The sequence below is a fragment of the Streptomyces sp. NPDC037290 genome (assembly GCF_055603245.1).
The window spans coordinates 747,365-803,098 of sequence record NZ_JBVJVZ010000002.1 but is presented as its reverse complement, the minus strand read 5'-3'; the positions used below and the strand labels follow the sequence as shown (position 1 = coordinate 803,098).

52 protein-coding genes and 4 pseudogenes are annotated in these 55,734 nt (G+C 69.5%); 26 read left to right on the top strand and 30 right to left on the bottom strand.

Translation table 11 applies throughout. The features are described 5' to 3' along the window. Positions 1-7 precede the first annotated feature (7 nt). From ACZ7HQ_RS09375 to ACZ7HQ_RS09355, 5 genes are all read right to left on the bottom strand, one after another. On the bottom strand, positions 8-715 hold the full coding sequence (locus ACZ7HQ_RS09375) for a potassium-transporting ATPase subunit C (RefSeq protein WP_470986730.1): 708 nt from the start codon (positions 713-715) through the stop codon (positions 8-10). Between the two features lie 5 nt (positions 716-720). After that, positions 721-2,859, bottom strand: coding sequence for a potassium-transporting ATPase subunit KdpB (kdpB, locus tag ACZ7HQ_RS09370; protein ID WP_470986728.1), 2,139 nt, complete (start codon positions 2,857-2,859; stop codon positions 721-723). Then, complete coding sequence (gene kdpA, locus ACZ7HQ_RS09365) at positions 2,856-4,520, bottom strand: potassium-transporting ATPase subunit KdpA (RefSeq protein WP_470987136.1); 1,665 nt, start codon at positions 4,518-4,520, stop codon at positions 2,856-2,858. The genes kdpB and kdpA overlap by 4 nt, the downstream gene beginning before the upstream one ends. Positions 4,521-4,552: 32 nt before the next feature. After that, positions 4,553-4,642: a K(+)-transporting ATPase subunit F gene (gene kdpF, locus ACZ7HQ_RS09360; RefSeq protein ID WP_009326374.1), complete on the bottom strand. Its 90-nt coding sequence runs from the start codon at positions 4,640-4,642 to the stop codon at positions 4,553-4,555. Between the two features lie 257 nt (positions 4,643-4,899). Continuing rightward, positions 4,900-6,741 (bottom strand): APC family permease, encoded by a 1,842-nt coding sequence (locus tag ACZ7HQ_RS09355; protein WP_470986726.1) that lies wholly within the window; start codon positions 6,739-6,741, stop codon positions 4,900-4,902. Between the two features lie 209 nt (positions 6,742-6,950). Here ACZ7HQ_RS09355 and ACZ7HQ_RS09350 point away from each other — a divergent pair, with 209 nt between their 5' ends. Then, positions 6,951-7,472, top strand: coding sequence for a hypothetical protein (locus ACZ7HQ_RS09350; protein ID WP_470986724.1), 522 nt, complete (start codon positions 6,951-6,953; stop codon positions 7,470-7,472). A gap of 110 nt (positions 7,473-7,582) precedes the next feature. Here ACZ7HQ_RS09350 and ACZ7HQ_RS09345 read toward each other — a convergent pair whose 3' ends face one another. Together ACZ7HQ_RS09345 and ACZ7HQ_RS09340 are read right to left on the bottom strand one after the other, a co-directional pair. After that, a complete protein-coding gene (locus ACZ7HQ_RS09345; protein ID WP_470986722.1) occupies positions 7,583-8,386 on the bottom strand; it encodes a DUF4118 domain-containing protein in 804 nt (267 codons plus the stop codon). Continuing rightward, positions 8,386-10,884: an ATP-binding protein gene (locus tag ACZ7HQ_RS09340; RefSeq protein ID WP_470986720.1), complete on the bottom strand. Its 2,499-nt coding sequence runs from the start codon at positions 10,882-10,884 to the stop codon at positions 8,386-8,388. Before ACZ7HQ_RS09340 ends, ACZ7HQ_RS09345 begins: the two co-directional genes overlap by 1 nt. Positions 10,885-11,122: 238 nt before the next feature. On the opposite strand from ACZ7HQ_RS09340, the pseudogene ACZ7HQ_RS09335 reads away from it, so the two are divergent. Then, positions 11,123-12,662, top strand: a pseudogene (locus ACZ7HQ_RS09335) (Na+/H+ antiporter). Here the strand turns inward: ACZ7HQ_RS09335 and ACZ7HQ_RS09330 are convergent. Then, complete coding sequence (locus ACZ7HQ_RS09330) at positions 12,659-14,071, bottom strand: hypothetical protein (RefSeq protein WP_470986718.1); 1,413 nt, start codon at positions 14,069-14,071, stop codon at positions 12,659-12,661. The pseudogene ACZ7HQ_RS09335 and the gene ACZ7HQ_RS09330 overlap by 4 nt on opposite strands. 327 nt (positions 14,072-14,398) lie before the next feature. Here ACZ7HQ_RS09330 and ACZ7HQ_RS09325 point away from each other — a divergent pair. The 8 genes and pseudogenes from ACZ7HQ_RS09325 to ACZ7HQ_RS09290 all read left to right on the top strand — a co-directional run. Then, a pseudogene (locus ACZ7HQ_RS09325) lies at positions 14,399-14,944 on the top strand (HAD-IC family P-type ATPase); the annotation flags it as partial. Between the two features lie 416 nt (positions 14,945-15,360). After that, positions 15,361-16,155, top strand: coding sequence for an SDR family NAD(P)-dependent oxidoreductase (locus ACZ7HQ_RS09320; protein ID WP_470986716.1), 795 nt, complete (start codon positions 15,361-15,363; stop codon positions 16,153-16,155). Between the two features lie 31 nt (positions 16,156-16,186). Further along, positions 16,187-16,264 carry a 50S ribosomal protein bL37 gene (locus ACZ7HQ_RS09315; protein WP_470987134.1) on the top strand — a complete coding sequence of 26 codons (78 nt, stop codon included), beginning with the start codon at positions 16,187-16,189 and terminating at the stop codon, positions 16,262-16,264. A 112-nt stretch (positions 16,265-16,376) separates the two neighbouring features. Continuing rightward, a complete protein-coding gene (locus ACZ7HQ_RS09310) occupies positions 16,377-17,153 on the top strand; it encodes a GNAT family N-acetyltransferase (RefSeq protein ID WP_470986714.1) in 777 nt (258 codons plus the stop codon). Positions 17,154-17,182: 29 nt separating this feature from the next. Beyond that, complete coding sequence (locus ACZ7HQ_RS09305; protein ID WP_470986712.1) at positions 17,183-17,545, top strand: hypothetical protein; 363 nt, start codon at positions 17,183-17,185, stop codon at positions 17,543-17,545. A gap of 156 nt (positions 17,546-17,701) precedes the next feature. After that, positions 17,702-19,660: an APC family permease gene (locus ACZ7HQ_RS09300; RefSeq protein ID WP_470986710.1), complete on the top strand. Its 1,959-nt coding sequence runs from the start codon at positions 17,702-17,704 to the stop codon at positions 19,658-19,660. 108 nt (positions 19,661-19,768) lie between these two features. Beyond that, a complete protein-coding gene (locus ACZ7HQ_RS09295) occupies positions 19,769-20,287 on the top strand; it encodes a hypothetical protein (RefSeq protein ID WP_470986708.1) in 519 nt (172 codons plus the stop codon). Between the two features lie 931 nt (positions 20,288-21,218). After that, on the top strand, positions 21,219-21,917 hold the full coding sequence (locus tag ACZ7HQ_RS09290) for a hypothetical protein (RefSeq protein ID WP_470986706.1): 699 nt from the start codon (positions 21,219-21,221) through the stop codon (positions 21,915-21,917). A gap of 523 nt (positions 21,918-22,440) precedes the next feature. On the opposite strand, the pseudogene ACZ7HQ_RS09285 reads toward ACZ7HQ_RS09290, so the two are convergent. Next, positions 22,441-22,560, bottom strand: a pseudogene (locus ACZ7HQ_RS09285) (flavoprotein); the annotation flags it as partial. A 763-nt stretch (positions 22,561-23,323) separates the two neighbouring features. Between ACZ7HQ_RS09285 and ACZ7HQ_RS09280 the strand changes: the two are divergent. The 5 genes from ACZ7HQ_RS09280 (at position 23,324) to ACZ7HQ_RS09260 (ending at position 25,062) form a co-directional block, all read left to right on the top strand. Continuing rightward, a complete protein-coding gene (locus tag ACZ7HQ_RS09280; RefSeq protein ID WP_450798604.1) occupies positions 23,324-23,650 on the top strand; it encodes a PadR family transcriptional regulator in 327 nt (108 codons plus the stop codon). Next, on the top strand, positions 23,647-24,003 hold the full coding sequence (locus tag ACZ7HQ_RS09275; RefSeq protein ID WP_470986704.1) for a DUF1048 domain-containing protein: 357 nt from the start codon (positions 23,647-23,649) through the stop codon (positions 24,001-24,003). The genes ACZ7HQ_RS09280 and ACZ7HQ_RS09275 overlap by 4 nt, the downstream gene beginning before the upstream one ends. A gap of 1 nt (position 24,004) precedes the next feature. Continuing rightward, entirely contained in the window at positions 24,005-24,331 is a 327-nt protein-coding gene (locus tag ACZ7HQ_RS09270) for a DUF1048 domain-containing protein (RefSeq protein WP_470986702.1), read from the top strand. A 207-nt stretch (positions 24,332-24,538) separates the two neighbouring features. Then, the gene (locus ACZ7HQ_RS09265; protein WP_470986700.1) at positions 24,539-24,820 is read left to right on the top strand and encodes a histidine phosphatase family protein; all 282 of its coding nucleotides are present in this window, start codon (positions 24,539-24,541) and stop codon (positions 24,818-24,820) included. Further along, positions 24,793-25,062: a TetR/AcrR family transcriptional regulator gene (locus ACZ7HQ_RS09260; protein ID WP_470986698.1), complete on the top strand. Its 270-nt coding sequence runs from the start codon at positions 24,793-24,795 to the stop codon at positions 25,060-25,062. Before ACZ7HQ_RS09265 ends, ACZ7HQ_RS09260 begins: the two co-directional genes overlap by 28 nt. Here the strand turns inward: ACZ7HQ_RS09260 and ACZ7HQ_RS09255 are convergent. The 3 genes from ACZ7HQ_RS09255 to ACZ7HQ_RS09245 are packed head-to-tail and all read right to left on the bottom strand — an operon-like array spanning position 25,035 to position 27,342. Continuing rightward, a complete protein-coding gene (locus ACZ7HQ_RS09255) occupies positions 25,035-25,889 on the bottom strand; it encodes a phosphatase PAP2 family protein (protein ID WP_470986696.1) in 855 nt (284 codons plus the stop codon). The two genes, ACZ7HQ_RS09260 and ACZ7HQ_RS09255, sit on opposite strands and share 28 nt — an antisense overlap. Beyond that, the gene (locus tag ACZ7HQ_RS09250; protein WP_470986694.1) at positions 25,886-26,692 is read right to left on the bottom strand and encodes a polyphosphate polymerase domain-containing protein; all 807 of its coding nucleotides are present in this window, start codon (positions 26,690-26,692) and stop codon (positions 25,886-25,888) included. Before ACZ7HQ_RS09250 ends, ACZ7HQ_RS09255 begins: the two co-directional genes overlap by 4 nt. Then, the gene (locus ACZ7HQ_RS09245) at positions 26,689-27,342 is read right to left on the bottom strand and encodes a DUF4956 domain-containing protein (RefSeq protein ID WP_470986692.1); all 654 of its coding nucleotides are present in this window, start codon (positions 27,340-27,342) and stop codon (positions 26,689-26,691) included. Before ACZ7HQ_RS09245 ends, ACZ7HQ_RS09250 begins: the two co-directional genes overlap by 4 nt. Before the next feature lie 158 nt (positions 27,343-27,500). Here ACZ7HQ_RS09245 and ACZ7HQ_RS09240 point away from each other — a divergent pair, with 158 nt between their 5' ends. The 3 genes from ACZ7HQ_RS09240 to ACZ7HQ_RS09230 are packed head-to-tail and all read left to right on the top strand — an operon-like array spanning position 27,501 to position 30,200. Continuing rightward, a complete protein-coding gene (locus ACZ7HQ_RS09240; RefSeq protein ID WP_470986690.1) occupies positions 27,501-28,172 on the top strand; it encodes a response regulator transcription factor in 672 nt (223 codons plus the stop codon). Beyond that, positions 28,169-29,542: a sensor histidine kinase gene (locus ACZ7HQ_RS09235; RefSeq protein ID WP_470986688.1), complete on the top strand. Its 1,374-nt coding sequence runs from the start codon at positions 28,169-28,171 to the stop codon at positions 29,540-29,542. Before ACZ7HQ_RS09240 ends, ACZ7HQ_RS09235 begins: the two co-directional genes overlap by 4 nt. A gap of 37 nt (positions 29,543-29,579) precedes the next feature. Continuing rightward, positions 29,580-30,200 carry a DedA family protein gene (locus ACZ7HQ_RS09230; RefSeq protein WP_470986686.1) on the top strand — a complete coding sequence of 207 codons (621 nt, stop codon included), beginning with the start codon at positions 29,580-29,582 and terminating at the stop codon, positions 30,198-30,200. Positions 30,201-30,216: 16 nt separating this feature from the next. On the opposite strand, the gene ACZ7HQ_RS09225 is transcribed toward ACZ7HQ_RS09230, so the two are convergent. The 3 genes from ACZ7HQ_RS09225 to ACZ7HQ_RS09215 are packed head-to-tail and all read right to left on the bottom strand — an operon-like array spanning position 30,217 to position 32,950. Beyond that, a complete protein-coding gene (locus ACZ7HQ_RS09225) occupies positions 30,217-31,377 on the bottom strand; it encodes an MFS transporter (protein ID WP_470987133.1) in 1,161 nt (386 codons plus the stop codon). A 26-nt stretch (positions 31,378-31,403) separates the two neighbouring features. Further along, positions 31,404-31,970 carry a Chromate resistance protein ChrB gene (locus tag ACZ7HQ_RS09220; protein ID WP_470986684.1) on the bottom strand — a complete coding sequence of 189 codons (567 nt, stop codon included), beginning with the start codon at positions 31,968-31,970 and terminating at the stop codon, positions 31,404-31,406. A 35-nt stretch (positions 31,971-32,005) separates the two neighbouring features. Further along, on the bottom strand, positions 32,006-32,950 hold the full coding sequence (locus ACZ7HQ_RS09215; protein ID WP_470986682.1) for an undecaprenyl-diphosphate phosphatase: 945 nt from the start codon (positions 32,948-32,950) through the stop codon (positions 32,006-32,008). Positions 32,951-33,227: 277 nt separating this feature from the next. Here ACZ7HQ_RS09215 and ACZ7HQ_RS09210 point away from each other — a divergent pair, with 277 nt between their 5' ends. Next, on the top strand, positions 33,228-33,617 hold the full coding sequence (locus ACZ7HQ_RS09210; RefSeq protein WP_470986680.1) for a BlaI/MecI/CopY family transcriptional regulator: 390 nt from the start codon (positions 33,228-33,230) through the stop codon (positions 33,615-33,617). A gap of 14 nt (positions 33,618-33,631) precedes the next feature. Continuing rightward, on the top strand, positions 33,632-34,573 hold the full coding sequence (locus ACZ7HQ_RS09205; protein WP_470986678.1) for a M56 family metallopeptidase: 942 nt from the start codon (positions 33,632-33,634) through the stop codon (positions 34,571-34,573). A 152-nt stretch (positions 34,574-34,725) separates the two neighbouring features. Here the strand turns inward: ACZ7HQ_RS09205 and ACZ7HQ_RS09200 are convergent. After that, positions 34,726-34,995: pseudogene (locus ACZ7HQ_RS09200) on the bottom strand (4-hydroxy-2-oxovalerate aldolase); the annotation flags it as partial. Between the two features lie 109 nt (positions 34,996-35,104). Then, a complete protein-coding gene (locus ACZ7HQ_RS09195; RefSeq protein WP_470986676.1) occupies positions 35,105-35,875 on the bottom strand; it encodes a serine/threonine-protein kinase in 771 nt (256 codons plus the stop codon). 308 nt (positions 35,876-36,183) lie between these two features. Here ACZ7HQ_RS09195 and ACZ7HQ_RS09190 point away from each other — a divergent pair, with 308 nt between their 5' ends. Beyond that, positions 36,184-36,321 carry a hypothetical protein gene (locus ACZ7HQ_RS09190; RefSeq protein ID WP_470986674.1) on the top strand — a complete coding sequence of 46 codons (138 nt, stop codon included), beginning with the start codon at positions 36,184-36,186 and terminating at the stop codon, positions 36,319-36,321. 185 nt (positions 36,322-36,506) lie between these two features. Next, positions 36,507-37,130, top strand: coding sequence for a TetR/AcrR family transcriptional regulator (locus tag ACZ7HQ_RS09185; protein ID WP_470986672.1), 624 nt, complete (start codon positions 36,507-36,509; stop codon positions 37,128-37,130). Between the two features lie 115 nt (positions 37,131-37,245). Here ACZ7HQ_RS09185 and ACZ7HQ_RS09180 read toward each other — a convergent pair whose 3' ends face one another. From ACZ7HQ_RS09180 to ACZ7HQ_RS09160, 5 genes are all read right to left on the bottom strand, one after another. Then, positions 37,246-38,595, bottom strand: coding sequence for a ferredoxin reductase family protein (locus ACZ7HQ_RS09180; protein ID WP_470986670.1), 1,350 nt, complete (start codon positions 38,593-38,595; stop codon positions 37,246-37,248). A gap of 231 nt (positions 38,596-38,826) precedes the next feature. Next, the gene (locus ACZ7HQ_RS09175) at positions 38,827-39,171 is read right to left on the bottom strand and encodes a DoxX family protein (RefSeq protein ID WP_470986668.1); all 345 of its coding nucleotides are present in this window, start codon (positions 39,169-39,171) and stop codon (positions 38,827-38,829) included. A 396-nt stretch (positions 39,172-39,567) separates the two neighbouring features. After that, a complete protein-coding gene (locus tag ACZ7HQ_RS09170) occupies positions 39,568-40,473 on the bottom strand; it encodes a LysR family transcriptional regulator (RefSeq protein ID WP_470986666.1) in 906 nt (301 codons plus the stop codon). Positions 40,474-40,520: 47 nt separating this feature from the next. Next, complete coding sequence (locus ACZ7HQ_RS09165; protein WP_470986664.1) at positions 40,521-41,456, bottom strand: dihydrodipicolinate synthase family protein; 936 nt, start codon at positions 41,454-41,456, stop codon at positions 40,521-40,523. A 32-nt stretch (positions 41,457-41,488) separates the two neighbouring features. Next, positions 41,489-42,274, bottom strand: a complete 786-nt coding sequence (locus ACZ7HQ_RS09160) for an SDR family oxidoreductase (RefSeq protein ID WP_470986662.1) — start codon at positions 42,272-42,274, stop codon at positions 41,489-41,491. Between the two features lie 220 nt (positions 42,275-42,494). Between ACZ7HQ_RS09160 and ACZ7HQ_RS09155 the strand changes: the two genes are divergently transcribed. Both ACZ7HQ_RS09155 and ACZ7HQ_RS09150 read left to right on the top strand, forming a co-directional pair. Beyond that, positions 42,495-43,598, top strand: a complete 1,104-nt coding sequence (locus ACZ7HQ_RS09155; RefSeq protein WP_470986660.1) for a zinc-dependent alcohol dehydrogenase — start codon at positions 42,495-42,497, stop codon at positions 43,596-43,598. Beyond that, positions 43,588-44,766, top strand: coding sequence for a DUF3500 domain-containing protein (locus ACZ7HQ_RS09150; RefSeq protein WP_470986658.1), 1,179 nt, complete (start codon positions 43,588-43,590; stop codon positions 44,764-44,766). The genes ACZ7HQ_RS09155 and ACZ7HQ_RS09150 overlap by 11 nt, the downstream gene beginning before the upstream one ends. A 112-nt stretch (positions 44,767-44,878) precedes the next feature. On the opposite strand, the gene ACZ7HQ_RS09145 is transcribed toward ACZ7HQ_RS09150, so the two are convergent. Beyond that, on the bottom strand, positions 44,879-45,145 hold the full coding sequence (locus ACZ7HQ_RS09145) for a hypothetical protein (protein ID WP_470986656.1): 267 nt from the start codon (positions 45,143-45,145) through the stop codon (positions 44,879-44,881). Between the two features lie 172 nt (positions 45,146-45,317). Here ACZ7HQ_RS09145 and ACZ7HQ_RS09140 point away from each other — a divergent pair, with 172 nt between their 5' ends. Further along, positions 45,318-46,220 (top strand): alpha/beta hydrolase, encoded by a 903-nt coding sequence (locus ACZ7HQ_RS09140; RefSeq protein WP_470986654.1) that lies wholly within the window; start codon positions 45,318-45,320, stop codon positions 46,218-46,220. Between the two features lie 46 nt (positions 46,221-46,266). Here the strand turns inward: ACZ7HQ_RS09140 and ACZ7HQ_RS09135 are convergent, their stop codons facing one another. The 7 genes from ACZ7HQ_RS09135 to ACZ7HQ_RS09105 all read right to left on the bottom strand — a co-directional run bounded on the left by ACZ7HQ_RS09135 (position 46,267) and on the right by ACZ7HQ_RS09105 (position 53,927). Next, a complete protein-coding gene (locus tag ACZ7HQ_RS09135; protein WP_470986652.1) occupies positions 46,267-46,905 on the bottom strand; it encodes a TetR/AcrR family transcriptional regulator in 639 nt (212 codons plus the stop codon). 4 nt (positions 46,906-46,909) lie between these two features. Then, positions 46,910-48,511, bottom strand: coding sequence for a bifunctional 3-(3-hydroxy-phenyl)propionate/3-hydroxycinnamic acid hydroxylase (locus tag ACZ7HQ_RS09130; RefSeq protein ID WP_470986650.1), 1,602 nt, complete (start codon positions 48,509-48,511; stop codon positions 46,910-46,912). A gap of 60 nt (positions 48,512-48,571) precedes the next feature. Continuing rightward, the gene (locus tag ACZ7HQ_RS09125) at positions 48,572-49,126 is read right to left on the bottom strand and encodes a TetR/AcrR family transcriptional regulator C-terminal domain-containing protein (RefSeq protein WP_470986648.1); all 555 of its coding nucleotides are present in this window, start codon (positions 49,124-49,126) and stop codon (positions 48,572-48,574) included. A 125-nt stretch (positions 49,127-49,251) separates the two neighbouring features. After that, positions 49,252-50,577, bottom strand: a complete 1,326-nt coding sequence (locus ACZ7HQ_RS09120; RefSeq protein ID WP_470986646.1) for an amidohydrolase family protein — start codon at positions 50,575-50,577, stop codon at positions 49,252-49,254. Continuing rightward, positions 50,574-52,172: an FAD-dependent oxidoreductase gene (locus ACZ7HQ_RS09115; protein ID WP_470986644.1), complete on the bottom strand. Its 1,599-nt coding sequence runs from the start codon at positions 52,170-52,172 to the stop codon at positions 50,574-50,576. The genes ACZ7HQ_RS09120 and ACZ7HQ_RS09115 overlap by 4 nt, the downstream gene beginning before the upstream one ends. After that, positions 52,169-53,074 (bottom strand): alpha/beta fold hydrolase, encoded by a 906-nt coding sequence (locus ACZ7HQ_RS09110; protein WP_470986642.1) that lies wholly within the window; start codon positions 53,072-53,074, stop codon positions 52,169-52,171. The genes ACZ7HQ_RS09115 and ACZ7HQ_RS09110 overlap by 4 nt, the downstream gene beginning before the upstream one ends. Positions 53,075-53,093: 19 nt before the next feature. After that, on the bottom strand, positions 53,094-53,927 hold the full coding sequence (locus ACZ7HQ_RS09105) for an alpha/beta fold hydrolase (RefSeq protein ID WP_470986640.1): 834 nt from the start codon (positions 53,925-53,927) through the stop codon (positions 53,094-53,096). Between the two features lie 434 nt (positions 53,928-54,361). Between ACZ7HQ_RS09105 and ACZ7HQ_RS09100 the strand changes: the two genes are divergently transcribed. Beyond that, positions 54,362-55,666, top strand: a complete 1,305-nt coding sequence (locus ACZ7HQ_RS09100; protein ID WP_470986638.1) for a PucR family transcriptional regulator — start codon at positions 54,362-54,364, stop codon at positions 55,664-55,666. Positions 55,667-55,734: the final 68 nt, after the last annotated feature.

Here is a 55,734-nt window from a genome sequence, read left to right as displayed (position 1 = left end):
AAGGCCGTCACTTCTTGGCCACGAGGTCCTTGAGCGCGATGTTGAGTTTTAGGACGTTCACATGGGGCTCGCCGATGAAGCCGAGGGTGCGGCCCTGTGTGTGGTCCTTGACCAGCTTCTCGACCTGGTCGACGGACAGCCCGTTCTTCGCGGCGACGCGGTGCACCTGGAGTTCGGCGTACTCCGGGGAGATGGCCGGGTCCAGGCCGGAGCCGGACGAGGTGACGGCGTCGGCGGGGACGTCGGACGGCTTGACCGTGTAGCCGGGGACCGAGTTGTCCTTGACGACCGCGTCCTTGGCGGCGAGCACCTGGGCGCAGAGCGTCTTGTCCGCCGGCTGGTCCGGGCACTTGCCCTTCACCGCACCGCTGTCTGCGGACAGGTTGGTGGCACCGGACAGGATCAGCTTGTACTGCGTGTTGACGCTGTTGGCGCCGAGGCCATTGGCCGGCCGACCCTGGAACCACTTCAGGTCCGGGTCAGGCGTCTCCTGCCCCTTCTTCAGCGGCAGGTTGTACGACTGCCCGATCAGGGACGAACCGACGACCCTGCCGTCCGCCTTGATCTCCGAGCCGTTCGCCTTGTTGCTGAACAGGGCCTGGGCGATGCCGGTGACGACCAGCGGGTAGATGACGCCCGTCACCAGGGTCAGCACGAGGAGGGCCCGCAGGCCCGCCCCGAGCAACCGGACGGTGTTGGTAACCGAGTTGTTCATGGCGATCAGCCGATTCCGGGGATGAGGGAGATGAGCAGGTCGATGATCTTGATGCCGATGAACGGGGCGATCAGGCCGCCGATGCCGTAGATCCCGAGGTTGCGCCGGAGCATCTTGTCGGCGCTCATGGGCCGGTAGCGCACGCCCTTCAGGGACAGCGGCACCAGCGCGATGATGATCAGCGCGTTGAAGACGACCGCGGACAGGATCGCGGAGTTGGGCGAGGACAGGTGCATGATGTTCAGCTTGTCCAGGCCCGGGTAGACCGCCGCGAACAGCGCCGGGATGATCGCGAAGTACTTCGCGACGTCGTTGGCGATGGAGAACGTCGTCAGCGCTCCCCGGGTGATGAGGAGTTGCTTGCCGATCTCGACGATCTCGATGAGCTTGGTCGGGTTGGAGTCGAGGTCGACCATGTTGCCGGCCTCCTTGGCGGCCGACGTACCGGTGTTCATCGCCACGCCGACGTCCGCCTGCGCGAGCGCGGGCGCGTCGTTGGTGCCGTCACCGGTCATCGCGACCAGCTTGCCGCCCGCCTGCTCCCGCTTGATGAGGGCCATCTTGTCCTCGGGGGTGGCCTCGGCGAGGAAGTCGTCGACGCCGGCCTCCTCGGCGATCGCCTTCGCGGTCAGCGGGTTGTCACCCGTGATCATGACCGTTTTGATGCCCATGCGGCGCAGTTCCTCGAACCGCTCCCGCATGCCCTCCTTGACGACGTCCTTCAGGTAGATAACACCCAGCACCCGGGCGCCCTTGTCGTCGTTCACGGCGACGAGCAGCGGGGTGCCGCCCGCCTCCGAGATGCGGTTGGCCGTCACGTCCGCGTCCTTGGCGACGGTGCCGCCCTGCTCCTCGACCCAGGCGATGACCGAGGCGGTGGCGCCCTTGCGGATCTTCCGCCCGTCGACGTCCACACCCGACATGCGGGTCTGGGCGGTGAACTCGATCCACTCGGCGCCGGCCAGCTCGCCTTGGTGGCGCTCGCGCAGCCCGTACTCCTCCTTCGCCAGGACGACGATGGAACGGCCCTCGGGCGTCTCGTCGGCCAGCGACGACAGCTGGGCCGCGTCGGCGACCTCCGCCTCGGTGGTGCCCTTCACCGGCACGAACTCGGCGGCCTGTCGGTTGCCGAGGGTGATGGTGCCGGTCTTGTCCAGCAGCAGGGTGGAGACGTCACCGGCGGCCTCGACCGCACGCCCGGACATGGCGAGCACATTGCGCTGCACGAGTCGGTCCATGCCCGCGATGCCGATCGCGGACAGCAGGGCGCCGATGGTGGTCGGGATCAGACAGACCAGCAGGGCGACCAGCACGACCATGGTCAGGTGCGTGCCCGCGTAGTCGGCGAACGGCGGCAGGGTGGCCACCGCCAGCAGGAACACGATGGTCAGCGACGCCAGCAGGATGTTCAGCGCGATCTCGTTCGGCGTCTTCTGCCGGGCCGCGCCCTCGACCAGGTTGATCATCCGGTCGATGAAGGTCTCGCCCGGCTTCGTCGTGATCTTGATGACGATCCGGTCGGACAGCACCTTCGTACCGCCCGTGACGGCCGAGCGGTCACCGCCGGACTCACGGATCACCGGAGCGGACTCACCCGTGATCGCCGACTCGTCCACCGAGGCGACACCCTCCACGACGTCGCCGTCACCCGGGATGACGTCACCGGCCTCGCAGACCACCAGGTCACCGATGGTCAGCGCGGTGCCCGGGACCTGCTCCTCGGAGGTGCCGTCCGCGAGGAGGCGGCGCGCGACCGTGTCGGTCTTGGCCTTGCGCAGGGTGTCGGCCTGGGCCTTGCCACGGCCCTCGGCGACGGCCTCGGCGAGATTGGCGAACAGCACGGTCAGCCACAGCCAGGCGCTGATGGTCCAGCCGAACCAGTCACCCGCGTGCTGGAAGGAGAAGACCGTGGTCAGGATGGATCCGATCCACACCACGAACATCACGGGCGACTTGACCATCACCCGCGGATCGAGCTTGCGGAACGCCTCCGGCAGCGACTTCAGAAGCTGTTTGGGGTCGAAGAGGCCCGCGCCGACACGGCCCTCGTCGGGCTTGTGCCCGGTGGGGACGTCGCTGTGCGGCGCCCTGGTGGGAGTGGCTGTGGACATCGAGTCCTCTTGCTTGTCTATGCGAGTGGTCATGACGCCAGCCCCTCAGCCAGCGGCCCCAGCGCGAGGGCCGGGAAGTAGGTCAGACCGGTGATGATCAGGATCGCGCCCACCAGTAGGCCGGTGAAAAGCGGTTTCTCGGTACGCAGGGTGCCCGCGGTGACCGGGACCGGCGTTTGCTCGGCGAGCGAGCCGGCCAGTGCCAGGACGAAGATCATGGGCAGGAAGCGGCCGAGGAGCATGGCGAGCCCGGTCATGGTGTTGTACCAGTCCGTGTTCGCGTTCAGACCGGCGAAGGCCGAGCCGTTGTTGTTCGACGCGGAGGTGAACGCGTACAGCACCTCGGAGAACCCGTGCGCGCCGGAGTTGAGCATCGAGTGCGGCGGGGTCGGCAGGGCCATCGAGGCCGCCGTGAAGACCAGCACCAGAGCCGGGGTGACGAGGATGTAGCAGGCGGCGAGCTTCATCTCGCGGCCGCCGATCTTCTTGCCCAGGTACTCCGGGGTACGGCCCACCATCAGACCGGCGATGAACACCGCGATCACGGCCATGATCAGCATGCCGTAGAGACCGGAGCCGGTGCCGCCGGGCGCGATCTCGCCCAGCATCATGCCCAACATCGCGATGCCGCCGCCGAGGCCCGTGAAGGAGGAGTGGAAGGAGTCCACCGCACCGGTCGAGGTGAGCGTGGTCGAGGTGGCGAAGATCGACGACGAGCCGACGCCGAAGCGCGTCTCCTTGCCCTCCATCGCACCGCCGGCCGCCTGGAGCGCCGGACCGTGGTGGGCGAACTCGGTCCACATCATCAGGACGGTGAAGCCCAGCCAGATGGTGACCATCGTGGCGAGGATCGCGTACCCCTGCTTCACGTTGCCGGCCATCACGCCGAAGGTGCGGGTCAGCGAGAACGGGATCACCAGGATCAGGAAGATCTCGAAGAGGTTGGTGAACGGGGTGGGGTTCTCGAAGGGGTGGGCGGAGTTGGCGTTGAAGTAACCGCCGCCGTTCGTCCCGATCTCCTTGATGGCCTCCTGGGAGGCGACCGCGCCGCCGTTCCACTGCTGCGAGCCGCCCATGAACTGGCCGACCTCGTGGATGCCGGAGAAGTTCTGGATGGCACCGCAGGCGACGAGGATCACCGCGGCGACGACCGACATCGGCACCAGGACACGCAGCGTGCCGCGCACCAGGTCGGCCCAGAAGTTGCCCAGCTCACCGGTGCGCGAGCGCGCGAAACCACGGACGAGAGCGACCGCGACGGCGATACCCACCGCGGCGGAGACGAAGTTCTGCACGGCCAGACCGGCGGTCTGCACGACGTGACCCATGGTCTGCTCGCCGTAGTACGACTGCCAGTTGGTGTTGGTCACGAACGAGACAGCCGTGTTGAACGACTGTGCCGGGTTCACCGAGGAGAAGCCCATCGAGCCGGGCAGGACGCCCTGGAGCCGCTGCAGCAGGTAGAGGAAGAGGACGCTGACCGCGGAGAAGGCGAGGATGCCGCGCAGATACGCGGGCCAGGTCATCTCGGTGTCGGGGTTGGCGCCGATGGCCTTGTAGATCCACTTCTCGACGCGCAGGTGCCCCCGCGAGGAGTAGACCTTCGCCATGTAGTTGCCGAGCGGGATGTAAGCGAGCGCCAGTGCGCCTATCAGGGCGAGCAGCTGGAGCAAGCCTGCGAGGACGGGACTCATGTCGCCCGCTGCGGAGGCAGCTGATGTCACAGTCAGAACCTCTCCGGGAAGATCAGGGCGAGGACGAGATAGCCCAGCAGGGCGACGGCCACGACCAGGCCGACGACGTTTTCGGCGGTCACAGCTTCGTCACCCCCTTGGCGACAAGGGCCACCAGCGCGAAACCCGCGAGCACGGTGACGACGAAGGCCAGATCGGCCATCGCGAACTCCTGGAGTGAGGTGCGGTTGAAACGGACGCTTAGAGGAAAGCGCCTCTCTGGCCGGTTCTGGTCGCCCGTTGACGGCCCTCTTACGGCGGACCCGGCACCTTTGACGGGACTCTTACGGCTCCTGACTCGCACCGGTCAGTAGGCGGTTGTGACAGTCGGTGACCTGGCTCACAGTCGGAAGCGCAGCCGGCAGATCACGGCGTCCGTCTCCCGGCGCACGGCGTGTGCGACGACGGCGCCCCGCTGGTTCTGCAGCAGCCGCTGCCACAGCCGCTCCGGCTCGGCCTCCGGGATCAGCACGGTGACCCGGGTGGCCGGTTCTGCTGCGGTGACCTCACGGACGTACGCGGCTATGGGGCGGCCGAGGCTGCGCCGCTCGCACGCCAGCCGCACCAGCTCCACGCCCGGCTCCCACTCCGCCCAGGAACGCTCCAGGAAGTGCAGCTGCGACCGGTCCTCGGGGTCCGGATAGCACACGGTCACCGCGCGTACCTCGTCACCTAGGGAGGCAGCCGCGGTCAGCGCCTCCGAGGTCAGCCGGGACAGCGTGGACACCGGGACGATCACCAGCGACCGCTGGCGGTGCGGGACCTCCGGGACACGGCCGAGGCCGAGCCGCTCGCCGATCCTCCGGTAGGCCCGGTGCACGATCTCGAAGGCGGCCACCAGCAGCGGCAGGGCGATGACGACCAGCCAGGCGCCCTCGGTGAACTTGCTCGCCGTGACGACGACGGCGGCGATGCCGGTGAGGACCGCGCCGAAGCCGTTGAGCAGCGTCTTCCCGCGCCAGCCCCGGCCCCGCTCCAGCCGCCAGTGCCGGACCATGCCCACCTGGGCGATGGTGAAGCCGACGAAGACACCGACGGCGAACATCGGCACCAGCGTGTTGGTGTCGCCGCCGGAGAAGACCAGCAGCGCGGCCGAGACGACGGCCAGCGCGAGGACGCCGTGCCGGTGGACTTGGCGGTCGGCCTTCAGCGCGAAGACGTGTGGCGCGTAGTTGTCGCGCGCGAGCAGCTTCAGCAGTACCGGCAGCCCGCCGAAGGAGGTGTTCGCGGACAGGGCCAGCAGGATCATCGTCGCGAACTGGATGACGTAGAAAGCCCAGTTGTGGCCGAGTGAGGCGTCCGCGAGCTGGGCGAGGACCGTGACGCCCTTGACCGGCTGGAGGTGGAAGCGCCCGATCAGAACGGACAGCCCGATCAGCATCAGCCCGAGTACGGCACCCAGGGCGACCTCCGCCCGCTGGGCCCGGCGGACCCGGGGCACCCGGAAGGAGGGGACGGCGTTGGCGATGGCCTCCACGCCGGTCAGCGCGGCACACCCGGAAGCGAAAGCTTTCAGCAGAAGCAGCGCCCCCACGGAGGAGGCGTTGTCCGCGACGACCGAGGCGTGCCCGGCCGCGGTCACCGTACTCACGGGATGGGACCGGAACAGCCCCACGCCGATGAGGACGAAGATCGAGCCGACGAACACGACCGTCGGCACGATGAACGCCTTCGCCGACTCCACGATCCCGCGCAGATTGACACCCGTGATCAGCGCGAGCACCGCCAGGCACAGCCACAGCCGGTCGCCGTAGAGGGAGGGGAAGGCAGAGGTCAGGGCCGCCACACCGGCCGTGACGGCGACCGCGACGTTGAGCACGTAGTCCAGCACCAGCGAGGCGGCGGCCACCAGACTCGTGCGCGGCCCCAGATGGGTCTTGGCCACGGCGTACGAACCGCCGCCGTCCGGGAAGGCCGCGATCACCTGCCGGTAGGAGGCCACCAGCACCGCGAGCAGGGCCGCGATGGCCAACGTCACCGGCATCGTGAAGCCGAGTCCGTGGGCGCCCGCGGCGGCCAGCACGAGGACGATGGCCTCCGGCCCGTAGGCCACGGACGCCATCGCGTCCAGCGACAGGGCCGCGAGCCCTGTGGTGGCGGTCAGCCGGTGCTGCTCGCCGGTATCAGGCGGCTCCTCGCCGGCGGGGACGGCATCCGGCTGCTCGGTGGTCAGGACGGACATGGGCGCGTGCTCCTTCTTCGTTCAGCCGCGCACGAAGGTCCAAGCACGCGGGTGCACCCAGGTTGAGACCGATTCCCGCCGTGTACGTCCGTTCCTTGCGGCATCTTCGCGCCCGACCGGCAGATCTTGACGCGATCTTGACGAGCATCTCCGTCAGAGCCACATCAAGGTCAGCCGATCAGCTTCCCCAGGTCACTACCGTCTGCATCATGGGACGCCCTGATGCATCAGGTGAGGCGGCGCACGACGACGACTGGACGCGGGAGTTGTGGAGCGCCGTCCGCTGCGCCGGCGTACTGCTCACCCTGCTGCTCCTGACCGACTGGGGCTCCGGCCGCATCGCCCTGTGGCGCGCCACCCTGTGGGTCGCGCTCGCCGGGCTGCTCTTCGTCGTGCTCTATCCCGCCCGGGTGTCCGCCGACGAGAACTGGCTGACCTGCCGCCGGCTGGTGTGCGAGCGACGGGTGCGGACGGACCTGTTGGTGTCGGTCCGCTGCCTGGACGGCATCTCGCCGCGGCTCCTGCTGCGGGACGCCCTGGGCGGCCGTGTCGAGATCGATCCCGAGGTCCTCGTCCGCAACCCGCACCTGTGGTTCCGCCTGAACGAGGGCGCCCGGAAGGCAGCGGACGAGGGACTGCTGCCGTGCGGCCAGACCGCGCTGCGCCGCCTTTCGATCCGCATGGACCGCGAGACGGCACGGGCCGTGTTCCAGGCGTCCGGCCTGGACTAGGACGACTCAGTCCCTGCGGTTTGCCGGGTGCGGCTGTCCGCCCGTCATGGGTCAGGGAATCCGGCGCGTCCGGCTTCATCGCCTCTGTACGGTTTCCGCGATGTCCGGCCTCATCCCCCGCGTACTGGTCCCGCCGTGTCCAGCGCCGCCCCTGTCTGGTCGGCCAGAGTGACGGCGACCAGCCGGGCCTGGAGCGGGGGCACCGGTCCCGGGCCGGGGGTGAGCATGAAACGGCCGAGGTAGTGGCCGTTGCCGTACGCGCGCAGCTCGATCTCGCCCTCCGGCCACCCGTCGGTGTCCGGGTTCCAGGTGCGGCGGCCCACCGTCACGCCGCCGTCCTTCTCCAGGCGCGGCGGGCGGCCCAGGAGCGCGCCGTACTCGAAGCGGCAGGCGCGCAGTCCGAGCAGGCCGGTCAGCTCGCCTCGGACGTGGTCGACCACGATGTCCGCCGAGTTGGCGGACTGCACGAGGTCGGCCGTCCGATGGATCCGCGCGAGGTGGTCCGCGTCGGTCACCGTCATGACCTCCAGCCGACGGGCCCAGGCCGCGAGCTGGGCGACGATCACGCCGACGACCAGCAACAGCACCGCCGTTTCGATGTCCGCCGAGGCAGTGATGTCGAAGGTCTCGTACGGCCGGGTGAGGAAGAAGTCGAACCAGGCCGCCGCCGACAGCGCCGCGACCACGCCCGCCGTACGGCTGCCCAGGGCGGCCACGGCGACGACCACGACGACGAGAACGAGGGCGGCGTTCGTGTGCGTGAGGCTCGTACGGAGCGGAACGAGGGCCAGGGACACGAGGAACGGGGCGGCCAGGCCAGCCGTCAGGGCGAGCCGGTCCCGGAGCGGCAAGGGCCGTGCAGACTGGCTTCCTCGCGTGCGGTGCAGCTTCCAGGTGCCGGGCACAGTGCTCATCACGCGCCTCCTACGCTCTGCTCGGTCGGTTCGGCACCCGCCGTGCGTGCAGCGAACGGCAGCGAGACGACCATGGTCAGTCCGCCGCCGGGGGTGTCCTCGGGGCTGAGGGTGCCGTTCATCGCCTCGGTCAGGCCCCGCGCGAGGGCCAGCCCAAGGCCGAGTCCTGTGGTGTTGTCGGTGTCGCCGAGTCGCTGGAAGGGCTCGAAGAGCCGTTCCCGGCCCTCGGGCGGAAGCCCCGGCCCCCGGTCCACCACCCGCAGCTCCACCCGGCCGGCCAGGGCACTGGCGGTGACCAGCACCCTCTTCCCGGGCGGGCTGTGGCGGGCGGCGTTGCCGACCAGGTTGGCGATCACCCGCTCCAGCAGCGGCGGGTCGGCCAGCACCGCCGGGATGTACTCCACGTCCGCCACCTCGACCTCTGACACATCCGCCAGTGCCATCGGCAGCACCTCCTCCAAGGAGGTCTCTCGCAGGTTCAGCGTAAGGGCGCCGGCCTCCAGCCGGCTGAGGTCGAGGAGGTTCTCCACCAGGCGGTTGAGCTTGGCCATGGACTCGTCGGCGGTGGCCAGGAGTTCCTCGCGGTCCTCCGGGGAGAACTCAACGTCCCGGCTGCGCAGGGAGGTGACCGCGGCCCAGCCGGCCGCGAGCGGGGTGCGCAGATCGTGGCCGACGGCCCGCAGCAGGGCCGTACGCAGCCGGTCGGCGGCCTTGACCGGCTCCACCTCGGCCGCGGCGTCAGCGAGTCGTGCCCGCTCCACCGCGGATCCCACGTGCGCGGCGAACGCGGCCAGCACCCGCCGCTCGGAGGCGGAGAGGGTACGGCCGCGCAGCACCAGGTACGCGCCGGGGCCCGCTGGTACGGCCGTCACCCCGGCCGTCGCGTCCGGTGGCTCGTCCACCAGGTCCGCCGATTCCATGCCGAAGGTCTCGCGGGTCCGCTCCAGCAAGGCCGGGATGGTCGCTTCCCCGCGCACGATGCTGCCGGCCAGGGACGACATGGTCTCCGCCTCGGCGGTCGCCCGGGCGGAACGGCGGCCCAGGCGCAGGGACCGGTCGACGACGGCGGCGACGGTGGCCGCGACGACCGCGAACACCGTCAGGGCCACCAGGGCGTTCGGGTCGTCCAGGGTGAAGGCGCCGATGGGCGGGATGAACCAGTAGTTGAGCAGCAGGGACGCCGTCACCGACGCGATCACCGCCGAGGCGACCCCGCCTATGCAGGCCACGCCCACCACGGCGAGCAGGAACAGCAGGGCCTCGCTGGTCAGGTTCAGCGTGCCCCGCAATTGGGCCAGAACCGTGGTGAGGAGGACCGGCAGCACCAGTCCGGCCACCGGGCCCGCGATCAGCCGCGCCGTCGACAGCGTTCGACGGCGCGAGGGCAGCAGGGTGCCACGCCCGGCCCGCTCATGGGTGACCCGGTGCACGTCGATGTCACCGGACAGCTCGGTCACCGTCTCCCCCGTGCCGGGCCCGGTCAGGAACCGGGCCAGCCGTCCCCGCCTGCTGGTGCCCAGCACCAGCTGGGTGGCGTTTTCGGCGCGCGCGAACTCGACCAGGGTGGTGGCCACGTCGTCGCCGACCACGGAGTGGTAGCTGCCGCCCAGGTCCTCCACCAGCCGGCGCTGCCTGGCCAGCGAGGCCGCCGAAACCCCACCGGCCAGGCCGTCGCTGCGGGCTACATGCACCGCCAGCAGGTCGCCGCCCGCCGACCGGTCCGCGATCCGGGCGGCCCGGCGGACCAGGGTGTCCCCCTCCGGTCCGCCGGTCAGGGCAACGACGACCCGCTCCCGGGTCTCCCACACCCCGCCGATGCCGTGCTGCGAGCGGTACTCCTGCAGCGCCTCGTCCACCCGGTCGGCCACCCACAGCAGGGCCAGCTGCCGCAGCGCGGTGAGGTTGCCGGGACGGAAGTAGTTGGCGAGGGCCGCATCGATCTTCTCCGGGGCGTAGATGTTCCCGTGCGCCATGCGCCGCCGCAGGCCCTCGGGCGGCATGTCCACCAGCTCGATCTGCCAGGCCCAGCGGACCACCTCGTCGGGCACGGTCTCGTGCTGCGGGACGCGGGTGATCTTCTCCACCACGTCGTTGAGGGATTCGAGGTGCTGGATGTTCACCGCGGTGATCACATCGATGCCCGCGGCGAGGAGTTCCCCGATGTCCTGCCACCGCTTGGGGTTACGGCCGTCACCGGGGACGTTGCTGTGGGCGAACTCGTCCACGATCGCCACCTGCGGGCGGCGTGCCAGGACCGCGGCCAGGTCCATCTCCTCGAAGCCCCCGCCGCGATAGGTGCAGGACGTGCGAGGGACGACCTCAAGGCCGTCGATCATGGCCTTCGTGTGCGGGCGCCCGTGGCACTCCACGAAGCCCACCACCACGTCCGCCCCGCGCGAGGCACGGCGTCGCCCCTCGTCGAGCATCCGGTAGGTCTTGCCGACCCCCGGGGCCGCCCCGAGGTAGACCTTCAGTCGTCCGGGCCGTACGTCACTCATCGCCGTCGACGCGCTCCGCTCACTGGCTCAACTCCCCCGTGGTCGAGGGGAACTGCTCCTAAGGAAGCCCTTTCGCGGGCCGTGTGGGGCGCGTGTTGGCGAATCCTTGGCGCCTGCCCCGAGGACATTGACGCTGTCTTGACGTGACCTGGGCCGATAGGGTGACCGCGGTGTGCCGGGAAGTCTGGTCGGCAGGGGAGCCAGGGTGGCTCCCCTTTTCAGTCCCAGGGGGGACGGCATGCGGAGCGTCGGTACGGTTCTCGCCTTGGTCATTCTGGCCACCGTGGTGGCGACCTTCGCCCGCCGCTGGCGGATGCCCGCCCCCTCTCTGCTGGTAGTCGCCGGTCTTGCCGTGGCGCTGCTGCCGGGCACCCCGCAGATCGAGATCAGTCCGGAGATCATCGGGCTGGTCGTCCTCCCGCCGCTGCTGTACGCGAGCGCGGAGGAAGCCGGTCGGCATCCTCGCCATCGGCCTCGTACTCGCCTCCGCCGCGGCTGTCGCCGCGGTGGCGGCCGCGGTCACCCCGCTGTCCTGGCAGATGGCGTTCGTGCTGGGCGCGATCCTGGCCAGCACCGACCCGGTCGCGGTCACCGCGCTCGGCCGCCGGCTCGCCCTCCCGCCGAAGGTGCAGGTGCTCGTGCAGGCCGAGAGCCTGTTCAACGACGCCACCTCCCTGGTACTGGTCCGAGTGGCGGCGGGCATCGCGGTCGCGTCGGCGGCGGCGAGCTGGGGAGCGGCGGGCGGCCAGTTCCTGCTGCTGGCCGGCGGCGGCACGGTGATCGGCGCGGCAGTGGCCGGTGTGGTGGCGCTCATCCGGCGCCGTACCGAGGAACCGGTGCTGGAGACGGTGATCGCCCTGGTCACCCCGTACGCCTCCTATCTGCTGGCCGAGGCCGCGCACACCTCCGGGGTGACCTCCTGCGTGGTCGCCGGGGTGATCCTTGGCGGCCGGGGCGACCGGCTCACCACTGCCCGTATCCGTCTCCAGCTGCACGCGGTGTACGGCACGGTGGTGTTCCTGCTGGAGAGCGTGGTGTTCTCGCTGATAGGGCTGGCGCTGCCCGCTCAGGTGCGGGCGCTGGCCGACGGCGACCGGGCCTGGCCGGTGTACGCCCTCGCCGTCGCCGCCACGGTCATCGCCGTACGCCTGCTGTGGCTCGCTCCCCTGTCGGCGGTCGTGCAGCGCAAAGGCGGGATCAGCCGCATGAACTGGCGGGTGCCCGTGGTCCTGACCTGGGCCGGCACACGCGGCGTCATGCCGCTGGCGGCCGCGCTGTCCATCCCCGAAGTCGCCAAGAACGGCACCGCCCTGGCAGACCGCCCCCTCGTCCTCGTCCTGACCACGTCAGTAGTGGTCATAACGCTGGTCGTCCAGGGCTTCACGCTCGCCCCGGTCGTCCGCGCCTCCGGCATCGCCCTGGAGCCCGCCCACACCGAACGCGAGGAGATCGAGGCCCGCTCCCACCTCGCCCACGCCGGACTCGCCCGCCTCGAGGAACTCGCCGAACTGGAAGCCGTACCCGACATCGTCCTCGACCGGCTCCGCCGCGGCCTGACAGCGCGCCTGGACGCCGCCCGCGACCGCCTCGCCGAGCACAAAGGCACCGCCGCCACCGAGTCCGCCGACCTGGTGTACCGCCAGCTGCGCCGCGACCTGATCACCGTGGAGACCGCGGAACTGCAGCGCCTCTACGACACGCACCACATCAGCGACACGACCCGGAGGCGGCTCCAGCGGTCCCTGGACCTGGAGGAAGCACGGCTGGCGGATGCCTAACGGAACTCCGCCAGCCGTGGCCGCAGCCCCAGCACGGTGAGGACCATCGCCGCAAGCAGCAGGCCGCCCGCCCAGGGAAGCAGGCCGCTCACCGCCGAGCGGCCGTCCCGCACCGAGGAGGCGAAGTGGGCGCGGTTGATGTCCGTCACCTTGTCCAGGGCGGCCATCCAGGCGCCGAAGTGCGCGTTGGAGGTGCCCGGCTTCCAGTCCATGCAGAACTCCACCGCCTGGCGTTCCTTCCCGGCTGCCAGCAGCGCGCGAACACGGCGGTCGTCGCGCTGGTAGACGGCGTACGTCTCCACGGTTGTCTCGGCCGCAGCGCGTTCCCCGGGGAAGGTGATGTTGTCCAGCTCGCGCCGGAACTCGCCGGTGAAGCGCAGGTCGTGGTGATCGGACCGGTACGCGCGCCAGCTGGTGGCCAGCCCGTCGTCGTACGTGTCGAGACTCGCGCCCTTGATGCCGTACAGCTCCTGCGACTTGGTGAGGAACGATTCCGCGTACTGCTCGCGGCGCTGCGGGTCGAGGAGATAGCGGCTCTCGTCGGCGTTGGCGTCGTAGGCGATGGCGCGGGCGCGGGAGAGCGCGACGACGGAGTCGAAGGCGTCGCGGCGGGCGCCGCGCAGGTTCCCGGACGACGAGGTGAGCAGCTGCGCGCCGAGGATCACCGAGAGCAGGGCGCAGACGGTCGCGGCGAGGAGAGGCGGGTTCAGAATCCGGTGGAAACGCCGGGCCAGGTACCACTGCAGGACGCCGATGACGGCCAGCAGGAGCACGCCCAGCGCGGCGGTGGCGGCGAGCTGCGCGGAGAGCGTGGAGCGGGCGGCGCTGTACTCGGTGTCGAAGGCCCGGTCGTTGGCGGACACCAGGGTGCGGGACTCGGGCAGGAGCTTGCCTTGCAGCAGGTCGGTGGCCTTGCGGTAGTCGGCCAGGGCGGCCGGCTTGCCACCGGCATGCCCGTCGTTCTCCAAGGCGCGCCCTATCAGCTCCTGGTACTCGGCGAAGTCGTCGGTCAGGTTCTCCACCGTCTTCTCGTCGGACCGGTCCCCCTCGGCCGCGACGGCGAGGGTGCGCAGGTCGTGCCCGATCTCGCGCCGGGCATCACCGTAGAAGCCGACCGCCTTGTCGTACGGGGTCTGCAGGCGACCCTTCCCGGCATCCCCGCTGGACAGCAGGATGTTGGCGGCTTGGGCGTCCATGTCGTTCAGGGCGAGGTTGAGGTCGGAGGCGCTGGTGGTGCGCGGGGCGTCCCGTCCGGCCACGCTGTCCCAGGTGCCGTTCACGGCCAGCCCGGCGACGGTCAGCAGCGCCGTCACTGCGGTGGCGAGCACGAGCGTGGCCGCGCGCAGAAGGCGCAGCCGCGCGGGCACGGTGGCCCAGAAGCGGCGGCGCAGAGCGGCCCGCGCGGCCACGGCCTGCCACCGCAGGCGCAGCCCCGGACCCGGTCCGGCCGGTCGCGAATACCCTCGTCTTCGCGGTCCGGGGCTGCCCCCGGGCTGGGCGACCACAGTCCGTGGCGGTGCCCCTTGCTCGGTCCGAGGACCCCGCGCTGATCCGGCCGTGAGAGTCACGGTCCCTCCAACGTCACCGCCACGGACGGTCGCCCGTCCCCCGTTGCTGATCAGTCTGCGACCGGATTCAGCCACCCACGTCTCGTCTTGACGGCTCCCTGATGGCTGCTCAGCCTTGTTTGACGGGACTTTGACGGCGCTCGCGCCGGCCGGTGTCCGTGCGCCGCCGTGCGGTGGGAACAGGAGGGCGGCAAGCTCGTCGCCATGACCGGTGACGGCACCAACGACGCCCCGGCCCTCGCCCAGGCGGACGTCGGCGTGACGATGAACACCGGCACATCGGCCGCCAAGGAGGCCGGCAACATGGTCGACCTCGACTCCAACCCGACCAAGCTCATCGAGATCGTCGAGATCGGCAAACAACTCCTCATCACCCGGGGCGCGTTGACGACCTTCTCCATCACCAACGACGTGGCGAAGTACTTCGCCATCATCCCGGCGATGTTCGCGGGCTCGTACCCGGGCCTGGAGTCGCTGAACGTGATGGGCCTGCACAGCCCGACCTCCGCGATCACCTCCGCGATCATCTTCAACGCCCTGATCATCATCGCTCTGACCCCGCTGGCGCTGCGCGGCGTGCGCTACACCCCGGCTTCGGCCCACGACCTGCTGCGCCGCAACCTGCTCGTCTACGGCCTCGGCGGACTCGTCCTGCCCTTCGTCGGCATCAAATTGATCGACCTGCTCATCTCTCAGGTGCCCGGCCTTGCCTGAACCCCGCCCGTCCGCCTGGCTCGCCCGTCAAGGTCCCGTATGCGCACGTCAGAGCCCCGTCAGAGAACGGCATTTCGGCTTGCCCCGTCCGTGCGGTACGGCTTCCATGGATCTCGTGAACAGCGCCTGGCTCCTCCTCGACCGGCCGCCGAGTCCCTCCCCCAGCCTTCGGCCGGGGGTGCCCCCATCTCGCTTCGCTCGGCCGTCGTGTCGCGAGCCGCGCTGACCGGAAGCGTCCACGCCACGCCGGCATCGCGTCCCGCCGACGCCGCTTTCCGTGACCCGAGGGGCGCCGTGATCGGCTCCCGGCGCTCCTCGACCCACCTTCTCCACCGCACGCCCACCGCCCCTCACCGGGCCGTGTCGGCGTGCCCGCAAACCCGGATGGGACCATGTCCAACTCCACCTTTACCTCCATGTCTGGCCGCACCGTTCTGGTCAGCGGCGCCACGTCCGGCATCGGCCACGAAACGGCCCGGCAGCTCGCCGAGCGCGGCGCCACCGTGCTGCTGCACGGCCGTACCGCCGAAGAGACCCGGGCCACCGCCGACCGCCTCATCGCCACGGTCGGCGTCGATGTCGGCCAACTGGGCCTCTACTCGGCGGACTTCGCTCGCCTGGAGGAAGTCGAGACCCTGGCCCGCACGATCGTCGCCGAACACCCGCACCTGGACGTCCTGGTCAACAATGCGGGCATGGCCGCCCCCGAGCGGCACACCATCACCGCTGACGGCAACGAGATCGCCTTCCAGGTCAACTTCCTCGCCCACTACCTCCTCACCTGCCTGCTGGAGCCGGCCCTGACCAGTGACCCAGGCGGCCGCGTCGTCAACGTCTCCTCCGCGCTGCACCGCACGGCCTCCATCCAGTGGGCCGACCCCAACCGCGCCCGCCGCTACTCCCGCCTCGCCGCCTACGCCCAGTCGCAGCTGGCCCTGACGGTGTTTGCGGCCGACCCGCGCGTGACGGCGGTCTCGGTGCACCCGGGCGTCTGCGACACCGCGCTCCTGCCGCTGTACGCGCACGCGGGCGTTTCCCCGGCGGAGGGAGCCGCGCACGTGGTCCGGCTGTGCGACCCGGCCGTCGAGATCGTCAACGGCGCCTACTACGACCGCGACGAGCGAGTCGAACCGGCCCCGGCCGCGACCGAGGACCGCACGATCAGGCGCCTCAACAAGCTCGCGGACCTGCTGGTCGGCCGCAGCGCTTGAAGGATCCCCGCACTCAGAGGAGTTGACGCACATGTCCAAGCGCGCTCGCAAGAAGAAAGACCGCCGCAAGAAGAAGGCCAACCACGGCCACAAGGCCGGCCAGAGCTGACGCCGAGCAGAGCGGCGCGGCACGCGCCGTCCGACTCAGGGCGGGCGACAGGGGAACCGCACTCCCCTGGTCGCCCGCCCCATCCGCATTCCACTACCCCCACGAGGCATTGATGATCGAGATCTCGCCACCGGACTCCCGGGCCCTCGCACGCTGGTTCCCCACCGCCTCCCCCGGCCCCGCCACGATCGGCGAGCACGTGCTGGCCACCGGCATCGGGCGCTGGTGGGCCGACCGACCCGTCCAGCCGCGCACGGTCGCCGTCTCCTGCGCCGGCCACGTCGTCCTGCGCGGCAGTCCGGAGGAGCTCAGGCCAGGCGTCCTTGCCCCGCTGGCCGGCAACCGTGTCGAGGCCCCGGCCCGGTTCCTGCCCGCCCTCGGTGCCGCCTTCGACCGGCTCACCCCGTGGGAGCGCATGATCTGGACGCTCCAGGCCACACCTCACCCCGCCACGTTCCCGCACGCCGTGACCGTACGGCACCTGGAACCGGCGGACGCCGACGCCGTGCACGCCCTCGGTCCGGACGCGTCCTGGCTGTCGGCCAGCTGGGGCGGCCCGCGCGGCCTCGCCGCCTCCGGCCACGCCTGGGCCGCGGTAGGCCGCACCGGTCGCATCCTCGCGGTGGCCTGCACCTACTTCCGCGGCACCAGCCACGAGGACGTGGCCGTCTACACCATCCCCGACCGCAGAAGCCACCACCTGGGCCTGGCCTGTGTCACCGCCCTGTGTGCGGACATCACGGCCCGCGGCCAGACGCCCAGCTGGAACTGCTCGGTCCACAACCGCGCCAGCCGTCTCCTGGCCTGGAACGCCGGTTTCCGCTTGGTCCGCGAGTACGTCCACTACGCGGCGGGGAGCCCGGTGTCACACCGTCGGCTCAGCGCCTAGGAAGCACGTCGAAGAAGAGGGAGATGCCAGTGCCCAGGAAGCCTCCGCTGCTCGCACTGCCGATCCTCGAAGGCCGCCACGAGCTCACGATCACCCGGCTGAAGCGCGGCGAAGACTCCTTCACGCTCCACTACCGCATCACGCCACCGCTCCCGGAATCCGGCGTCGAAACGCTCGTACTCCCGGTCCTGGAAGCCGTGGACGACCTCGGCAACGAGTACGAAGACCGCGGCGGCTCCTACGGCACCCATCCGGACGGCACCTGCACCGACGGCAGCCTCAGCGGACATCCGTCCCTGGATCCGGACGCGAGCAGCCTGCGGATCCACATCACCTGGCTGCGAGGCGGCAGGGAGGATGCGTACGACATGACGCTGGGTGTCCGGCCCTGAGGCGCGCGGCATGTGACGCGCTCGGCCTTAACGCGGTCTTGACGCGTTAGGGGGACATACACGTGGGTCCATGCGTCACTCCTTGCTTACGCTGGTGCCGCCGTCCGTGTGATGGCCGGAACCCCACGCTGAGCCGCACATCAGGAGAGCACGCCGATGGCCACGACCGAACACCCTCCCAGTACCAGCCGCCTGCGGACATGGATGCTGGAGGGCCTGTCCGACATGGGCAAGCACGGCGGCCACACGGGCCCGCACGCCGAGCCGGAACCCCCGCACAAGGGCCAGAGCTGGTACCGGGTGATGTGCCTGACCGGCGTCGACTACTTCTCGACCCTCGGCTACCAGCCGGGCATCGCCGCCCTGGCAGCCGGTCTGCTCTCCCCGGTCGCCACCCTCGTCCTCGTCGTCGTCACCCTCGCCGGCGCCCTGCCGGTCTACCGGCGGGTGGCCGAGGAGAGCCCGCACGGCGAGGGCTCCATCGCGATGCTGGAGCGGCTGCTGTCGTTCTGGAAGGGCAAGCTGTTCGTCCTGACGCTGCTGGGCTTCGCGGCGACGGACTTCCTGATCACCATCACGCTGTCGGCCGCCGACGCCTCCACGCACCTCATCGAGAACCCGCACCTGACGAACGTGCTGCACGGACAGCAGATGGTGATCACGCTGCTGCTGGTGGCGCTGCTGGGCGCGGTGTTCCTCAAGGGCTTCCTGGAGGCGATCGGTGTCGCGGTCGCACTGGTGGTGGTCTATCTCGGTCTTAACGTCGTGGTCGTGGTCGTGGGCTTCTGGCACGTGCTGACCGCCGGGCATGTGGTCACCGACTGGACCAGCGCCCTGACCACCGAGCACGGCAACATCTTCGCCATGATCGGCGTGTCCCTGCTGGTCTTCCCCAAACTCGCCCTCGGACTGTCCGGCTTCGAGACCGGCGTCGCCGTGATGCCGCACGTCCAGGGCGACCCGGACGACACCGAGGAGAGGCCAAAGGGCCGGATCCGGGACACCAAGAAGCTGCTCACGACCGCGGCGCTGATCATGAGCGTGTTCCTGATCACCACCAGCTTCATCACGACGGTGCTGATCCCGGCGAACGAGTTCAAGACGGGCGGCCAGGCCAACGGCCGCGCCCTCGCCTATCTCGCCCACGAGTACCTGGGCAATGCCTTCGGCACGGTCTACGACGTCTCGACGATCGCCATCCTGTGGTTCGCCGGCGCCTCCGCGATGGCCGGCCTGCTCAACCTCATGCCGCGCTACCTTCCCCGCTATGGCATGGCCCCGCACTGGGCCCGCGCCGTACGCCCGATGGTCATCGTCTTCACCCTCGTCGCCTTCCTGGTCACCTGGATCTTCGACGCCAACGTCGACGCCCAGGGCGGCGCCTACGCCACGGGTGTGCTGGTCCTGATGTCCTCCGCGGCCATCGCGGTGACCATCGCCGCGCGCAGGGCCGCCCAGCGCGGCTGGACCATCGGTTTCGCGGTCGTCTCGGCCGTCCTGCTCTATGTGACCGTCGCGAACGTCGTCGAGCGCCCGGACGGTGTGAAGATCGGTGCCTGCTTCATCGTCGGCATCATCCTGGTCTCCCTGGCCTCCCGGCTGGCCCGTGCCTTTGAGCTACGCGTCACCCACGTCGAGCTGGACGACATGGCGGAACGATTCATCCGCGACATCGCCAGCAGGAAGATCCGGTTCATCGCCAACGAGCCGGGACCGCGGGACAAGGCTCAGTACCGCGACAAGATCGAGCAGATACGGGCCGACAACGAGATGCCCGAGCAGGAGGACTTCGTCTTCGTCGAGGTCACGGTCACCGACCCCTCCGAGTTCGAGGCCGGCTTGACGGTGCGCGGCGAGGTCCTCCACAACCGCTACCGCGTCCTGACAGTGGAGTCCTCGTCCATCCCCAACGCCCTCGCAGCCCTCCTCCTCCACGTCCGGGACATGACGGGCTGCACCCCGCACATCTACTTCGAGTGGACCGAAGGCAACCCCTTCGCCAACTTCCTGCGGTTCTTCCTCTTCGGCCAAGGCGAGGTCGCCCCCGTCACCCGCGAGGTACTGCGCGAGGCGGAACCGAGCCGCGTTCGCCGCCCGCGCGTGCACACCGGCTGAGGACCGGCTCCGCGACCGCGTCAGGATCCCGTCAAGATTCGCCCGTACGCGTTAGGAGCCCGTAAGCAGCGGTCGCCGCACCGGGTGCGGGCGCCTAGCGTCGGCGTCATGCGACGGAGCGGACCGCCAGGATCGGCCGGCGACCGCCACTGGCGTGGCAGCGCCCGGCTCGCGGCGAGCTGCGCCCTGCTGTTCTGCGCCCTGAGCCTTCTGGTCGACTGGGACGCGGGAAGCCTGACGCCCCTGCGGGCCCTGCTCTGGGTCACCCTCTCGGCCGCGGTGTGCGCCGTCCTGCTTCCCCAGCGGGTGAGCGCGGGCCCCGGCTGGCTGGCGGTCCGCACACCCTGGCGCCGGCGCATGGTCCGCACGGACGCGCTGATCGCCGTACGGCAATACGACGGCGTCTCCTCGCACCTGGTCCTGCGAGACGTCCACGGCAACCGACTGGAACTCGACCCCCGCGTCCTCACCGCCAACCCCCTGCTCTGGCACGAACTCGACACAGGCGTCCGCCGCTCCATGGAACACGGCACCTTGCGTCAGGGAGCCGACGTTCTGGAACGGCTGGGCCACCGTATCGACGACGAGTCGCTGCGGGCGGTCCTCCGGGCGTCGGGCCTGTCCTGACCTCACCCCACCCAGTGCCACGCACTCGGTCCCACTGCCCGCCTCCCGATGCTTGACACATCTCCGCCGACCAGTGAGCCACGCGACCGGCAGGAAGTCACGGGCGCGCAGAAGCCTGTCCAGGACGCCGACGGACGATCGGGAGCGGGCGGCGAACTCAGTTCTCGACCTGGCATTGACTCCCACTTGGCTTTCGCCCTCCGCATGACGTGGAGGTCATGGTGCATTCGGCGAACCCCCAGGTCATCGCCAGACCGGGCGACAGTAGTTCTCTAACGTGCTCTTATCGCTGCCAGCCGTCGCTGGTGCGTCTCAAGGCGGTAGTTTCATTTGATCGACGAGGTGACGGGGGCGTGAAAGCAGGTCGTTCGATCAAGAGTGGGCGGAGCTGAAGGCGAAGGCTCAGATGCGGCTGGACGGGGTGGATCCCGGTGGGCCATCGCCCAGTCGGGCGGACCTGGTCGTCAAGTACGACGACATGGGGAAGATCGGGCACAGCGCCTTCCTGCTGCACCAGCACCTGTCGAGTGCGGGCAGTCACGCCAAGTCGCACACCGAGGCCGCCGCGAAGAGCCTGGGGAACGACGGGTTCGACATGGGCGCCGCGCTGGCCGACGCTGATGAGGGTTGGCAAGCACAGTTGCAGGTACTGCTCGACGCCTGCGCTCAGATCTCCAACCATCTCGACTACTCGGTGAAGTCCTCCCGGCGGGAGACGATCTCATTGCCGCGCAGGTCAGCGCCTCCAAGATCTCCGAGTACCTGGACGTGCCACCCACCACCTCGGATGACGAGGTGCCCCACGTACCGAAGGCGGAAGGCCCCGTTATGTGACGGCTGGCCAGTGTGTGCGGGATGGAGGGACTCCGAAGTGGACCGGGGAACCCTCCAGAGGGTAACGGCGGCGACGCCGTGACTGACAGGGGGGCCGGTGCCGACCTTCGAAGAACTTCTCCACGTCAATCTCTCGTCGCTGCAGTCGGCGGCCGACGACTGGGCCGCCACGGCGACCCTGCTGAAGAAAGTCGCCAAAGAAGCCGGGGACATGCGCAGCCTGGCCCAGGGCACTGAATGGAACCTGCTGAGTTCCGCGCACGACAAGATCAAGGCGGCCAGGGACGACCTGAAGAATCTCTGTGAGAATCCGCCTGAGGGCATCACGATCCACGCCGACGGCTCGCTGACGCGCAGCCCACAGCCCCCTCGCATGTCGCACGGGGATCCAGAGATCGTGGTGACGCAGAGCGACCTCGATGCCCTGCAGCGCCGCATCGACGCCATCCTCGGCCGGGCTGCGGAAGCCGACTCGACCTGTTCTTGGGGCCTGCGGCAACTCACCAAGAACAGGCACGAGTTCGGCAGCACGTACTACGGCTCCCTCAAGGACGCGAAAACCGATGCCCGTATGGAGCTGCAGAACAAGACGGATTCGGAGGAGTACACGCCGCCCGCGAAATGGGGCAGCGGCACCATCAAGCCCGTTGCCGAGTTCCTCAGCTACCGCTCCTGGATGGACGGTGGCGAGGCGCTTCTGCACGGAGACATCAACGGTGCGATTCAGGGCCTGATCGGCGGCACCCCCTCTGCGGCGGGCGGCGAGGCCAGCAAGCACCTCTCGAAGCGCTCCTGAGCGATGTGCGCGGCAAACACCACCGCCCCACGTTCATCAACACGATCGGCAAGTTCGGAGAGAAGATATTCGGCGCCCCGGTCGCTGTGATCGCGACCGGAGTCGACTTCTACTACACGCCCGAAGCACCCAAGAAGCCGGGCGACACTCATGTCGAGGCCCCGGGGGAACCGGGAAAGGTGAGGTACCAATGACACACTCCGCCGGCCCGCCCCCGCCCGGGCGCCGACGCCCGGACCTGCGCCACTGGTTGAGGCCCCGGAGTTCCCGGACGCTTGTCCTGGGCATGTGTATGTCTGTCGGTGGCCTCGCCGGTGGGGTGCGCTCCGCGATGGACGGGAAGGGGATCTGGACGATCCTCGGTATCTTCGGCGTGGGGATCCTAGGACTGGTCATCGTCGTGAGTTACTTCGTCAACCAGGCGGATCGCTGACGGCCCGCCTGCAACACGGGGAGCTCAGACAACCCGATGACGGAAGTGTAAGCAACGGGCCGCCTCGACGCGCGAAGGTGCTCCGCCTGCCCGGCCGATCACCTGTTGACAGGCCGGGTGAGCGGCCTGGGCTGAGTTGAGGTACGGCAGCGCCGCGGTCGGGACGCGCATGCCGAATGCCTCACACAGCATGCCCAAAGCCAGAGTGTCGGGGTTCCTGTGGTCCATCTCCCCGCGCATCCAGGCGGCGGCGCCTACGCAGGCGCCAGGCAGGCGCAGTTCCCCACAGTCGTCTGCCCACCCCACGTGAGGTACGGGCGGGCAGATCGCCAAGGCTTCAGGGATATCAGTGTCCGCTGACGGCGAGATCGTAGTCGCCGATGAGACCGAGCAGGGTGCCTGCGGTCAGGTCGCTGGTGACGTATCCGGCCATGTCGGGGGGGAGTAGAGGACCTCGTCCTGCATCCACTGGTAGTGCGAGAGACCGTTCATCTCTTCGTCTCTCGCTCGGCTACGCACCGCCCGGCGGTGGACGACCCCGACCACCGCGCCCATCCCGATCAGAGCCGCAGTGTGTCAGTACCGGCAGGAGCCCGATGCCGTCCGAGCCAATGACCCGGGCCGTCATCGGTGGGACAAGTTGATCGGCGAAGAAGTCGGCGGGGTTGGTGACTAGCGGCGCGAGCAGTGACACGACGAGCCCGGCGTCTGACAAGCCCACTCATCGATATCTGGGACCAGTGCAAGGAAGTAGGGGGGCAAGCGATTAGGGGCTGATCGCCGGGTGTTGAGGTTCGTCGATCTCGCAGGTGGGTGTTCTCGTTGATGGCGCGGCCGGGTGGTTTGAGGGTGTTGGTGGTCCGGGTCCATCGGGTCAGTACTCGCCGTTCGCTGGGCTTAGCCACTACTCGGTGGTACCGTATAGCGGTACTCGGTAATACGGAGTACCGGGGAGGACCGAACAGGAGCCGCGATGGACGACCTGACGGAGATGCTGAAGGGCACGCTCGAGGGCTGCGTACTCGAAATCATCGGCAGGGAGGAGACCTACGGGTACGCCATCACGCGCCGGCTGAACGAGCTCGGCTTCGCCGACGTCATCGAGGGGACGGTGTACACCATCCTGCTGCGACTGGAGAGGAACGGACTCGTCCAGGTGACGAAACGACCATCCGAGGTGGGCCCGCCGCGCAAGTTCTACGCGCTCAACGACGCCGGGCGCGAGGAACTCGCGACGTTCTGGGCGAAGTGGCAGTACGTCTCATCACGCATCGACAGGCTCAGGGAGGGCGGGAGATGAACTTCTGGGAGACCATCACAGGCAGCGATCTCACCAGGGAATGGAAGGCGTTCGAAGCCCGGGCCGAGGTCCTGCCGGACGACTACCGGGCGGCGTGGGAACAGGTCAAGGGCCACCTCTTCCCCTACGCGGGCTTCACCGGCCGCAACCTGATGCCGATCCTCGACGCCGCCCTGGGGCTGCTCGAAGAAGCATCGGCGGACGGACAGAGCGTCCACGAGGTACTCGGCGACGACATCCCGGGCTTTTGTACGGCGCTGGCCGGCGGAGAGGGGGCCCGGACCTATCGCGACCGGTGGCGCGAGCAGTTGAACAGGAACGTCGCAAGGAAATTGGGCCGGCTGGGAGGCTGACGTGGGCATCCAGGACATCATCGAGGGCAAGAAGCAGTGGCGGGCGCACATGGCTCGGGTCAAGGCGCTCCCGCCGGACTATCAGATCGTCTACAAGGAGATGCAGAGGTACCTGTTCAAGGTCGGCCCGATCGACCTGACCGACGGGCCCCTGCTCCCCGGGATCGTCGACTTCTTCGAGGAGGGCGTCGCGGCCGGCAAGGGAGTCCTGGAACTCATTGGCAACGACGTCGCCGCCTTCTGCGACGACCTGGTCAAGGACTCGCGCACCTACGCGTATGTCTATCAGGAGTCCATCAGCGGGAAACCCGGCACGGACGAGAAGTAACACCTGTGGTCATCAAGCCAGCGGGCGTAAGCCCGCACGACGCCTGGCGAGCCGAGTAGTTTGCCAGCGCGTCGGCGGACCCGCTCTCCGCGACCTGCGCGAACACCCGAAACACACGTCACGTCAGGTTCCGTGACATGCGCGAATCACGATGCAAATTCCTCAATGTGCCTTGGGGTGCAACAAGATCAGATAGCGTGCGCAGCCATGGGTGACCTGATAGTGATCAGGCACGGCCAGACCGAGTGGAGCCTGTCGGGCCAACATGCCGGCCGGACCGACGTGGGACTGACCGATGCGGGGGAGGCGGCGGCAAGGGCGCTGGCACCGAGGCTGGCACGCCGCCAGCTGGTCGCTGTGTTCAGCAGCCCGTTGAGCCGTGCCATGCGAACAGCCGAGCTGGCCGGCCTGACCAGCGCCAAGCCCGATCCCGACCTGTTGGAATGGGAAGGAGGGCCATCGTGGAAGCAGCGCGGGAGCTGCTTCTGAAGGAGGGCTTCGAGGTCAGCGTCGCTGCCGCGGGCGTGTCGAAGGTGACCGTCTACAACCACTTCGGCACCAAGGCGGACTTGTTCGTCGGCGTCATCAAGGACTCCCTGGACGCGCCGCTCGGCGGCACGCTCACCGACGCGATCGACCGCATCGTCGGGGGCCCGCCCCACGTGAGTCGCGGAGCGGACAGATCGCCGAGGCTTCAGGAATGTCAGTGTCCGCTGATGGTGAGTTCGTAGTCGCCGATCAGGTCGCCGAGCAGCGTCCCGGCGGTGAGGTCGCTGGTGACGTGGCCGGCCATGTAGAGGCGGGAGTACAGGACTTCGTCCTGCATCCACTCGTACTCCCCGGCGCGGTGCGGGGAGACGGCGCTGAGGAAGGTGACGGCCGCGGCGGAACGGGCCGCGTGCCGGGAGGGGTAGGAGTACGGGCCCTTGGCGCCGGGCTTGATGTGCTTGTCGGGGCGGAGGGTCGGGTCCAGGACGAACGGGGCGGGCTGCTTGTCCTTGGCGGCCAGCTGGTCGCTGATCGTCTTGGCCATCTTCAGGGCCGCCTTCAGCTCGGCCTTCTCCGCCGTGCCTTGCGCGGCGGGGATCAGCTCGCGCTGGTCGTGCAGGTACAGCTTCCAGATGTCCTTCTTGCCGTACAGCTCCAGCCAGGTCGCGGCCTTCTTCCCCGCCATCGTACGGGCCTTCGCGAGCTGCTGATCCTGCCGGAGTTCGGCGGTGCGCTCCTTCACCGTCGGCGGGGCAGGCACCTGCTGTGCGGCCCAGGCGGCGAACGCCTTGTCATCGCGGGTGGTGCCGTGCGCCTTCCTCCACTGGGCGAAGAGAGCGTCCGCCTTCGTGCGCTGGGCCGCCGCCTGCTTGCCGATCGGGGCGATCTCGGCGTCGGTGAAGAGCGTGGGCGGCGGGTTCTGTTTGATCAGTGCCGTCGCGCCGGGCTTCTTCTTCGCGCCGGTGACGGCCGAGACCAGCTGCGGTCGCACCACGCCGACGGCGACGGCCGCGACGGCGAGCAGCGCGATCAGGGCGTACGGCCATTTGATGCCGCGCAGGACGTTCATGCGGCGGAGGTCCTTTCGTAGAGCGGTACCGTGCTCGCCCCGGTGGCGAAGTGGGTGCGGGCGAGGCGGCGTACGTCGTTGTCGGGGAGGCCGGGGGTGAGCAGGGACTGGCCGATGACGTACTTGCTGAGGGACACGGGCCTGCCACCCAGGCTCAGCAGCAGCCGGTCGGCCGGGGCCGGCCGGACCCCGCCCTTGGTCTCGATGAGCACCTGGCCGGAGTCCAGCGCGGCGGTGCGCTCGCCGTGGTGGCAGGTGAGTGCGCCGTCGAGGGTGACGCGGGTTCCGTGGCCCAGGTCGGCGAGGGCCGCCCGAACGTAACGGACCTCCGCAGCGGGCGCCAGCTCCTTGGCCATGACAGGGATGCCGGACGTGGCCAGCACCTCGTCCACGAACTCGGCTGCCTGCGTGCCGAGTTCGCCGTACGCGGCGGCCGGGACCTTGAGGGCGTGCTTGACCGTGGCGCCGCGGCCGTCCTTGGTCTTCACCTCGACCCGGCACAGCCCGTCCTCGGCGTACAGGCGGGTGCGGACCTTCCAGCGGCGTCGGCGGCCCTGGACGTGGGCCCGCCAGGCGCCGAGCTGCTCGGTGTCGAAGTAGGTGCTGAGGTAGCTCGTCGTACGACGGCCGGCCAGGTCGAGGACGCGGTGACTGTCGGCGAGCCGGGCGACGAGGTCGCGGGCGCTGTCGAGGGGGAGCAGGTACTTGCGGTCGGTGCGGTGCTGGAGCGCGGCCGCCGCGTCGACCTCGGCGAGCGTGGCGCCGCGCAGGGCGTCGAGGCCGAGGTCCAAGGCGAGGCTCATGCGGCGGTCACCTGCTCGCGGGGCTCGGCGTCCTGGGCAGTGGCGGGCTCCCCCGGTACGGCGGGGTAGCGGGCGGAGACCCGGGTGGTCTCGCGGACGTAGTCGACCTCGTCCACGACCACCGACAGGGGCGCCTGGCCGAAGCGGAGCGCCACGTCGTGGGCGATGAGTGCGGGCTCCGGGTAGATCCGGTCGAGGGTGAGCTTGACCGTGCGGGTCGGGGGCTCGTAGGACTTCGGGTCGTCCACCAGCAGCACCGCCAGCAGCACCACGGCGTCCAGTACGGCGACCAGCCACATCTGCCGGTGCGGCAGCCCCGTGCACAGGGCTATGACCAGGGTCACGAAGGTGTAGGCGACGTCGCGTAGGGTGAACGCCGCACTGCGCAGCCGGACAAGGGAGAGGATGCCGAAGAGGCCGAAGCCGACCCCGGCCGGAAACTTCCCGGCGCTGATCGTGCTCATCGCGGCGAACAGGCCGATGTTCAGCGCGGCCAGCACCAGCGGCATCGCCGGGGCGCTGGGGCGGCGCCGGTAGAGCCAGCCGACCAGGACCAGCAGCGCGATGACGTCGAGACCGCCGCGGGTCATCAGCTCCATGGGCGCTATGTGGCTAGTGATGCCCTTGGCGGCGAGCACCAGTGCGTGCATGTCTGTCCCTTCCGTCCCGGCGCGTGGGAACGGCGGACCGGTCGCGGTCCGCGGAGCACCGCGACGTGAACGACGGTAGGGAAGTCACATGAACAGACCATGAAGCCTCCCCGACGCCTGGAATCCGGACACCTGCGCGGGCGGCTAGCCTGACGGGCATGCACTATCTGGTCGTCGACGACGAGACCCGCCTCACGGACCTGGTCGTCCGCTACCTCACCGAATCCGGGCACACCGCCGAGGGCCACTACGACGGACCGTCCGGGCTCGCCGCCGCCCGTGACCCGCGCGTGGACGCCGTGGTCCTCGACGTCATGCTGCCGGGCATGGACGGGGTCCAGGTGTGCCGGACACTGCGTGAGGAAGGCATCCACATCCCCGTCATCCTGCTCACCGCCCGCGCCGCGATCAGTGAGCGGGTCGCCGGCCTGGACGCCGGCGCCGACGACTACCTGGTCAAGCCGTTCGCCATGGAGGAGCTTCTGGCCCGACTGCGCGCGATATCCCGGCGCCGCCCGGAGACCGCCGGGCGCCTGAAGGTCGGCGACCTCGTCCTCGATCCCGACCAGCAGCGCGCCTGGCGGGGAGACACCGAACTCGACCTCTCCCGCCGCGAGTTCGACGTACTCAGGGTCCTGATGAAAAACGCCGGGTGCCTGGTCACCCGCCTCCAGCTCCTCAACGAGGTCTGGGACGGCGAGACTGACCTGCGCAGCAACGCCATCGACGTGCACGTCTCCAAGGTGCGCGCCAAAGTCGACCGCGCCTTCGGCCGTACGACGATCACGACCCTGCGCGGGCGCGGCTACCGTCTGGAGACGACCCCATGACCCTGCCCGGCCGGTTGCGGCCGTGGTTCAGGCGGCTGCCCGTCGTCACGCGCCTCGTGCTGGCCGTCGCCATCACCATGTCCCTGGTGCTGACCGGGGCGGCCGGACTGGTCTACTGGCGGGTCAGGACCGCCCTCGACCAGCAGCTGAACGACGATCTCACCACCTACCGGCACAGCCTCGACCAAGCGGTACGCGCCGGAACCCGGCTCCCTCCAGGCCCCAGCGGCAGCCTCCAGCAGGTCCTGGACGCACACGGCCGCGTCCTCACCTCCAGCGACTCGCTCCGCAACCAGCCGCTGCTCACCCCCGCCGAACTCCGCGCCGTCACGCGTGGCGCGACGGTACGGCGCGACGTCGGTTCCCTGCTGCCGATCACCCCTGGCACCCTGCGCCTCCAGGCGAAACGCGTCACGGCGGACGGACATCCCCGGATCGTGATCGCCGCCGTCCGGCGCGGCCACCGCGACGAGGCGCTGCGCGAACTCCTCGCCCAACTGGCCCTCGCATCCGGCCTGACTCTCATCGCCGCCTCCTACGTCGGCTACCGCACCGCCCGCGCCGCCCTGCGCCCCGTCGAGCGGTACCGCAGTGGCGCCGCGACCCTCGCCGACGGCGCCCAGAACCTGCGCCTGGACGTGCCCGCCGACCACGACGACGAGATCACCCGGCTCGGCCACACCCTCAACCACATGCTCGACCGCCTAGCGGAGTCCGCCGAACGCGAGCGCCGGTTCGTCGCGGACGCCAGCCACGAGCTGCGCACCCCCCTGTCGCTGTTGCGCGCCGAGGTCGACCTCGCCCTGCACCGTCCCCGCTCCGCCGGGGAACTCACCGAGACCCTGCGCTCCGTGGACGCCGAGGTCCAGCGCCTGATCGACCTCTCCAACGCCCTGCTGGACCTGGAAGAACTCGGCAGCACCCAGCACATCACCCGTGCCCCCGTGGAACTCGCCAACCTCATCAACGCCGCCGTCGCCCCGCATCTGCGAACCGCCGAGCGGTCGGGGCGTCCGGTGACCGTCGACGCCGCCCGCGCTACCGTCGACGTCGACGCCCGGTGGCTGCGGCCCGCGATCGGCAACCTGCTCGACAACGCCCTTCGCCACGGCCAGGGAGCCGTCCACCTCACTGCCACCGTCCACCACAGCAGGCTGCGACTCTGCGTCACGGACGAGGGGACCGGATTCCCTCCCGAGTTCCTGCCCCGGGCGTTCGACCGCTTCGCCCGCGCCGAGGCCAGCCGCACCAGCGAGGGATCCGGCCTCGGGCTCGCCTTCGTCCACGCGGTGGCCACCGCCCACGGCGGCACCGCCGACGCCGAGAACACCGGGCACGGGGCCTCCGTCGTCCTCGACCTGCCCTGCTGACCAGCGCACAAGTTCGGCCTCCGCGTACGGTGAGGGCATGGCCCCGCCCCTCCCGGGCCCACTGGCTCATCTGGCCCCGCTGCTCAGCCATTACGGCTACTGGGCGGTCGGCGCTGTGGTCCTCGTGGAGGACTTCGGAGTCCCCGCGCCGGGAGAGACAATCCTGATCGCCGCCGGAATCTACGCCGGGGCAGGACAACTGAACATCGTGGCCGTGGCGTCCATCGCGTTCGCCGCCGCCGTCATCGGGGACAACATCGGCTACCTGATCGGCCACACCGGCGGACGCGCCTTCGTCCACCGCTGGGGCCGCTACGTGTTCCTGACCCCGAAACGCTTCCAGGCGGCCGAGGAGTTCTTCACCCGCCATGGCAGCGAGATCGTCACCGTCGCCCGCTTCATCGAAGGACTGCGCCAGCTCAACGGCATCATGGCGGGCACCAGCGGCATGCCCTGGCGCCGCTTCCTCGTCTTCAACGCCCTCGGTGCCGCGCTGTGGGTCGGCCTGTGGGCAACCCTCGCCTACCTGGCGGGCACCCACATCACCGCCATCTACGACGAGATCACCCGCTACCAGCTCTACGCACTCATCGCTCTCGGCGCCCTCGTCGCCGCACTCGCGCTCCGGCATCTGCTGCGCCGCAGACACCAGGACTGACCAGCGCGGGAAACCCTCACTTCACCGTGCCGGGCTCGGGTACGGCCGACACCTCGCGACGGCGCACAAGCGCGACCACCGCGCCCATCCCGATCAGAGCCGCGAGCGCCCCGAATCCGTACGTGAGCGTGGCGAACGAGGCGACGACGGCTACCAATAGGGGCCCGCCCGCATCACCGAGTTCGCGGCCCAGTTCGACGGCGCCCATGGTCTGCCCGAGACGATCCGCAGGAGTGCTCGCGGCCAGCGCGGCGAAACCCAGCGGGGTGATCAGCCCCGTACCGACACCGATCAGAGCGGCGCCGACAAGGATCCCGGCGAGGCCCGGCAGCATCGCACAGGCCAGGCCGCCGGCGGTGACCAGCAGCCCCATGGCCAGCCCGCCGCGCGTCGTGAGCCGCCCGTCGTCCAGTGCCCGTCCGGCCCTCGGCTGGACGACGGCCGCGCAGGCGGCCAGCACCGACACGGCGGCCCCGGTGGCGATCGTGCCCAGCCCGGCGGCTCTGCCCGAGACGGGCAGGAAGCCCACGCCCACCGACAGGGCGGCGGTCGCCGCGGCCAACGCGCACGTCGGAGCGAGGAAGGCCGGCTCGGCCAGGCGACGTGCCAGGTCCAGCACCGTCTGCCGGACCTTGGGCAGGGGCGGTACGACGGGGACGGCGACCGCGGCCCACACCGCCACCGCCCCACCCAACACCGCCAGCACCACAAACAGCAGCCGCAGACCACCGGCCCACACCAGCACCCCGCCGAGCAGCGGGCCGAGCGTGTAACCGATGGACTTGTAGAAGCCGTAACTGCCGAAGGCACGCCCGTGCTTGGCTGCCGGGTTGAGCCGGGCCACCAGCGCGGAGGCAGACGGCGAGAACGCGGAAGCCGCCGCGCCCTGACCCAGCCGGACCGCCCACAGCCAGCCCGGGCTGTCCGCCACGACGTACAACGCGGACGCCGCCGCGAAGACAGCAAGCCCTCCGAGCAGCACGGGGCGGGCACCGACCCGGTCCGCGAGGGTGCCGAAGAGCGGCTTGAGGAGCACCTCGGCGCCGTCGTACAGGGCGAGCAGCCCACCCAGCACCAGCAGCGAGGTGACCGCACCCTCCGCGTGACCGCCGAGGTTGGCGGCGATGCCGTGCGCGCCGAAGGCCGTGGTGAACCCAGCCGCGTACAGCGGCCACATCTGCCGGGCCGGCGCCGACCGCGCCGTCACTGCTCCCCCTCGGGGGCCTGGTGCAGCGCGCGGAAGACGCGCTCGGCGTAGTCCTCGCAGGCAGCGGTGCACTCCTTGAGCCGCTGGCCCGCCTCGGCCGCCTCCGGGGCGCCGAACACATCGCGGGCCGTCAGGTCACGGTGCCAGCGCCGCAGCCGCTCCAGCGACTGCTCCTCTTCCTCCAGCTCGGCGAGGGTGAACTTGGCGATGCGGATCTCCTTGGCCAGCTCCGCCTCGAACTTGCCGCAGTCTGCCAGGAACTCCGCCCAGTCCGCGGACCTGGCGGCCGTGAACAGCGCCTGGAAGCGGGCAGCGTCCTCGGGCCCGCGTCCGGACGCGTTCAGGGTCACCGCCTGTCCGCCGGCCTGCTCTGTGAGCGCGATCGCCCGGGCGATGCCGTCGGCGAAGACGGGTACATCCGGAACGGCCCACACGCCCTGGCCGAGCGAGAGCGCACCTATCCTGCGCAGCTCCCGCCAGACCGCCACCCGGTGCCGGGACGGCTCGGCGGCCAGCTTGATCACGAGAATGAGCCAGCGACTGCCCGGTTCTATGTTCGACACATCAAGGAATGTATCAGGCGTTACATTCGGGCACTTCAGGCGAAATGGACGATGCTCGCGACGCCGGCCAGCAGGCAGTACACGGCGAAGGGGGTGAGCGTGCGGGTGGTGAAGTATCGGGAGAGGAAGCGTACGGCGCCGTACGCGGCGATCGCGGCGGTGAAGAAGCCGACGACCACCTGGCCGTGGATGTGCGCGGCCGCAGGACCGGCCAGGCTCGGCAGCTTGAGTACACCCGCAGCCAGGATCACCGGGGTGGCCAGCAGGAAGGAGAACTTGGCGGCGTCCTCGTGGTCCAGGCCGCGCAGCAGCCCGCCGACCATGGTGATGCCCGACCGGCTGATGCCGGCCAGCAGGGCGAGGGTCTGGAACAGGCCGATGACACCCGCCTCGCGATAGCTGAGGGCGTCCAGCTGCCGGCTCCCGGCCTCGGCGGCGATGTCGGCATCCAGGGCAGCCCCGGGACCGGAGCTCACCACTGCCGTTCGGGCGGCGGCCTGCCGGGCCTCCGAGCCGCGCCGCAACCGTTCACCGACCAGCAGGATCAGGCCGTTGACGGTGAGGAACACCGCGGCCGCCAGCGGCTTGGCGAACAGGGTGCGGAAGGTGTGCTCCAGAGCCAGACCGGTGACGCCGACCGGAATGGTGGCCACGATCAGCAGCCAGGCGAGGCGTTCGGTCGAGGTCTCGACCTTGCGGGTGCGGACCGTGGTGATGAAGGCCCGGATGATGCGGACCCAGTCCTTGCGGTAGAAGACCAGCAGGGCCGCCGCGGTCGCCACGTGCAGGGCGACGATGAAAGCCAGGTAGGGCGAGCCTTCGGAGTCGCCGGTGGCGTTCTCTGTCACCAGATGGCGCCAGGAGCCGCCGATCCAGGCGGGCAGCAGAACGGAATGGCCGAGGCTGGAGACCGGGAAGAGCTCGGTCACGCCTTGCAGGGCGCCAATGACGACGGCCTGGAGATAGGACAGTTCGGTCACGGGGACTCCTCGTCGAGCATCGAGGGGAGAGCTGCGGGCTTCAGTAGGGCGTGTCCGCAGAGAGGGTGCTTTTACACGCGTGTAAAAGCTATGCGAATGCAGAGGCCCGACACGGAGCAGCGCAACCGTGCAGGTGAGCAGTCCCGGGGACGCACGCCGACCGTGAGGGACTGCCTCCGAAGGCCGGCGCATGGCAGACTCAGGACACGAGCGACCTTTTACACGCGCGTAAACGTCAGCAGGACTGCGAAAGACGAGCGGGAGAACGACAGACCTCATGGGCGACACCACTTCGGGTCGGAGCCACAAGCGGGCCAACGGCGTCCGCGAGGCGGAGATACTCCATCACCTCCAGCAGGCCCATGCCGCGCTGACCCCCGGCGAGGTGACCGAACGCCTCGGCGACGAACTGACCTACTCCAGCGTCGTCACGATCCTCACCCGCATGTACACCAAGGGCTTGCTCACCCGCACCCCGCGCGGCCGGGCCTACGCCTACGCCCCCGCCGCCGACGACGCCGGCCTCGCCGCCCGCCGCATGCACACCGTGCTGGAGGAACGCCCCGACCGCGAGGCCGTCCTCGCCCGCTTCGCCGACACCCTGTCCGACACGGACGCCGACCTACTGCGTCAGCTGCTCGACCCCGAGCAGGACACCGAGCGGTAGAAGGGCCCGACCCGATGCACATCGCCGTCTACCTGCCGCTGCTGCTCTCCCTCGTCGCCCCGCTCGGCGCCCGCCCTCTGACAGAGCGCTGCGAACCCCGCCTGGCGACCTGGCTGCTCACCGCCTCGTCCCTGATCCTGGGCACAGCAAGCACGATCGCCCTCGGCCTGCTGGCCGTCACCGGCCTGATCCGCATCCCCCAACTCGCCGGCCTCGGCCACTGGTCCGCCCCCTCCGCGCAGCACCACGACCCCGCCCAGCTCTCCGTCGCGCTCATCGCCGGCCTGCTGCTCGGCGGCGCCCTGCTCGCCGCCGCCCGCATGCTCTGGCAGCGGGCCCGCACCCTGGCGGCCGCCACCCTGGACGCCGCCTGCATGCCCACACGCGACGGCACGGTCGTCGTCCACGACGACGCCCCCGACGCCTACGCACTGCCGGGACTCCCCGGCCGCGTGGTCGTCTCCACCGGCATGCTGCACACCCTGGACGAGACCGAGCACGACATCCTGCTCGCCCACGAGCGGGCCCATCTCACCGCCCACCACTACGCGTTCGTCGCCCTCGCCCAGTTCGGCGCCGCCGCCAACCCGCTCCTGCGCCCGCTCGCCTCCGCCGTCACCTACACCATCGAACGCTGGGCCGACGAGAACGCCGCCAGCATGACCGGCGACCGGAAGCGCGTCGCCCGAACCGTCGGCAAGGCCGCCCTCGCCGCCCACCGCGCGCCGACCCTCTCCCGTGCCACAGGCGCCGCCCTCGGCATCCTCGGCCGCCGCGGCCCGCTCGCCAACGCTGGTCCGGTACCCCGCCGCGTCGCCGCGCTCCTCGCACCGCCCCTCGGACGCCACCCGGCGCTCACCGCCGCGACCGCCGTCATCCTGGCCTCCGCGATGCTCGCCACCGCCGAAGCCGCCCACGACCTCCATCTGCTGCTGAAGACCGTCGGCGCCGGATAGAGCCGCAGCCGTCACTCGGAAGACCGGCCCAGGATCCGGCGCGCCCGAAGGGGACGCCGACACGAGCCGCTGATATCGCCGTCCGTCCTCTGACGTGGACAGCGGTGGCACCGGCCGCCGAGCCGCCACAGCCACCGCACCGATCACTCGCGTCAGTCGACGCAACCGGCCGGCGCGAGGTCGAGCGCAATGTCCGTGATCATGCCCGCCTGGCCGCCTTCTATCCTGCGCCAGCCGGCTTCGACAAGATCGCCCGGGTGTCCAGGCCGTGACGGCGCGCCGCGGCAACGGCGTGCCGGAGGAAACCGGAGTACACGCCCGCGTACCCGAGGGCGAGCGTCTCGCGGTCCACACGCACCTCGCGGGCCTGCAGGGGGCGGACGATGTCGGTCGGCAGCGTCCATCAGACGGAACAGGTCGCAGCTTCCGCGACCATGAACAGCCCGCGGACGAGAAGCCCGTGCGCCCCTCGGCGGGGGCAGGCATCGCCTCAGACACCTCCAGGGGCGTTCGATTTTGCAGGGGCGAAGGCTATGACCGTTGGTCGCCAAGGGCCCCGACCGAATTTGCGGAGCACTCGATGCGAGGACGCAGGAAGGAGAACCCGGGGGCAGCGGTGCCGACGCCGGAGCTGCAGCACACCCGCCCGGAAGCCCCCGCCGGCCGCGCCTGTAGGAGCTTGCCGTCGAACGCACCTCGCACCGACGCTCTCACACGGTAATACTCGGGGCTCAGCCAGCCCGGGGTCCCGGTGAGCAGGCCGGTACGGGTGACCGCGGTGCCGTCGGCGACGTGGGCGATACCGAAGTCCAGCACCCGCGGCCCGTCCGGGGCCAGGATCACATTCGCGGGCTTCAGATCGCGGTGGACCACCCCCGCGGCGTGCACGGCCGCGAGCGCCCCGGCCGTCCCCGCGGCGAAAAGGTGCAGCTGGATCCCGGCCAGCGGCCCGTGCACCGACGTGTGCTCTCCGAGCGTCAAGCCAGGTACGTAGGCCGTCGCCAGCCACGGGATGTCCGCCTCGGGATCGGCCTCCAGCAGCGGCACCAGACACGGACCCGACACCCGCCGCAGAACCTGCACCTCGCGCCGGAATCGGGCCCGGAACTGATCATCCGCAGCCTGCCCGGCGTGCACGGCCTTCACCGCTACCCGCTCCCCCCGCTCCCCGACCGCGGCGTACACGGTGCCCATCCCACCCGCGCCCAGCACCCCGACCACCCGGAAGCGCCCGATCCGAGCAGGGTCCGAAGCACGACGAGCAGCAATCCGCGACACGAACAAGACCCCCGCCGAGAGCAACTGTGAATGAGATGTGAACCCTAGCGGGGATCGCTGGCGCCACACGTCTGTTGGCATCAGATGAGATCCACCCGTGCCATGCCCGCCCAGCCGGTACCCGAGCCCTCCGCGATCAGTGCTGGCCGGCCAGCGCGGTGGGCAGATCCTGGTTCCAGCATCCTGTGCGGTGTCCTGGAGGTGGCGTGCGTCGGTGATGGTGCGCAGGTTGGTGTGCCGCACCGCGGGCGTGGCGCGGACGTGGACTCGCTGCCACCGGACTACCGGCGCATCCTCGCGCTCGTCCGGGGCGCCGGCGGCCGGTCATGGTCATGCAGGTCGGCGAGGCAGTGGGGCTGGAGGTGGCGGTGCGGGGCAAGCTGGAGCGGCTGCGTGGGACGCTGTCCAAGCTCGCCGGGCGGGGCCGGCTGCGCACGTTGCCCGACGGCCGTTTCACCACGCGCCTGTGACCTGCAGCGTTGTGATGTCTGAGCCGTAACCGCGGTGTCCCCGGCGGTCCACGCCCAACCGGCGATCGCCAAAGTGGATACGGTGTTGCTGTTATGGTGCTGGCCGAGGAGGTGGACGTTCAGTGGCAGCAGCTGGTCCTGTGCGAGCGACCACGGCATCGGGTCGGGGCCCGGGGCGTCCGCCCGTGCCGCTGGAGCGCATCGTCGCTACCGCACTGCAGATCGTGGACGATGAAGGGGCCGACGCTCTCTCGATGCGGACGCTGGCCCAGCGCCTGGGCTCGGGCACGGCGACGTTGTACCGGCATTTCGACAACCGGGCAGCGCTGGTCGCCCATGTCGTGGACCGCATGTTCGGCGCCGTGGAACTGAAGGGCGACGAACTCCTCGCGATGGGCTGGCAGCAAGCCCTGCGGACGGTCGCGCACACCATGTTCGAGGCCCTGGCCCGGCACCGGAACGCGGCGCGCCTGATGGTGGAAGAGATTCCCCTGGGACCGAACGCCATGGCGCTGCGGGAGCACTGTGTCGCGGCGCTGCTCGACAGCGGCTTCCCGCCGCGACTGGCCGCGCACGCCTTTGCCACCCTCTCCCGCTACGTCCTCGGATTCGCCATACAGGTCAACGGTCATGGCGGCGGACAACTCGACGACGCGCAACTGTCTGCCGTCTTTCAGAGCGTCGATCCAGCCTTGTTCCCGGCAACGGTCACCGTCGCCGGGTCGATGCCCGTTCCGATCGAGGACGAGTTCTCCTTCGGACTCGAACTCCTTCTCAGCGGGCTTGCCCACCTGCGCGACGACGCCTGACCAGCCAGGACGATGCGGACCTGAGGCTGCCCGCCTACGGGCTCATCTAGGTCCGCATGGAGCGTCGCCACCGCTGCTGGTGCTGAGCGCGGGATCTCGTGTGGTCGGCGGCTCGTCAGCGGAAGGCGAAGTGCTCGGCGTGGAGATGCTGGCGGGGGACGCCCTGGCGATGGAGGTCGCGAGTGAGGTTTTCGATCATGGAGGCGGGGCCGCAGAGGAAGACGTGCGTGTCGGGGGTGATCGGTCCGGCCTGGGCCCGGATTCTTTCGGCGGTCAGACGGCCGTGGCTGCGGCTGAACGTCGGGTGGAGCCGGAACTCGGGGCGGTGTGCTGCCGCAGCGGTGAGTTCCGGGAGGAACGGTGCGTCTTCGGCGGTGGGGGCGCAGTAGAAGAGGTCGGTGCGGGGCGGCGCTGCACCGGGGTGGGTGAGCCAGCCGAGGAAGGGCGCGATACCGATGCCCCCCGCGATCCATATCTGCCGGGGTCCGCCGAGGGTGTGGTCGAACATGCCGTAAGGACCCTTGAGGGTTGCCGGGTGTCCTTCACTTATGTCCGTGTAGAGGCCGCGTGTACCGCGGCCCACGGCACGGATGGTGAGGCGCACCGAGCCGTCGGCCTGCGTTCCTGCGACGCTGAAGGGGTGTTCGTGCCAACTGCCGACCCGCAGGTAGACGAACTGGCCCCCTGTCACGGGAAGCGTCGTCTCGCCGGTGGGCGTGAGGGTGAGGTCGAGGATGTCGGGTGTCGGCCGCTCGACACGGTGGATGGTGTAGTCCGCCCGGGGTTCCCTGTGCCGTAGCACCAGTTCGTCGTAGGTGTAGGCGGTCATGCCGATGGTGGCCATGCTGACGTAGATCGCCAGGAGGGGCGTGGATCCGTTGATGATGAGATCGAGGAACCAGCCGTGCAACAGCGCCGACAGGAGCAGCAGGCCGGTGAGGCGATGCAGGAACAGCCAGCGCTCGTAGGGCAGTCGGAGGATGCGGCCGACCTGGCCGAGTGAGATGAGGACGAGCAGCAGCAGACCGATGGCGGAGACGGCACCGAGGAGATGGCCCATCCCTACCGACGCTGTCCGGTGGGCGTAGCCGTACTGGCTCCCGTCGAAACCGGAGAAGAAGTGGAGGAGCAGGTGGGGGGTGAGCAGGAGAATGGACCATACGGCGTACAGCTTGTGCTGACGGTACATGCGGTCCAGGCCGCCGAACCACTGCTCCAACCACATCAGGCGGGTGGCCAGCACCAGGGTGCAGGACATCAGGTAGACGGACAGGACGCCGGCGAACTCGCCGACGAAATAGACAGCGCTGAGGCCCTCGGGCCTGAGCCAGTCCCAGGCCAGATAGAGCATGACCGCTCCGGTCGTGACCGACAGGGGGCCGACGTGGCGCTTCTTCAGGCGTGCGTCCAAGGGGGCGCGCGCGATCCGGATAGCGTAGATCGCTATCACGATCAGGACAGGCATCGTCTACCCCTCGGGGGTCGGCACTGTGGACGAGGCGCTGGTGAAGGCGGGGCGGACCGTGCAGTCGCGGCTTGAGCGCCCTCGAGCCCAGGTGGCTGCGTTTCGTGCCACCTCTAATATTGGCTACAGTGTAGCCGTTTAGCTGGTTCTGGTCCAGTGGTGCAATCGGATGCCCGTTGGCCAGCCCTGGAGCTGCCCACCCGTGGAGGCGTGGACTCGATCCGCAGCGCTTCAGGCGAACAAGGCTGCGAGGTATGAGGCGACAAGCGCCGCGCACACGATGGCGGGCGCGATTTTGGCGACCGGGTCGCCGTTGCGCACGTGTACGACCACAGCTCCGGCGAGCAGCAGGAGAAGGCCGGTCCCCGCGAGGCCGCCGAGCGGCGGCATGGCCAGGCCGAGCGCCACGCCGGCGACTCCTGCCAGTTGCAGCACGCCGATGCGGCGGTAGGCGGCGACGGAGAAGCCGGTCTCGGCGGCCAGCTCGCGCGCCTTCGGCAATGCGAGTGTATTGAGCACTCCGCTCGCCCCGAAGATCAGGGCGATGGCGCAGGCGAGGGTGATGGTGAGGACCATGAGGGATCTCCAGGGTGTCGGCGGCGTGGCGCCATGGGCGTCGAGGGTGACGGCCTGATGGCGGCCCGTCGTCGCGAGACCGTTATGGGATGCGTCGGGGGCGGTCGAGTTGCCGACCGGGTGCATCGCTCGGCGCCCAGACGGGCCATTTGGTCGATCGATGCAGCGGCTCAGCCTAGCGCAATAACGGAAACAGCGTAACCGTTATGAGGGTCGGCTTCGGAGTGATTTCGCGGTGTCGTGGGCGTAACGACGTTCACGCAGCCGGTCGTCTTGGTATTGGCCCGCAGGCTGATTGACACTCCGGGGAGAACTGAGTGACCGTTGACGCTGATCACTCAGATGCGGGAACGGCACCCTCGATCGCAGGGCAAGTGTTGATTTCTTTACGGGCCCTTAGAAGCGGAGTGCTCCTTCGGGCAGATCCCGCTCCGCGGTCAGCGGCAACTCCAAAGTGGTAAGCATGTCCCGGTACCGCTCGGCCAGTTGGGAGGGGAGCTTCCTGCTGAACACCACCAGCTCCCGGAAATAGCCGGGCCCGATCCGCCGGGCGTGCCTCGACCAGCGCAGCGGCACCGCGTTCTCCGGTGTCACCGTCACACCGATCCCCTCGACCGCGAACAGGAGCGCCGCGGAGACCTGGCCCGTGCGTGCGACGGCGCGCGGTGTGAACCCGAGGTGCCCTGCCAGGCGGTCCACCACCTCGCTCATGCCCTGCTCCTGCTCGTAGAGCACCCAGTCGGCAGCGGCCAGTTCGGCCGGATCAGCCGCTGCCCCCGCCGGGTATTCGGCCGAGCCGGTCACCACCATCTCCTCGTATCCCAGGGAGATGACGGGCCCCTCCCACGGGTCGGGCCGTGGACCGACCGCGATGTCGCCCTGGCCACTGCGCATGGCCTCTTCGAGGTCCCGGCGGTGGGAATAGTCGTGCAGTCTCAGCACGGTGGAGGGGTACGTCGAGTGCCAGCGCGCCGCGGACGGCGGCAGAATCCCCGAGGCGACGGACCGTACGGTCAGGACGTGGACGTCGCCCTGACGACCCTCCACCACCTCGCGCACCGAGTCCTGCGCGTCCTGAACCGCACGGACGACGGTCTGTGCTCGGGGCAGAAACACACGGCCCGCGGGAGTCAGCGTCACCCCCTGCCGGCCGCGCTCCAGCAGGACCGCGCCCAGCTCCTTCTCCAGGGCCCCGATCTGCTGGGACAGCGAAGGCTGCGTGACATAGAGCCGCGCGGCCGCTCCGCTGAAGGAGCCCGCCTCCCAGACCGCGAGGAAGTACTCCAGCTGACGTAGCTGCATGTGATCAAGTTACTCGGCCGAGCGTTGCCCAGTACTAGCGCTGCGCGTCATGCCGTGAGTGCGACCCTGCTGTCCTTGCGGGCGAGCCGGGACAGCAGGTAGTCGACCTCGGTGCGGGCGCGCGCCGAGAGCACGGGCCCGGGCTTGCGCTGGGTGTCGGAGGCCAGGATTCCGCGGCGCTTCATGACGTACTTGCGCACGGCCAGGCCGATGCCCGGCTGCTGTTCGTAGCGCAGCAGGGGCAGGTGGGCGTCGAAGACGTCATGGGCGGCGTCACGATCGCCGGCGGCGATGTGGCGCACCACGTCGACGAGGAGCTCGGGAACGCAGTAGCCCGTCATCGCTCCGTCGGCTCCGCGTTCGGTCTCGAAGTCCAGGAAGAGGCCGCCGTTTCCGCACAGGATCGACAGGCGGGGCATCGCTCCCTCGGCTTCGAGTTGCCGGAGCGCGCTGATCTTCTCCAGGCCCGGCCAGTCCTCGTGCTTGAGCATCACGCACCCGGGCGCTGCGTTCGCGATGCGGGCGATGACGGCAGGGGACATGACGACGGAGAACGACAGCGGATAGTCCTGGATCACGAACGGCACGTCCGCGCCGATGGCGTCCGCCGCTCCCTCGTAATAGCTCACGATCTGGTCGTCGGTACGCAGCGTGTTCGGCGGGGCGATCATGACGCCGCCGGCACCGGCTGACATGACCTCGACCGCGAGAGCCCGCATGGCGGCGTAGCCGGGTGCGGAGACGCCCACGATGATCGGCAGATCGGTGCGCTTGATGACGTGCTGGACGATGCGCACGCTTTCCTCGTGGGACAGCTTGGGTGCTTCGCCCATCTGGCCCAGGAGGGTCAGTCCGGTGACGCCGGCGTCTCCGTAGAAGTCGACGAGTCGGCTGAGTGAGTCGAAATCGATTGCGCCTTCCTCGTCGAAGGGCGTTGGTGCGATGGCGAAAACACCATGGGTGTTGCGGTCCAGGGATGCCATTGTTCTGCCTCCTCAGAAATCCGATGTCTTTTTCAGAGGCCGGCGATGAGTCCGCCGTCGACGCGAATGACCGAGCCTGTGATGTAAGAGGCTTGGGCGCTTGCGAGGAAGGTGACGGCGGCGGCGTATTCCCGCGGTTCGCCGTAGCGGCCCACAGGGATCGACGCGACGCTCTCGGCGGACGTCTCCGCGACGGACTTGCCCTCCCGATCGGCCTTGGCCTGGTCGAGGAACTTGATCCGCTGGGTGCCGATCCGTCCCGGAACGACCACGTTGCAGGTGACACCCTCGGCCGCGACTTCCCGGGCCAGCGTCTTGGACCAGCCGAGCAGGCTGCTCCGCAAGGCGTTCGACAGCCCCAGGTTGGGAATGGGGGCAATCACCCCCGAGCTGGCGCTGGTGATGATCCTGCCCCAGCCGCGGCTGCGCATCAGCGGCACGACCCTGTCCGTGATCGCGATGACGGACAGCACCATGGACTGGAAGTGCTTCAGCCAGAGTTCAGGGTCCTGCCCCGCAACCGGCGAGGGCGGCGGCCCTCCCGTGTTGTTGACCAGGATGTCCACGGGACCGAGCGCCCCTTCGACTGCCGCGATGTGCTGGTCGATCGCGCCCAGGTCCGCGAGATCCCATTCCAGGGGCAGGGCCTTCCTGCCCGCCCAGGCCACCGCCTCGGCGGTGCGCTCTGCGGCCTCTGGGCTGATGTCCGCGACGGCGACAGCGGCGCCTTCCGCGGCGAGGGCCTGGGCGATCGCGCTGCCGAGACCCCCGCCTCCGCCCAGTACGAGCGCGGTCTTGCCCGAAATTCCCAGATCCACAGCTTTGCTCCTTGGGCGCGTGGCCCCGTTCGTCGTTTCCAAATGACACTGCCACGAGGTCGTGGTGGGTCTCCAATAGGAATCTCTCGCGACATGCATAAGGGATGCCTATGCGCTGCGAATAGGGAATAGGCGTCGCCGGCGTGCAAGATGAGGTGGGGAACAGGGCCGTTTCGGTTCGATTTCCGACGCATGTTCATGGCCGTAAATGGAGGCCCCTATGTCCTTGCCGGAAACCATGCAGGCCGCGGTGCTGGGCGAGCCCGGCACCCTCGCCGTCACGACGCTGCCCGTGCCGCGGGTGGGACCGGAAGACGTTCTGGTGCACGTCCGCAGGGCGTCCCTGTGCGGAACGGACCTGAAGATCCGCAGCCGGCACTTCTTCAAGGACGGCGGCCCGGCCGCGGGCGAGTTCGTACCCGGCCACGAGTACGCCGGCGTCGTCGCCGCGGTGGGCAGCGCCATGGACGAGTTCCGGGTCGGCGACCGGGTGGTGACGGAAGCCCACCGCGGCTGCATGCGTTGCGCCAACTGCCTGGCCGGGGCCTACACGGACTGCCTCAACTACGGCCTGCGGCACACCGGGCACCGCGTGCAGGGGATGACCGTCAACGGGGGCTTCGCGGAGTACGCGCTCAACCACGTGGCGACCCTCCACCGGTTGCCGGACACCGTGGACTTCGACGCCGCGGTCGTCCTCACCACCGTGGGCACCGTGATGCACGCCTTCGACGTGCTCGACACCCTGCTCGTCGGATCCACGGTCGCGGTGATCGGCCCCGGACCGATAGGGCTGCTCGCGGTACAGGTCGCACGTGAACTCGGGGCCAGGACCGTAGCCTTGGCCGGAACGCGGGAAGCCAGGCTCACCATCGGCAAGTCCTTCGGCGCGGACCTGGTCGTCAACTCCCGGGAGGAGGACGCGGTAGCGGCGGTTCGGGAGGCAACCGGCGGGATCGGCGCCGACATCGTCCTGGAGTGCTCGGGCGCCCCGAGTGCGGTGGACGACGCGCTGCGTATGGCCAAGCGGTCCGGGAAGGTCGTCCTCGTCGGCTTCTTCGAAGAGCCCGTACGGACCGACCTCAACCACGCCGTGATGAACGGCATCTCGATCCAGACGGTCCGCGGCGAGGGCACCGGTTCGGTGGCCCGCGCCGTGGGCCTGGCCGCCCGGGGCCGGCTGCGCACCGCGGAACTGGTCACCCACCATTTCGGGCTGCCCGACGTCGCCGAGGCGTTCGACACCTACGCCGAGCGCCGGGGCAACGCCATCAAGGTCATGCTGGACATCTCCGAGGACCCGGAGCCCACCGGTGACCGGTGACCGAGAGGGCACCGTGCCCGACGCCCTGGCAGCCGGGCGGGAGAAGGCGGCGGCCGCCATGGCCGATGCCGCCACCGTCTGGCTGAACAGCCTGAGCGAGGACCAACTCCCGCTCGCCGCCTACGATTCCCCGCTGCACCCGGATGCGGAGGCCGAGCGGCTGCGCTGGTTCTACACGCCCACCGAACACGGCGGGCTCGCCGTCCGAGACCAGAACGCCCGCCAACAGAGCCTGGCCATGCGGCTGGTCGCCACCGGACTGTCCATCCCGGGCTACGCCACGGTCACCACCGTGATGGGACTGGAGAACGTCCTGGACCAGCTGGAAGGGTGGCGGGTCCACTGGGGCCGGCAGCGCGGACGCGACCCCGGCCTGTACTGGCTGAGGATCTTCGGCCGCCCCGGCGACCGTGTCTGGGCATGGCGGTTCGGCGGCCACCACATCTCCCTGAACAACCTCGTCGTCGCCGGCCGGCTCGTCTCCACGACCCCCTGCTTCATCGGTGCCGACCCGGCCACGACCGAGTTGATCGGAAGCACTCTGCGGCCCTTGCAGGGCCCCGAGGAGACGGCCCGTCAACTGGTCCGCAGTCTGGACATGGGCCAACTCCAAAGCGCCCTGCTCCACCCGTCCGCGGTCTCGGACATCGTCTCCGGCAACCGCCCACGCGTCGAACACGGCGACACGATGATGCACATGCAGGACCTGTGGCGCGGCCGGTTCGCCGACCCTGAGCTGGACCGGCTCGTCGACGACATCGGCCGCCGGGCGGAAGCGGGCAGCGGATACACCGAGAACGATCACGCGCGCGTGGCCATCACCATTCCCCCCAAAGGCATCAGCGGTCGCGACCTGAACAACGAGCAGCGGCACCTGTTGCGCCGGCTCGTCACCCTCTACACCGGACGGGCACCCGAGTTCCTCGCCGACGCCTACGACACCCACTACGCCTCTGACACCGTCCTCGACGCGGTGCATTTCGGCTGGGCGGGCAGCACGGACGCCGGGGAGCCGCACTACTACCGGGTGCAGGACCCTCGCGTCCTCATCGAGTACGACAACACACAGCGGTACGCCAACCACGCCCACTCGGTGTGGCGTGATCTGACCTCCGACTTCGGACTGGACGTGCTCGCCGAGCACCGCGCACACATCGCGCACGAGTAGGACTTACCCGGGCAGCGCCGTAGACGCCCGTACCGCTGGCCCCCACGAAAGAACCAGCACCATGACCACCCTGCCGATCGTTGACGAAGAGCCCCTGCCACGTCACCTTCGCTCACCGTCTGGCGGGGCTGTCGCCTACGAAGCAGGGCTCGGCAGAGCGGTAACGGACTGGCCTGGTCGGCGTGAACAGGGACATGGCCTCGCGGGCGCGGCGCTCTGCCTCCGCCAACTCCTGCACGACAAGCCCGAACGCGACGACGCCGAAGCGGCCGACCAGGGCGCCGAGGATCTGCCGCGCAGGTTCGGCCCTCCCAGCGACGAGGCCCACGAGATCTGCCGGCAACCACTGCCCGACCTGGAAACCGCGGCCGACCGTCAAGGCGCCCCCCTTGAACCCGAGAACCGTGACCACCCGAACGAAAGGTTCGCAGTACATGACACTCCGACGAGCCCTCGCCAGACTGGGCGCCGCAGCAACCCTCGGCGCTGCTACGGCGATCAGCACACGTCGCCGCGCTCTGGCGGCAGTCCCCCGCGAGCTGCGGCACCCAGTGCTCTTCCTCCCCCTGAACTTCGGCAACCCGGTCACTCTGGCCATCGCTCGCCGCATCGTACCCTTGGCGGGAGCCGCCACCAGGCCGGGCGTCCGCGTCGAGCAGCGCACGCTGCCGGCCACGCCCGACGACCTCCCCGTCGAGGTGCTCACCTATCAGACATCAGGCGGCCAAGCGCCGCGCGCAGCGCTGCTTTGGATCCACGGCGGAGGAACCGTCATGGGCGCCGCTCGCCAGGAGAACACCTGGTGCAGCCGCGTTGCCGACGAACTCGGCGCTCTGGTCGTCAGCGTCGACTACCGCCTCGCACCCGAAAATCCGTACCCCGCAGCTTTGGACGACTGCTTCGGTGCGCTCCGCTGGCTTCACGCCAACGCCGCCGCCCTCGGCATCGATCCCGCCCGCATCGCCGTCGGCGGCGAAAGCGCCGGAGGCGGACTCGCCGCCGCCGTAGTCCAGCGTGCCCACGATTCAGGAGTGCCGGTCCGGTTCCAACTCCTCATCTACCCCATGCTCGACGACCGCACGACTCTACGCGCCGACCCTCCCAACAGCGCCATCTACACGTGGACCCCCGACTCCAACCGCTTCGCCTGGACCTCCTACCTCGGCCGCCCGCCACAGGACCTCGACGATCGCCCCTACATCGCGGCGGCAAGGCGTAGGAACCTCGACGGGCTGCCGCCCGCGTGGATCGGTGTGGGCGACATCGACCTGTTCCACGACGAAGACGTCGACTACGCCCGACGTTTGAACGAGGCCGGCGTCGCCTGCGAGCTGCGGCTCGGACCAGGCATGTACCACGGTGCTGATGCCCTGCTCGACGGCAAAGCACCTTCGATGACCGCTTTCCGCGCTGCCGCCCTCGACGCTCTGCGAACTGCCCTGGCAAAGCCCTGACCGCCCCGGACATGCCGAACCGGCCTCGACGGCCAGGCCGGCTCGGTCAGTCGAGAGCGGGAAGGGGGCGCCGGGCGACTTCGCGTGCTTCCTCGCGAGGGAGACCGAGCATGCACAGGATCATTTCCGCCATGTCAGCCGCGGCTTCGTCGCCGCCGACATCGGGGCATGCGGACTTCAGTTCCAAGAGGGCCAGCCGGCCTCCACCGAGCGCCGAGAGGGCGACGAACGGATCGGGCACGTCGAAGCGGCCGGACGCAACGCCTTCCTCCACGTCCCGCAGGGCGCGGGGGGCGAGGCCAATCTCGGAATGGATGTGTTGCAGGCCACGATGGCGCAGGATCTGGGTCACTTCTGGATGGGTCCTGGCCAGCCGGGCGGCGATCCGAAAAGAGGCGGCCATGACTTCTGCCGGGTCCTGGATGCCGTGCACGTGCTCGTCGATGGCCTGACCGTACTCGTGAAGGGCGTCGGCCACCGCTGCGTCAAAGAGCTCTGTCTTGGACGTGAAGTGGTTGTAGAAGGAGCCGATGCCGACGTCGGCGCGCTCAGCGATGGCCTGGATGCTAGAGCTGGTGTCACCTGACTCTGCCAGTATCTGGCGGGCTGCACGGATAAGTGCCTGTCGGGTCTCGGTGCGGCGGCGTTCAAACCGGTTGCGAGCAGGCGGAGCCGAGGCGGACATATAGCTATTTTCCGTCCCGTTGGGGCGCGATCTGCCGCTTCAACTGATCCAAGACCTCCTCCAGACGCTCACCAGACAGGCTCGCGTAGACGTAGTTGTCTGGACGGACGAGCAGGATGGGATTGCGCCGAAACAAGGGGCGGGCGACACCTTCAACGTCCTCCAGGACGTCAGACCTCGCGCCAGGACGTGTCGGACGCCTTCCCGCTTCGGCGAGAGTCACGAAAGTCGCGCGCAAGACAGTCTCTGCAAGGTGCCGGCCGCGAGGCGACAATGATTCCCCCGGGTGGTCGCCCCAGCCGATGATGCGCCACCCGGTTCCGGCAACGTCGTCGAGAAGGCGCTCTTCACCCTCGAAGGTCCGGACGGTCGGTTGAGGAAACAAGCGCCCGACCGGCGAGAGAGGTGAGGTTCGGCCGGACAAGAGGCCTCGGCGATAGCGGGCCGGCTTGCGCCATCGGCCCTGTCGAGCGGCAGCACGAAGAGCTGGGATCCGCAGGACCGTCCCGGCCACCACGTCTCGGGCTGCGGCTGCCTTCGCAGACCCGAGCGTGGTCAACTGCCCAGCCCGGACGGACAGGTTGGTGATCGCCTCCGCGTGCGGTCGCCGTTCGGCTTCATAGGTGTCGAGGCTTTCCAGTGGTGCACCCGAACGCAGCACCGCCGCCACCTTCCAGGTGAGGTTGGTGACGTCGCGGATACCGGAGTTCAACCCCTGTCCGACCATCGGCGGCATGAGATGGGCCGCATCCCCGCACAGCAGGACTCGGTCGACGCGCCAATGACTTGCGCACTTGGCTCGGAAGTCGTAGATGAGGTGGCGCCGGACCTCAGCCGTGTCAGGATCCGTGTCCCGCCCGATGATGCGTCGCGCTGCCTCTACGGACAACATCTCGTCGCGGTCTTCGCCGGGCATGAGTTTGCGTTCCCAGCGGTGCAAGCCCGACGCGAGCCGCCCGGTCAGACGAGGCGCCGCAGGGTCGAGCCACATCTGGAAGTAAGGGATGTGAGGGATCGGTTCCGGGAGTTTCGCGTCGATGACGATCCATGTGTCGGTGAAGTCGGATCCGACCAACGTGGCTCCGATGAGCTGGCGTACCTTGCTGTTGGCGCCGTCGCACCCCAAGACGATGCTTGCTCGCGCTTGTCCGAGTGCGCCGCGTGCATCAAGGAACTCGAGGTCGACACCGCCACTGTCCTGGGTCAGGCGAGTGACGGTGTGGCTGAGGCGTACATCGGCCCTTCCGGACTCCGCAAGCGCCGAGCGCAGGTGTCGATCAAGCGCAGGCTGGTGGATCGGAGTGATCCACGGATGGCCCTGAGGTTTTTCGGTCGGAAGGGTCGTGACCACCACCTTGCCACGCGGCGACATCCACTGCGCACCGCTGCCCGGGAGCATGTCAACAATTGCGCGCTCGTACACTCCGGCCTTTTGCAGCGTCCGCATTGCCTCGCCGTCCAGGACGCCGACGCGAGGTTCCGGGTAGACGTCGGCCTCGCGCTCGAGCGCCAAGACGCTCAACCCTTCTCTGGCGAGCAGCAGCGCTGCCAGTTCACCCACGGGCCCGAGGCCGATCACGGCGACGTCAAAGTTGGGTCGGTTCATGAGTCCGTCCTTGCGAAGGGGTTCTGTTCGACGTTCAGATGGCTCGTCTGCTGTGTCGGGTCAGGTGCGGGCGGCAAGCCTGGCTTCGACGCCGTCGAGAAGTGACTGGAGTCCGAAGGACACATACGGGCGAGGGGTGGCTGCGAGGGCGGCACCGATCGCGAACGTGACGACGCTCTGGGCGGCTTGCTCGGCGTCCTGCCTGGTGAGGCCGGACGCCTCGCAGACCGCGAGCAGGTGCTCGTCATGGCGGTCCCTGGCCGGGCCGTCGAGAGGCCGGATGGTCATGGCGGCCAGCAGCCAGGGGTGCCTGAGAAGCATCGAACGCAGGTTGTCGGCCATGGCCAGGAGGGCCGGACGCCATTCGAGGCCGTCGAGATCGGGGAGAGGTGTCTGCCGCCAGACGGTGTCAGCGGCCAGCAGGAGCAGATCGTGTCGGCTCTTGACGTGCCAGTAGAGTGCCGCCGCGGTGATGCCGAGACGGCTGCCGAGTCTTCGCATGGTCAGAGCCTCGATGCCGCCCTCGTCCAGAAGGGCGATGGCCGCCTGGATGATCTGTTCCTGGTGCAGAGCGTCGCGGGGCATCTCCGCGGTAGTTGGGATGGGGCTGCTCACGGCACCTTCTTGCTGTGGGAACGAGGCCGCGGCGTGCGGCTCTTCGGGCGCGTGGCCATCGCGCCGACGAGGACGGGGTGTCGTGCGCGTCGGCGCGGTTCATGCGTGGGGGCCGCTGCGGTGTGTCAGCCGGGAGAGCCCGCGGGCCTGATGCTGTGCAGCAGCCTTTCTCCGGACTCGCGTAGCTGGTCCTTGACCTCGTCGAGGCCGGGTGCGAGCAGGACGTGATTGCGTTTGCGCCAGGTGCCGGCGACCATCACGGCCTCGATGTTGGCGATGTCGGCATGCAGAGCCGTGGCGACGGGGTCGTGTGCCGGCCACAGGTTGAGCGCCCGGGCGTCGACGGCGACCAGGTCGGCCTGCATGCCCGCCTCGATCCGGCCCACCTTGTCTGCCAGGCCCAGTGCCTTCGCTCCTTCGACTGTGGCCCAGGCAAGCGCCTGTTTGCTGGTGACAGACGGTGTGTTGGCGTACATGCCGGTCGTCTGCCGGTGGTGGGCGTGGTCCAGGCTGCGCTGGTGGGCCAGGGCGATCCGGGCGGCGGTGAGGACCGATCCGGGTACGGCGGTATCGATGTCCGTGCCCAGGGAGGGTGCCGCGTCCAGGCTCAGCAGGGATCCGGTGATGGGGGTGCCGTGACCTTGGCCGAGTTCGTTCTCCGGGGTGGTGGTGAAGGTGACGCCCGCTTCGAGGAGCGTCTTCAGCCAGTCGTCGGGCAGGTCGATCCCGTGCACGACGTTGGTCAGGGGACTGAAGAGCCCGGCGTCGCGCACGGCTTCCCAGCCGGGTCCGGGTTCCCCACCGCTCTGGTGCATCGAGACGACGAGGCCGCGTTCCGCGCCGGCCTGGAAGTCGGCCACCGCGGTCTCGGCGGAGGAGTACTGCGGCCCCTGGAGGGCCATGCCCAGCGTGAGGAGGGCGTGGTCGCGGACGGGGCCGTCGAGCAGCCGGTCGATCTCGGCGAGCGGGTGGGGGGTCTCCGGCGAGCGGTAGGGAGTGCCGTGCAGGAAGACGGCGCGGATCCCGGCCTGGACCAGTCCGTCGACGGCCGCGTCGGCGTGCTCGGCCGACAGGGCGTTGTGGCACCAGTCGCCCACCGTGGTCGTACCGCAGTTGAGCTGGTTCAGGGCGCCGGCGAGATTGCTGATGTGCATGTCGGCCGGGGTGTAATGCCCGACGCACTCGCCGTGCAGGTGGGTGAGGTATTCCATCAGCGTCCAGTCGGCGCCCGCGGAGCGCAGCGCGGTCTGCCAGGTGTGCAGGTGGGCGTTGACCAGACCGGGGATGATGACGCGGCCGGAGAAGTCGACGACCTCGGCGTCGGGCGCCTCGATGTCCTCGCCGAGGGCGGCGATGCGGTCGCCGTCGACGAGGATGTCGACATGCTCGGCGTCCGGCCGGTCCGGCGTCATCGTGATGACCTGCGCCCCGCGCAGCAGTATGCGGCTCATTCAGCGGCCCCCGAACCGGGGAAGGTGTGGCTCTGCTGGGACATGGTGCGGGTCCTTGCCTGGGGCGTCATTGCCTGCACGGCGGCTTGTGTGGCGGTGAGGAAATCCCGAGTGGCTATGTGCCCGATGTAGCCGTCGGGACGGATCAGCAGCAGCGTGTCGCCGGTCAGGCCGTAGGCACTCCGCAGCGTGTTCTCGGGGTCGGAGAAGGCGCGACCGTCGCCCGCGGCCGGTCCGGCGGTCAGCCGCTTCAGTCGGGCGCCCGTCGTCGGCCAGTCGAGGAGTTCGAGGTCCCGGGCGGCGCCGGGGCCGTAGGCGATGGCGGTGAAGTGCGGTCCCTGGAAGAGGGTGAACAGGCGGGTCTTGGCGCCGTCGGCGCCGAGCAGTCGGGCGTCCGGGGCGCGGTCGCCCACGTGCAGCGTGCTGGTGTCGCCACTGTCGCCGTCGGCGGGGGCGAGCGGGCCGCCGTAGTAGGTCAGGGAGAGCTGCTGCTCGTCCTTGCCGCGCTTCATGCTGGAGGGGTCGAGCTTGGCGATGCCGCCCCATTTCTCCGTGGACAGTCCCAGGACCCCGGCGGCGATCGGCTGCCGCTCGGCCTCGTAGGTGGCAAGGAGGGCCGGGTCGGCTCCGGCGAGGACCTGGCCGAGCTTCCAGCCGAGGTTGTAGCCATCCTGCATACCGGTGTTCAGGCCCTGGGCGCCGGCCGGGGTGTGGACGTGCGCGGCGTCGCCGACGAGGAAGACACGTCCGCGGCCGTAGTGCTGCGCAAGACGGATGTTGGGCCGGAACACGGACTTCCAGTGGATCTCGTGCAGCTGGATGTGCCGGTTGCGGGTGTGGGAGTGGATCCGGTCGATGATGGCGCCGATCTCCTGGGGCGGCTTCTCGTCGGGCGTGAGCCGGATCATCCACTGGAACATGTCGCTGTCGGGGATCGGACAGGCGCCGATGAGCTTGCCGCCGAGGCCGGGCCACATGTGCCACCGGTTACGGGCCAGGCCACTTACGGAGGCATCCACGATCAGCACGCGGTCGGACTCGTCCGTCGTCCCCACGAAACCGATGCCGAGCTGCTTGCGCACCGCACTGGAGCCCCCGTCGGCCCCCACGGCATAGCGGGCGACGATCTCCTCGACCCCGTCCGCGCCCACCACCTTGGCGACCACCGCGTCCTCGTCCTGCGTCAGCTCGGTCAGTTCCTTTCCGAACTCGACCTCGCGGCCGAGCTCACTGAGCCGGGCGTGCAGGGCGCGGTCCGTGCGGAACTGCGGGATCAGCCAGGTGTTCGGGTACGGGACGTCCGGGGTGGCCTCTTTGTGGGGGAACATCTTCCACGGCACACCGATGGGTCCTGCATGGATCCCGAGCTTGGGATAGATGTCGCCGCCGGCCAGCACGTCGTCGAGAGCGCCGAGGTCTTCGAGGACTTCGAGGCTGCGGGGCTGGATGCCCTTGGCGCGCGAGCCGTCGAAAGCGTGGGGGGACCTGTCGACGATCCGGACGTCGAGTCCGCGGCGTACGAGGTCGATCGCCAAGGCGGAGCCAGATGGGCCGGCACCGATGATCAGTACGTCGATGGCCTGCGGACGGTTCATGAGTCGAGCCTTTCGGTGCATGCGGACACGAACGAGACGAGCTGATCGGCGACGTCGCGAGGCCGTTCGAAGGGGGCCATATGCCCGCATTTGGTAATTACATGATCTTTCTGCGGCTTCAACAGAGCGCGCGCCGTGTCGAAGTGCACCAGCGGCGTGACGTCGTCCTCGTCGCCCCACAGCAGCAGCGTCGGAATGCCCAGTGCCCCCGCCCGCCGGAAGAGGTCGTCACGGCCGGTGAAAGGCAGGTGCTGCAGGGTGTCGAAGACCGCGTACAGCGAGCCCTCGAAGCGGAAGGCGTCCAGGACCATGTCGGTCAGCTTCGCGCCGAGCTCGGGGTCGCGGACGTTGTGTCCCAGGTGTCCTTGAAGTATCTGTGGGCCGCGCCACCGGGCGATGAGGCCGGCCAGCCGGTCGTTGCGCAGCAGCCGGTTGGGGGAGGCCAATCGTGGTTTCGCGAGACCGGCGGGGCCGACGATGGTGAGCGTGGACACCGACGCGCGGTACTGGGCGGCGTACGTCATGCTGACCAGCGCGCCCATGGAGGTGCCGACCAGGTGCAGGGGCCGCGCCGTCAGGCCGAGCCGGTCCGTCAGCTCGGCCAGCTGCCGCGTGAACAGCGTCTCGTCGTATCGCGCCTGTACCCGGTCGGAGTAGCCGCGTCCGTAGGCGCTGCAGGTCAGCGTGCGCAGCCCGCGGGCGTGCAGCTCGCTGACGAGGCCGTCCCAGTAGAACAGGGGGATGGTGAGACCGCCCGCCATCAGGACCACTTCCCCGTCCTCGGGCCCCGTCAACTCGTAGTGGGTGACGCCGTCGGACAGCTCGATGAAACTGCCGCGCAGCGCCCCCCGCGAGTCGGCGGTGAGCTTGCGGTCCTCGCCCGGGGCGACGAAGTACTTCATGGAACGGGCCTCCTTGCCCTCAGTTCGCGGGGGTGTCGGCGCAGGAGCCGAGGAACTTCGCGACCGCGTCCGCGACCCACTGCGGTTCCTCCTCCGGCAGCAGATGTCCGCCGTGAGGGTGGACGAGCTCCTGGGCGCCGGGGATGTCGCGGGCAAAGTGCTGGCCGTCGATGCTCGCGCTGCGCAGCACCAGCGTGGGCACCGTGAGGCGGGGGATCTGCGCGCTGCGGTCCGGCTGGTCGGTGTTGCAGAAGTCGACGAAGGCCGAGCGGTTACCGGGGCGGCTCATGAGCTGATAGGCGCGGTCCACCATGGCGTCGTCCACGATCTGCGAATACGGCCCGACGGCCTCGCGCAGGTTGCGCTCGATGGCCCCGCGCGGCATCACCCGCCTCAGCAGGGGCCGCACCAGCGGGTTGCGCATCAGGCGCATCCCCGCGGGCACCGTCTTCTCCGGGTAGCCGGTGGCATTGACCAGTACCAGGCCGGTCAACCGCTCCGGACGATCCAGAGCGAGGTTCCAGGCGATGTTGCCACCCAGGGAATTGCCGGCCAACGCGTAGCGCGGCACGCCCAGCGCCTCCAGGAAGCCCGCCACCGTCGCGGCGTACGCCGGGATGCGGTAGTCGCGGTCCTTGCGCGGGCCCGTCAGTCCGAACGCCGGCAGGTCGGGACGGATGACATCGAACGAATCCGACAGCAGATCCGTCGCGCGGTCGAAGTGCTGCAGGGATGAGGCACTGCCGTGCAGCAGTACGAGTGCCGGGCCGCGCCCAGCACGCTTGTAGTGGATCCGCAGGCCGTCCACCTCGACGAACCGGGAATCAGGCTGGGGCTCAGACCAGGTACTCATAATGGCTACACTGTTACCGATATAGTGGTCGTGTCAAGTGGAAGTCCGCGCGTGTTACGGCCACCGGTGATCTTGAGCGAGGAGGTGGATCAGTGGGTACGCCGCGCTGCCGGTCGTCCGCCGGTCCCGCCGGACCGGATTGCGAGATGAAACAAGCCGTCGACCGGGGCGCCTGCGCGACGACGTCACAGCCGAGACGTTTGCCATGACGACCGTCGGCCCGCTCGTCCACCAGCGCTTTCTCGTGAGTGCCAGGCTCGGGTCCGGCTTCGTCTGCGCCTGGCTCCTGCTGAGCGGGCGGCGGTGGGAATCGAGCCTCCATCAGACCCGGAGCGCTTCATGTCTGGTGTCTGTTGTAGTTGATGACGGAGGGTGCGCTCGGCGGCACGGACTGGTCGCTGCGCTTCAGTCCCGGACGGAGGTGGCGAGGACCAGTGGGCGACGTGGGCGGATGGATTCGCGACCTCGCGCCGCGCGGCCGGGATGCGTTGTCCCGGTCGGTGCTGCCCTCGGCCCAGGTCGACCGGCTTGTCGACCGGGTCGGCGCGGGTCCGGTGGCCTGGGCCGTCGAACTTGCCCACGGCATGACTGATCACGTGACCACGCAGATCCCGCAGCTTGGCGTGGACGGCCTCGTGCAGGAGCTGCGGAAGGGATGTGAGGCCGTCGCGTTGAGCATCGTGGCTGCGCTGGCCGAGAATACCGAGGTCGTGCCGGAGCCTCCGGCGGAAGCGCTCACGGGCGCTGTGGAGGCTGTGGGGCGGGGCGTCGGTGTCGAGCACCTGTTGCAAAGCGTCCAGCTCGCTCATGCCTACGCCGTCAGGGAGCTCCTGGCCGAGGCCGAACGACGCCTGCCTGCCTCCGACCGGTTCGCGGCGGTGGGGCACGTCTCGGAGGTGCTGTTCACGATCGTCAACCAGCTGTCCGCCGAGATGACTCGCGAGTTCTCCCGGGCCCACGCCGCCTGGGTGACCAGTTCGGCCGCCGTGCGCATGGAGCTGGTGCAGGAGGCCCTCGACGGAAAGCCGGTCGCTGCCGATCATGCGCACCGCGTCCTGGGCTACGACCTCACCCGCCGGCACACCGCCTTCGTCGTGTGGGCCGACGACCTCGAACAGGCCGATCCCGGCCGGTTGGCAGGGTGGGCCGAGCAGCTGCTGCGGGCGGGCGGAGCGACGGGCACCTTGATCCTGCCTGTCGGCCGGCAACGGGTGTGGGCGTGGGGGTCCAGTGTCCACGGTGCCTCGGTGGCGCCGCCGACATCGACGAGCACGCCCCGGTCCGGGATTCGGGTGGCGGCCGGGCTGCCCGAGTCCGGCGTCGAGGGGTTCGCGTCCAGTCACGGTCAGGCCCTCGATGCCGTCCGGGTCGGGATGCTGTCCCGCACCGACCGGTGGCTGTTCGACTACGCCGAGCTCGACGTGATCGCCCTGCTCAGCACGCATCTCGATGAGACGCGCCGGTTCGTGCACCGTGAACTGGGTGGACTCGCCGGATCCGGGGAGCCTGCCACCACCTTGCGCACCACTCTCAAGTGCTACCTGGACACGGAACGGAGCCTGAACACGACGGCTGAGCTGCTGCACGTCGCGCGTAACACGGTTGCGTACCGCATCCAGCGGGCCGAGCAGCTGCGGGGCCGGGAGATCAAGGTCCGGCGGATGCAACTTCAGGTTGCGCTGGCGCTCGCGGAGGAGTTCGGCGACCTCGTGTTGAGCGAACAGGCCACCCTGCGCTGACGGCCCCTTTGGACTTCGGTCCATCGGCGGCAGGCCGGTTTGCACCGCGGACCAAGCGCCGCGAAGGC

Excerpts from the sequence above, each read along its gene's own strand:
- ACZ7HQ_RS09375 (WP_470986730.1), bottom strand. The coding sequence starts at position 715 with ATGAACAACTCGGTTACCAACACCGTCCGGTTGCTCGGGGCGGGCCTG.
- kdpB (WP_470986728.1), bottom strand. The coding sequence starts at position 2,859 with ATGACCACTCGCATAGACAAGCAAGAGGACTCGATGTCCACAGCCACT.
- kdpA (WP_470987136.1), bottom strand. The coding sequence starts at position 4,520 with ATGAGTCCCGTCCTCGCAGGCTTGCTCCAGCTGCTCGCCCTGATAGGC.
- ACZ7HQ_RS09355 (WP_470986726.1), bottom strand. The coding sequence starts at position 6,741 with ATGTCCGTCCTGACCACCGAGCAGCCGGATGCCGTCCCCGCCGGCGAG.
- ACZ7HQ_RS09350 (WP_470986724.1), top strand. The coding sequence starts at position 6,951 with ATGGGACGCCCTGATGCATCAGGTGAGGCGGCGCACGACGACGACTGG.
- ACZ7HQ_RS09345 (WP_470986722.1), bottom strand. The coding sequence starts at position 8,386 with ATGAGCACTGTGCCCGGCACCTGGAAGCTGCACCGCACGCGAGGAAGC.
- ACZ7HQ_RS09340 (WP_470986720.1), bottom strand. The coding sequence starts at position 10,884 with ATGAGTGACGTACGGCCCGGACGACTGAAGGTCTACCTCGGGGCGGCC.
- ACZ7HQ_RS09320 (WP_470986716.1), top strand. The coding sequence starts at position 15,361 with ATGTCTGGCCGCACCGTTCTGGTCAGCGGCGCCACGTCCGGCATCGGC.
- ACZ7HQ_RS09315 (WP_470987134.1), top strand. The coding sequence starts at position 16,187 with ATGTCCAAGCGCGCTCGCAAGAAGAAAGACCGCCGCAAGAAGAAGGCC.
- ACZ7HQ_RS09310 (WP_470986714.1), top strand. The coding sequence starts at position 16,377 with ATGATCGAGATCTCGCCACCGGACTCCCGGGCCCTCGCACGCTGGTTC.
- ACZ7HQ_RS09300 (WP_470986710.1), top strand. The coding sequence starts at position 17,702 with ATGGCCACGACCGAACACCCTCCCAGTACCAGCCGCCTGCGGACATGG.
- ACZ7HQ_RS09295 (WP_470986708.1), top strand. The coding sequence starts at position 19,769 with ATGCGACGGAGCGGACCGCCAGGATCGGCCGGCGACCGCCACTGGCGT.
- ACZ7HQ_RS09280 (WP_450798604.1), top strand. The coding sequence starts at position 23,324 with ATGGACGACCTGACGGAGATGCTGAAGGGCACGCTCGAGGGCTGCGTA.
- ACZ7HQ_RS09275 (WP_470986704.1), top strand. The coding sequence starts at position 23,647 with ATGAACTTCTGGGAGACCATCACAGGCAGCGATCTCACCAGGGAATGG.
- ACZ7HQ_RS09265 (WP_470986700.1), top strand. The coding sequence starts at position 24,539 with ATGGGTGACCTGATAGTGATCAGGCACGGCCAGACCGAGTGGAGCCTG.
- ACZ7HQ_RS09255 (WP_470986696.1), bottom strand. The coding sequence starts at position 25,889 with ATGAACGTCCTGCGCGGCATCAAATGGCCGTACGCCCTGATCGCGCTG.
- ACZ7HQ_RS09250 (WP_470986694.1), bottom strand. The coding sequence starts at position 26,692 with ATGAGCCTCGCCTTGGACCTCGGCCTCGACGCCCTGCGCGGCGCCACG.
- ACZ7HQ_RS09245 (WP_470986692.1), bottom strand. The coding sequence starts at position 27,342 with ATGCACGCACTGGTGCTCGCCGCCAAGGGCATCACTAGCCACATAGCG.
- ACZ7HQ_RS09240 (WP_470986690.1), top strand. The coding sequence starts at position 27,501 with ATGCACTATCTGGTCGTCGACGACGAGACCCGCCTCACGGACCTGGTC.
- ACZ7HQ_RS09235 (WP_470986688.1), top strand. The coding sequence starts at position 28,169 with ATGACCCTGCCCGGCCGGTTGCGGCCGTGGTTCAGGCGGCTGCCCGTC.
- ACZ7HQ_RS09230 (WP_470986686.1), top strand. The coding sequence starts at position 29,580 with ATGGCCCCGCCCCTCCCGGGCCCACTGGCTCATCTGGCCCCGCTGCTC.
- ACZ7HQ_RS09225 (WP_470987133.1), bottom strand. The coding sequence starts at position 31,377 with ATGTGGCCGCTGTACGCGGCTGGGTTCACCACGGCCTTCGGCGCGCAC.
- ACZ7HQ_RS09210 (WP_470986680.1), top strand. The coding sequence starts at position 33,228 with ATGGGCGACACCACTTCGGGTCGGAGCCACAAGCGGGCCAACGGCGTC.
- ACZ7HQ_RS09205 (WP_470986678.1), top strand. The coding sequence starts at position 33,632 with ATGCACATCGCCGTCTACCTGCCGCTGCTGCTCTCCCTCGTCGCCCCG.
- ACZ7HQ_RS09190 (WP_470986674.1), top strand. The coding sequence starts at position 36,184 with ATGCAGGTCGGCGAGGCAGTGGGGCTGGAGGTGGCGGTGCGGGGCAAG.
- ACZ7HQ_RS09180 (WP_470986670.1), bottom strand. The coding sequence starts at position 38,595 with ATGCCTGTCCTGATCGTGATAGCGATCTACGCTATCCGGATCGCGCGC.
- ACZ7HQ_RS09175 (WP_470986668.1), bottom strand. The coding sequence starts at position 39,171 with ATGGTCCTCACCATCACCCTCGCCTGCGCCATCGCCCTGATCTTCGGG.
- ACZ7HQ_RS09170 (WP_470986666.1), bottom strand. The coding sequence starts at position 40,473 with ATGCAGCTACGTCAGCTGGAGTACTTCCTCGCGGTCTGGGAGGCGGGC.
- ACZ7HQ_RS09165 (WP_470986664.1), bottom strand. The coding sequence starts at position 41,456 with ATGGCATCCCTGGACCGCAACACCCATGGTGTTTTCGCCATCGCACCA.
- ACZ7HQ_RS09155 (WP_470986660.1), top strand. The coding sequence starts at position 42,495 with ATGTCCTTGCCGGAAACCATGCAGGCCGCGGTGCTGGGCGAGCCCGGC.
- ACZ7HQ_RS09135 (WP_470986652.1), bottom strand. The coding sequence starts at position 46,905 with ATGTCCGCCTCGGCTCCGCCTGCTCGCAACCGGTTTGAACGCCGCCGC.
- ACZ7HQ_RS09130 (WP_470986650.1), bottom strand. The coding sequence starts at position 48,511 with ATGAACCGACCCAACTTTGACGTCGCCGTGATCGGCCTCGGGCCCGTG.
- ACZ7HQ_RS09120 (WP_470986646.1), bottom strand. The coding sequence starts at position 50,577 with ATGAGCCGCATACTGCTGCGCGGGGCGCAGGTCATCACGATGACGCCG.
- ACZ7HQ_RS09115 (WP_470986644.1), bottom strand. The coding sequence starts at position 52,172 with ATGAACCGTCCGCAGGCCATCGACGTACTGATCATCGGTGCCGGCCCA.
- ACZ7HQ_RS09110 (WP_470986642.1), bottom strand. The coding sequence starts at position 53,074 with ATGAAGTACTTCGTCGCCCCGGGCGAGGACCGCAAGCTCACCGCCGAC.
- ACZ7HQ_RS09105 (WP_470986640.1), bottom strand. The coding sequence starts at position 53,927 with ATGAGTACCTGGTCTGAGCCCCAGCCTGATTCCCGGTTCGTCGAGGTG.